Raw genomic sequence first — 57,671 nt, forward strand, 5'->3', positions numbered from 1 at the left:
ACGCTTTGCCGCGCGGGCCGTCATAGTTGCACAGCGCTTCGCTCAGTTTGCCTTCCTGATGCATCTGCTGCAAAAGCTGGTGGAAGTAGTCATTCATTTCCGGGATTTGCGCCGGATTACCGCCGCCGAGCATGATGGTGCCGGGGGTACGCAACCCTTCACCCATATCTTCCATCAGACGTGAGATACCGGAATGTTGCGTAAATTTGTCGCCGAACTGTGAAAAGGACATAGCAGGTTAAAACTTTGTGATGACTGATTGGGGACAACCATAGCGCCCGCAACAGGCAGGCGCAATGGTCAGGCGGGGAAAAGGTGCAAAGCCTTATTTCACAACCTCAGGATTGACACAATTCTTCTCGATTTTGCCGGTTAATGCCGCGATCAGGTTGTCCACCGCATCGCTCATCATGCCATAGCGGGTTTCATGGGTGGCGGAACCGATATGCGGCAGCGTCACTACATTCGGCAACTTCAGCAGCGCGGAATCGGCAGGGACCGGTTCCTGCTCGAACACATCCAGACCGGCGGCATGAATGGTGCCGTCCTGCAACGCACTGATCAGTGCCTGTTCGTCGACCACCGGGCCACGGCCGACGTTGATCAAAATCGCGCTTGGCTTCATCAGTTTTAACTGCGCTGCGCCGATCATATGGTGGGTCTGCTCGGTCAGTGGCAGGATAACGCAGACAAAATCACTCTCTTTCAGCAAGGTCTCAACATCGCAGGCGCGTGCGCCGAAACGGGTTTCCGCTTCGCTATGCTGACGACGTGCGTTGTAGAGAATGTTCATACCAAAGCCGAAATGCGCGCGTTGCGCTACGGCCATGCCGATGCGGCCCATACCGAGAATGCCGAGAGTTTTGTGGTGGACATCCACCCCGTAATGTTCCGGGCCGATGCTTTTCTGCCATTGACCCGCCTTCACCCAGGCATCCAACTCGGTGACACGCCGCGCGCTGCTCAGTACCAGCGCCATCAGGGTATCAGCCACGGTTTCGGTCAGCACCGTTGGTGTATGCATCAGCACCACGCCACGCTGGCTGAGTGCCGCGACATCAAAATTATCATAGCCAACCGAGACGGTAGAGCAGGCGCGCAGCGCTGGCATTTGTGCCAGCAAATCGCCATTCACTTTACCGCCGGAACCCAGCAGACCCTGCGCCTGTTGAAACTGAGCCGCGTGCTGTTTGACGCTTTCTGGCGAAATATCGCTGACTTCGGTCACGGTGAAATGCGCGTCCAGTTTGGCACGCAGGTCATCCGGCAGGCTCTTGTAAAGAATCACAGCAGGTTTCATCTTTTGCTCCCTGTAGAACGAGTGACGGGCGACAACGTCGCCCGGAAAAGTCATTTTCGCTTACGCTTTCAGGCGTGTTTTGCCCCGTGCAGCGGCGGCGTTTTATTTTCGGCGGGTTTGACGATTAACGTCAGCCACACCGATGCCAGCAAAGCTGCGCCCATAAAAATGTAAGACGCCGACGGGCTGCCGGTTGCGCCATTAAGATAGCCTACTATCCATGATCCGACGAAGGAACCAAGTGCGCCCATGCTATTAATCAGCGCCATCGCGCCGCCTGCCACGTTACGCGGCAGCATTTCCGGGATGATGGCGAAGAACGGCCCGTAAGGGGCGTACATCGCGCCACCGGCAATTACCAGCAGTGCATAAGACAGCCAGAAATTGCTGGAGCCCACCAGGTACGAACCGAGGAACGCCAACGCGCCAATCAGCAGCAGCGGCCAGACAAACAGTTTGCGGTTCTGCATCTTATCCGATGCCCAGGAGACGACGATCATTGCAATGGTGGCGACCAGATACGGCACGGCGGACAGCCAGCCTGCTTCCACCATCCCCATCTGCGTGCCGTTACGCAGGATGGAAGGCAGCCACAGCACAAAACCATAGACGCCGATGCTCCAGGCAAAATATTGCAGGCACAGCAGCACCACGTTGCGGTTACGGAAGGCTTCGCCGTAGTTACGCACCGCTTTGATCCCTTGTTGTTCTTTCTGCAATTGCGCCTGCAACGCCGCTTTCTCGGCATCGCTCATCCATTTCACCTGGGACGGTTTGTCCTGCACCAAAAACCACCAGGCAACGGCCCAAATCACCGCCGGAATCCCCTCAATGATAAACATCTCACGCCAGCCAAAGGAATCAATCAGATAGCCGGACACCACCGACATCCACAGCACCGTCACCGGGTTACCGAGGATCAGAAAAGTGTTGGCGCGCGAGCGTTCCGATTTGGTGAACCAGTTGCTGATGTAGATCAGCATCGCGGGCATCACTGCCGCTTCCACCACGCCGAGCACAAAACGAATGGCGGCCAGCATCGGGATATTGCTAACCACACCGGTTAGCGAGGCACACAGTCCCCACAGCACCAGACAGCAAAAAATCAGTTTCTTCACGCTACGGCGTTCGGCATACACCGCGCCAGGGATCTGGAAGAAGAAGTAGCCGAGAAAGAACAGGGCGCCGAGCAGCGATGACATGCCCTTGGTGATGCCCAGGTCGTCGTTAATCCCTGCGGCGGAGGCGAAGCTAAAGTTCGCCCGGTCCAGATACGCCAGACTGTAGGTGATAAACACGATGGGCATGATAAACCACCAACGTTTTGGTGCGATTGTCTGCGTTTTCATATGGTTATCCTCTTCTGAAAAACCGCGCGATAAATCGCGCCGCTACGGATCAGTAGTCGCCAAGCGTGGCGCGGGTTGGCAGTCCTTCGCTGTCGCCTGCCACCTGGATGGCCAGCGAACCAATTTTGTTGCCGCGCAGAATCGCCTGCGGCAGCGTTTTTCCTGCCAGCAGGGCGCTGATCAGGCCGACGGCAAAACCGTCACCCGCACCCACGGTATCGACCACGTTATCGACGCGAATCGGGGCCACCAGACCTTTGTCGCCCTCGGCAGTTTTGAACCAGGCGCCGTCGCTGCCAGTTTTGATCACCACCGCTCTGACGCCTTTATCGAGGTAGAAATCGGCGATGGATTCCGGTTGGCGGTAGCCGGTCAAAATCAGTCCCTCTTTCTCGCCCGGCAGCACCCAGTCGGCGTATTCCGCCAACAGGTTGAGTTGCTTGCGCATCTCCTCTTCGCTGCGCCACAGCACCGGGCGCAGGTTAGGATCGAACGAAATGGTTTTGCCGCGTGCACGCATCTCTTTGGCGGCATGTTTACTTAGCGCGAGCGAACTGTCGGAAATCGCGGCCGCGACGCCACTCAGGTGCAGGTGGTGTGCGTTGCCAAAGTAATCGGCGTTGAAATCATCCGGTGACAGATGGCTGGCGGCGGAACCGCTGCGGAAATACTCGACTTCGGGATCGGAACCATCATCGACACGTGATTTGAGCTGAAAACCGGTGCGATAGCGGGCATCGATGGTGACGCAGCGGTGATCCACTCCCTCTTTTGCCAGCTGTTGCAGGGTAAAACGGCCAAAGCTGTCGTCACCCACGCGGCTGACCCAGCCCACCTGTAAGCCGAGGCGCGCCAGACCAATTGCCACGTTCAGTTCGGCCCCGGCAATGCGCTTGATAAAGCCTTCCGCCGCAGCCAGATCGCCGGTCTGCTGGGCGATAAACATCGCCATCGCTTCGCCAATGGTGACGACATCAAGTTGGGTAGTCATCAGCAACTCCTTACCGGGCGCGCAGCAGGTCAACGTAATGGCGGGTTACCGCCAGCAGGTCCTCGCCTTCCAGCGGGAACTCAATGCCGCGCGGTGCATCAGCGGGCAGTGCCTGTAGCAGGGCGCGCCAGTCTTCCGGGCTATCATCCAGCGCGATGGCGCGGAAGCTGTCACGATGCGGCACCGCTGTTTTGACGTGGACGTAGCCAACGTAGTGACTCAACAGGTCTGCCGCCTCCATCGCGTCTTCACCGGTCCAACGCCAGTTAGCCATATCAAACGTCATCTCCAGTGGCAGTGCGGCATCGCGTGCCTGATGGAAAAAGCGCTGCATCGGGGCCAGTTTGCAGTCGGCGGTTTGGTCGTTCTCCACCACCAGATTGATCGGGGACGCGGCCAGCACGGCGGCTAAGGTATGGGTATGCAGATCGATAAAGTGGCCAAGCGATAGCTTCAGTCGCTGCGCGCCAAGCTGTTGTGCTTCGTGTAGAAACTGCGCCAGATGGGGGTTTAGTGCGCCATCGGCCAGATACAAAGTTTCCGGCACCGAATAGCAGGCGCTCAATCCCTGATGGGCCAGGGCTTCGCCTAGTGCGGGAAGCTGTTGAAAATCGTCAGCGCTAAAAAGCTCGCGGCGAATTTCCACGCCATCCGCTCCCGCCTGTTTAATCAACGGCAGCAGCGCCGACTGACCACCAAGTTCTGCCACTTTGCTGCTGCCGTAAGCAGCGGTCACAACAATGATTTCTGGTTTCATCTCATCTCTCCGGGCACCCACGGCCTCCCAAACGTGATAAAAACGTTAAATGGAACCGGTTCCAAAGGAAAGGTGCAGACGTCGGAAGTATGATCCTGCTCACGAAGTGAGCCATGGGTCTGCGAGAAGGTGTGATCCGTAGCGGCGCGATTTATCGCGCGGGTTTTTACCTGGGCCGGTACAAAATTGCGCGATAAATCGCGCCGCTACGGGTCAATCAGTTCAGCCGCTGGCTGGAGCCACGCACGATCAGCTCGCCGGAAAAGACCTGTTCAGAGATCGGATGGTCATCGCCTTCAATACGCGCAATGACTTTTTCCAGCGCGGCATAACCGATTTGCCAGGTAGGTTGTTTGAGGGTAGTGATGCCGACGCCCGCCAGCGCTGCCCACTCCAGTTCATCGAAGCCAAGCAGGCCGATGGATTCGCCCCAGCTCAGGTTAAGACGTTGCAGCGCACGCGCCACTTGCAGCGTGAGCGCGCCATTAGCCGCCATCACCGCACAGCGTTTTCCGCTATGGCGTTGGCGGAAATCGCGCAGGGTGGCATCCATCTGCGCGGGTTGATGCAGCGCCACCTCGGCGTTTTCCGCCTGCACCGCAGGTTGAGTTTCTGCGGTGCAGTAGAACGATGCCAGGCGCTCGCGGCGGGTATTGACGCTGCCGAGCGGCTCGCTGAGGAACAGCAGCGCCTCGTAGCCATTATCCAGCAGATGTTTTGTTGCCAGTTGCGCCGCTTCCGGGTTATTCAGGCCCACCACATCACAGGCGAAATCAGGAATTTTGCGGTCAATCAGCACCATCGGCAGCATCGACTGTTGCAGGCGTTTGAGGATGTCTTCGTGCATGCCGACAGCGTTCACCACAATGCCTTCTACCTGATAGCTGCTGAGCAATTGCAGGTAATGTTGCTCCAGGTCCACTTCGTTGTTGGTGTTACACATCAGCAGGGTGAAGCCATGGGCGCGGCAGGCGGCTTCGATACCACTCAGCACATCAACGGAGTAGGGATTGGTGATGTCGGCAATGATCAGGCCAATCAGGCGGGTGCGACCGCGTTTCAGCCCGCGAGCCATCTGGCTCGGGCGATAGTCGAGTTCGGCTATCGCGCGTTCGATACGGGCTTTGAGATCGGGCGACAGTAGATTTTGTTCGCCATTCAGATAACGGGAAACGCTGGTTTTACCGGTTTTTGCCGTGCGGGCAACATCGCTGATAGTCGCGCGGGGCGGCCTGGTCTTCATTGCATACACCTGGTTCAAAAGAAACAGGCGAAGACTACCACAGGAACGCCGCTCTGCAAGAATCCGCTAGTCAGAAGTGAGGTGCAGACGCGGTTGCCAGAGGGTTTGCAGCTGATTGAGCGGCGTACCGTCCAGCAGTTGCAGCACCATCTCCGCGAGTTTTTCGCCCACATGCTGTTGCGAGCATTGCAGGATGGCGTTGACCGGGTGGTCGATGATGGAATCACGCGGCAGCCCGTCGTGGACAAACAACGTGATCGCCTGTGGGCCGCTGAGCCGTCCGGCCTGTTGCAGCGCAATGGCGGTCCCTTCACCCAACGGGCTGCAATCGGTGATGATCGCCTGTGGCAGATGCCCCTCTGCCAGCCAGGCCAGGGTTTGCTGATAACCCGCGCGGCGTGAGGGCGGTACGGTAGCCATTAGCGGGACCGGCAGCGGTTGATGTTGGGTGATGGCATCGAGAAAACCGCGACGGCGATCGCGTACAAAGCTGCTGGGTTCATTGCTGCCAAGCCATGCCAGTTGAGTCAGCCCGGTTGCCAGGCAGTGGTCGGTCGCCAGTTTTACCCCAGCGTGATTATCGTAATCAAACCAGGCGTAAGGTTGCGCCAGCTGGCTGCGGCCCAGTGACAGAAAGCGAAATCCTTTTTGTTGCAGGCGTTGCAGGCGAATATCCTGTGGCATGGCATGGGTAACAATCAACGCATCAATGGCACCGCTGCGCAGCATACGTAATGTGCGTTGCTGGTCCTGCGGTTTATCGGCCAGCATCAGCAGGTCGATTTCATCGCGGGCGAGGCGCTGGTCGAGCATTTGCAGCATTTCAATAAAATGGCTGTCGCTCAGGGGCAGGGAACTGTCAGGAAACACCAACCCGACGGTGTTGGCGCGGCCGGTTTTCAGGCGACGGGCTGCGGCGTTGGGGCGATAGCCGCGTCGGCTTGCTTCTTCTTCGATACGTTTACGTGTGACTTCAGCCACATCATCATAGCCATTCAGTGCACGACTCACGGTAGTGACGGAAAGTCCGAGGACGGAGGCGATGGCTTTCAGCGACATGATGGGCTTCCACTGATCATTTTTTGATCAAGCTAACATAAAGAAATCGGCGGCTCTATGGCTTGATCATATTTGACAGCATTGGTAGCAGCAAGCGCCAAAAGTGGCGTAAAAACAGGCAAAATGGGCCTGAAAATGCAGGCCCATTTATTATTACCCCAGTGGGGTGAGGGTGATTTCAACGCGGCGGTTCTGTGCCTTACCCGCTTCGGTGCTGTTGCTGGCAACCGGATTATCCGGCCCCAGGCCCTGGGTACGCAGACGGCTGGCTTCAACACCCTGCACAATCAGCGCGCTGGCTACGCTCTCAGCACGTTGCTGCGACAGGCGCATATTCAGCGCGCGCGTGCCAGTGCTGTCGGTATAGCCGGTCACGTTGACTGCAGTTTTCGGATACTCTTTCAGCACCATTGCCACGCCGGTCAGGGTGTTGGCTCCTGCCGGTTTCAGGTTGCTGCTGCTGGAATCGAAGGTGACGTTATTCGGCATATTCAGCACGATGTTGTCGCCCTGACGCGTCACGCTGACGCCGGTGCCGCGCATTTTGTCACGCAGTTTCGCTTCCTGCACATCCATGTAATAACCGATACCGCCACCCAACGCCGCGCCGGACGCTGCGCCGATCAATGCGCCTTTACCGCGATCTTTTTTCGATGACGAGATCATGCCAACACCAGCGCCGAGTACCGCGCCAAGACCGGCTCCAATGCCGGATTTGCCCGCTTGTGATTCACCGGTATAAGGGTTAGTGGTACAGCCAGCTAATACCAGGCTCCCGCTCAGTAACAAGGCAAGTGCAACAGTGTGCTTATTCATTAAAAGTCCCTTAGATTTCAAGTGGGGGAAAAACCCCAAAACGGAGCTGATTATGCCGTCAAATCGTGGGAAAAAACGTGAGAATAAGTCTTAAATTGTAAAGAATTGCCTTATAAGTTAGCGGGATGGCAGAAACAATCGGTTTGATGATCGTTAATCAGGCCACAGGCTTGCATATAAGAGTGACAAATTGTCGGGCCGATAAATTTAAAGCCACGCTTCTTTAGTGCTTTTGACAGCGCGATAGCCGGTTCAGAGGTAGTTGGGGCCAGCTTGTAATCCGCATAGTGGTGTAAAATCGGCGTGTGATGAACAAATTCCCAGATAAAGCGGGAAAAGTCCTCTCCGTTGGCTTCCATCGCCAGATAAGCGCGCGCATTAGTAATAATTGCCGCAAGTTTGGCGCGCTGACGAATTAACCCGCTGTCTTGCATCAGGCGATCGAGATCCTGCTCATCCATCAGCGCAACAGCCTGTGGATCAAACTGATGAAAGGCACGTTGATAGTTTGCGCGTTTTTTTAACACCGTAATCCATGACAACCCGGCTTGTTGCCCTTCCAGGCACAGCATTTCAAATAAGGCGCGCTTATCAGTTTGCGGCACTCCCCATTCGGTATCGTGGTACGTCAGATAGAGCGGATCCTGTGTTACCCAGCCACAACGTTGCATTGCATCACTCCTGTTAATGAGGAAAATACTTCGTTTCCCTTGACGTATTCAATAATCGGTTAATAGTTAATCAATGGGCGCCGATAACTGTTGTATCCAATACCTAAACGCCCGGTTCCTATCTGGCTCGTCAGGAGTCTTTCATGTTGCAGAAAAGTCAGCGGTCAGGCCAGCACAATTTTGCGCTGGTGATGGCATGTGCATGGCTATTTGCTGTGCCCTGCCCGGTATTGGCCTGGGATGAGACCAGTCAGGACCCACCCGTGGCTTCGCCGGATTACAACGCCATACTTGCCGAAAAAATCTCCCAAAATCATCTGATGTTGACAGAAAACAGCGCAAAAAATCTGATGGATGCCGCGCTGAACCCGCCGGGTGAGGCGCTTGTCAACGTTCACACTGAAGCCGCCAGCGTCGGTGCCAGCCCCTTTACTAACCGGTTGTCAGCAGGCTGGCAGCTGCCTGTGAATGAGGCGCTTACCACCGGGCCGGTGGCGCAATACGCTGTCGACCCGTCACCGCTCAGCTGTCCACAATGTAAACTGGTCGATCGCAGTAAGGATGATCACATCGCCTCGCTGGGGTGGCGTGTTGATTCCAGCCTTGGCTGGATAGCACCTTACGCACAGATTAGCTACAGCCACCAATTGGGGGAGATGAATTTTACCCCGCGCAGTGATGAGGGGATCGCACGGGAGAACACCTGGATGGATGTGAGCGTTGGCGCCAATATGCCGCTGGGGCAGCATTTGTCGGCGTTTGCGTCATTTTCTCAAACCGGGGCCATGAGTAGCGGTGAGCAGTTCATTTATAGCCTTGGCGTCAGCGCCAGTTTTTGATCGGCATAAAAAGAGAAGCAAATAAGGACGAGAAAAATATAATAAGGACGCTAATCATTATCATTGGTAACAACATGCGTGACAATTTATTAATACTTGGCCGTGAATTATCGGCTTTTTTCATCAGTGGGCTGGTTTTGATTTTTGCGATGGCGATGGTCTACATTGACGTCAACTGGATGAACGATGCGGTGAAGGAGACTTCATTCACCGAAGTGACGCAAGAAATCATGCTGGCAGTTAACGCCGGACTGTTTTTCTTCGCCTCACGCCAGCGACCCGCTTTAATTCTGGTGGGTGGATTCTTTACCTGCATGCTGATCCGCGAGCTGGATTTTCTGTTCGACATCATCAAACACGGCAGTTGGGTATGGTTTGCCCTGGCAGTGGGCGCAGCCTCGCTGGCAATGGCGTTGCGTCAACCTAAACAGATTTTACCGGGCCTGGTCGAGCTGGTTCAGCACCGTAGTTGGCAAATGATGGCGAGTGGCTTGCTGGCGGTACTGGTGTTCTCGCGTCTGTTTGGCATGCACCAGCTTTGGGAACATCTGATGCTGGATGGCTACAACCGCGTAGTGAAAAATATGGCAGAAGAGGGCAGTGAGCTACTGGGTTACAGTCTCTGCCTGATCGCCTCGATGCGTTATGTGTGGCAAACCCGTCCACAGCTCGCCAACGCCCCGGCTGTTGCCAAAGCGAGTTCCCATATGAAACACGCCCAGCCTCAGATCTCTACCCGCTAACCTTTTTGGCGATCCTGCGCGCTAAAACAGGTACACTGCAACCTTAGCGCCGGACGAGGCAATCCGTTCGGCGCATCGGGTTTGTCAACGTCAGGTTTCTTCATGTCAGTCAAAATCTTAACTTCTACGTTGGTTGGGTTGGATGGCTTTTGCCATGACCCGATCGCGGTGCTGCAACAGGCAGAAAACGGCACGCTGGCGGTGTTGCATCATAACGCACCGGCGTTTTATGCGCTGACGCCACAACGGCTGGCGCAATTGCTGGCGCTGGAAGCCGCTGCGCAGCAACCCAACGATGTCACCCTGGATGACAGCTTGTTCGACACCCCACTCGCACCGATAGCGACGCCGGTGGGTAAATTTGCTATGTATGCGGGCTGGCAGCCCGATGCCGATTTTCAACGTCAGGCGGCAATCTGGGGCGTAGCGCTGAGCGAACCGGTGACTGCGGCCGAGCTGGCGACCTTTATTGCATACTGGCAAGCGGAAGGACGCTTGTTCCATCATGTGCAATGGCAGCAGAAGTTAGCGCGTAGCGTGCAGATGAATCGTGCCGCCAATGGCGGTCAGCCGAAGCGCGATATCACGCAGATCAGCAATACTGATTATGATATTCCCGATGGTTTTCGAGGTGAATGATGAAAACGCCGAACGATCTATTCAACCGTCTGAAAAAACTGATGCCGGCAGATGTAAAGCCAAAATTCACCAGCGGTGAAGAGTTGCTGGCCTGGAACCAGGAGCAAGGCCGCCTGCGTTCGGAGGCGATTGTGCGTGAAAACCGTGCGATGAAAATGCAGCGTATTATGGGCCGTTCTGGCATCCGTGAGCTGCATATGAACTGCTCGTTCGACAACTATCGGGTGGAAAATGAAGGGCAACGCAAAGCGCTAAGCCTGGCAAGGGAATACGCCGCGGGCTTTGACAACAGTATTTCCAGCTTTGTGTTCTCCGGCCGCCCCGGTACCGGTAAAAATCATCTGGCGGCGGCTATCGGCAATGACCTGATTATTCGCGGTAAAAGCGTGTTGATTGTCACGGTGGCGGATTTGATGTCGAGCATGAAAGGCACCTTCAGCGGTGGCAGCGATATCACCGAGGAACGCTTGTTGCAGGATCTCAGCACCGTTGACCTGCTGGTGATCGACGAGATCGGCATGCAGAGCGAATCACGCTATGAAAAAGTGATCATCAATCAGATTGTTGATCGCCGTTCCTCCTCCAAACGCCCGACAGGTATGCTGTCGAACCTCGATCCTGCGGGTATGAATGCGCTGCTGGGTGAGCGCGTAATGGACCGTATGCGCCTCGGCAACAGTTTGTGGGTACGTTTCGACTGGGAAAGTTACCGCAGCCGTGTGCGCGGCGATGAGTATTAATTATCCAACCTCATTTTACCAGGTGCGCCACGTCAAAAATGGCAACAAAGTCTGAGATAAAGCGCACCCGGACACTGCTACACTGAACCTCATCCATTCTGCTGGTTGAGGTTGTCATGAAAGTGATGGGCAAAGGGCCAGCGTTATTACGACTGAATAACCTGAAGCGGGTGATGACACAGTTGCGCCATACCCGAGTGACCTCCCGCCAGGATTTAGCTCAGGCATTAACCCTCAGCAAAAATACCGTTTCGCTGATTGTGGATGATCTGCTGGCGCAGGGGCTGATCAACGAACTGGGGCCGGTGAGTGTTGCCGCCGCCGGGCGACCGAAAATTGAGATAGCGTTACGTCCGGAAAAGCTGAAGAGTGCGGGCATCATGGTCGAACGCCAGGCAATACACTGGCGGGTATGCGACTATTTTTCGCAGGTGGTTGCCGAGCAAACCTGGCGTACCGAAACCAGCGATCCAGCAACGTTGCTTCTGGAGCTGGTGGAGTGCTGCCAGGCCTTGCGTGCCGCGCACCCGGAATTGATTGGCATTGCGATTGGTTTTCCTGGCATCGTCGATCCATTGCGTGGCTGGATGCATTTCTCGTCCCATCTTGGCTGGCAGAATGTTGATTTGCTGACGCCGCTGCGGCGCGAGATTGAGCTGCCGTTACGCATTATGAATAACGTCAAAGCGGCAGCCTTGCTGTCGGTGCAGCAACTGGCGCTGGATAAAAGTCAGAGTCATTTCTATCTGCGGATTGCCGAAGGGATTGGCGGTGCGTTGGTACAGCACGGTGAAGTGTTTACCGGCAGTAGCTGGACTGCGGGTGAAGTGGGGCATTTGACGGTACAACCCAACGGCACACGCTGTAACTGTGGACGTTTAGGATGTCTGGAAGCTCTGGTCAGCCAGCCTGCTATTCAGCAGCAACTGACGCGACGCAAACCGGGTCTGCGTTGGCATAATCGCGACAGTGAACCGGCGATCGTCGACGCGTTGATGAGCGAGGCGGGGGCGCAGCTCGGTAGCGCGCTGAGTCAGGTGATGCTGCTACTCAACCCGGCCAGCATTATGATCGATGCCGTGTGGAATGCTTATCCCACCTTTATCAGGGCTGTACAGCAGGCGACTAAGGCGAGCGCCCTGGAATTTACCTTCGCGCATACCGCGCTGCATTTTCTGCCGCAGCGCATCGATCCCGCCAATGGTCTGGCACTGGCGGTGATTGAGCAGTATGAGCAGCGGATGAGCTAACCTTTTTGTAACGACGCGATAAATCGCGCCGTTACGTTTTAATGACGCGGAATATTCAGCGACTCACTTTTCCTGGCTCTGCTGGTCGTGGCTGGCAGGTCGGCCTCAACATTAAACTTCTCCAGCACCAGACCATGAATTTTCTCCAGCGATACCCCGGCGGTTTCCGGTAAGTAGCGGAAGGTGAAGAAGTACATGCCGAGTGAGAAAATCGCAAACAGCAGCAGCGGGAAACCACCGTGGAACATATCGATCAGCAGCGGATTGCTGTTCATGATCGGGAAGGTGGTGCTGATGACAAAGTTTGCCATCGACATTGCACAGATTGAGATCCCCACGCAGATAGAACGAATTTCCGTCGGGAAGATTTCACCCAGAACCGTCCAGACAATCTGTCCCCAGGTCATGCCGAAGAAAATCATATACGCGAACAGGCCGACAACCGGCAGCAGTCCGGGCAGGTGATAGTAGAAGGCGATAAACGAGTAGGCGAGAAAGATGCAGGAGGTGATGGCACCGAGTAACAGCAGCTTGCGACGCCCCACTTTATCGATCAGTGTCATCCCGACCAGCACGCCGATGAACTGGCAGACCGAGAGCCAAAAGGTTTGTAACAACGCCGAATCGACACTGCCGGAGACATTTTTCAGCAGCGTCGGGCCAAAATACTGAATCACGTTGATGCCGCTGATTTGGTTACCAACCGCCAGACCAATACCGATCACCAGCAGTGGCACGGTGGTTTTATCCAGACGGAAGCGCGCTTTATGCTGACGTGCGGTCTCATCAGAGAATGAGTGTTTGATTTCGCTAAAGACGCTCTCCGCATGTTCACGGTTCGAGATTTTGGTCAGCGTATCCAACGCCGCATCATATTTTCCTTTCAGCACGTTCCAGCGTGGTGATTCCGGGATAAATGCGATAAAGAAGATAAACAGCGCACAGGGCACCAGCGCCGTTGCCAGGATGTAGCGCCAGCCCATAGCGATCATCGCATCAGGCAACATCGATTTGGTGATGAAGTAGTTGGTCAGTAACACCACCGATTGCCCCCCGACACAACACACTGCGTATAGCGCCGTGGTGCGGCCACGAAACTTCGAAGGTGACAACTCGGCCAGATAAATGGGGGAAATCACTGAAGCGAGACCAATTGCCAGTCCACCAATCATGCGGAAAATGACAAATACCGTAAAGTTATGGGCGATGGCGGTGCCGATGACCGAGACGGTGAACAGTAACGCGGTGATGGCGAGGGATTTTTTACGTCCCAGTATGTCACTCAGGCGTGGGGCGATAAAACAGCCGACCAGGCTGCCGAGCAAAATGTTAGACACTGCCCAGCCGGTTTCCGCCGGGGTCAGTTGGAAGTATTCGCTTAACGGTTCGATAGCACCGGAGATGATGGAAGAGTCATAACCCATCAGCAACCCACCAAATGCGGCGACGGTGCAACAGAGAATGACATACTTCATGTTGTAGCGCTTTTGACTGATATTCATTGTTATAGCCCCTTGTCTCTACCGCCTGAACGTTGCTTGTCCAGAAAGAGGAATGTTGTAGGTTGTCGATGTTCCGTTTATTCACGCAGGGTACTCATATTGGAATATATTTTCTAAATGGATATTTTTGGATCATTTTTTCCGAAATGTGTGAGGTGTGTTGCGAAAATTGCGGTTTGAGTTAAGTGGGTTAAAGTTTATCCAGATGAAATGATAGGTTTTTTGTCATCATCGCCGATTGAGGACATTGCACGGTTTGCTTTTCACTGGAATTTTCATTCTGAAATGATGGCCGGTATATCTGGCACGTCGTGGTTTCTTTTTTTTCCGGGCAGCAGGCATAATACGTTGATTGAAAGGCCGTCTTTGCGGACATCGCGATGAAAACGCAGCGCATCACCCTGGATGATATTGCCACCCTGGCGGGGGTCACCAAGATGACGGTGAGCCGATATTTACGTACGCCGGAAAAAGTAAAAACGGAAACGGCCGAAAAAATTGCCAGCGTGATTGCTGAGATCGGTTATACGCCCGATCCTGACAACCTCGCCCAGCCCAGCTCCAGCCCACCGCGTATCGGTGTGCTTATCCCATCCTTTAATAATCAAATCTTCGCCGATCTACTGGCCGGTATTGAATCGGTGACCAGTGCACAGGGTTATCAAACGCTGGTGGTCAACTATGATTACAACCCGCAGCGGGAAGAGGAACAAATCGCTACGGTGCTGGCGTTGAATATTAAAGGGTTGATCCTCACGGAATCGGTGCACACCGTACGGGCAGAAAAATACCTGAAAGCCGCCAGCATCCCGGTGGCGGAAGTCATGGGGCTGACCGAGACGCGCGATCGTATCAATGTGGGGTTTGATAACTATCGTGCCGGTTATGATATGACAGCGATGCTGCTGGCGAGCGGTAAAAAGCGCGTGATCTACTTTGGCTCCATGTCGGACCGGCGCGATGAACAACGCTATGCTGGATATTGTGATGCAGTGTCGGTTGCGGGGTTGCCAGAAGGGCGTATCGTGCCGAACAAGGTCTCCTCGGTGTCGATTGGCACTGGCATGATGACGCTGGCGCGCCAACTCTACCCGGATATGGACGCGATTCTGTGTACCAATGATGATCTGGCGGTGGGGGTGTTGCAGGAGTGCCATGCGGCGGGCATTGCCGTGCCGCAGTCGATGGCGATAGCGGGCTTCCACGGGCTGGAAATTGGTCAGGTCACCACGCCCCGGCTGGCGAGTGTCATCACGCCGCGCTTCGAAATGGGTAAGGTGGCAACCGAGATCGTCATCAAAAAGATTAACCACCTGCCAACCATTGAACAGGTCAATCTGCACTATCGCTTGTCGATGGGGGCTACCATCTGAAAAACAAAAAACCCGTTCAGAAATGAACGGGTTTTTTGTTTATGACGTTAATCGCGCGCGGTGTTGCCCGCGATGGGTGGTGGCGTGTGGTGCGCGCGTCTGAGGAAGCGACTTTCCAGCAAATTCCACGAGGTATAGGCCAGCGCCAGGGTGATCACAATCGTCAGCAGCAAGCCCAGGTAAGCATTGGTGTTGAACACACCGAAATGTTGCAGCAGCTGAATGATCGGCCAGTGATAGAGGTACATACCGTAAGACAGGTCACCGTACTGGCTGATTTTAATTTCGCCACACAGGTTGGTGCAGAATAGAATCACCACGGAAGAGAACGCGACTGGCTCGATAAGGAAGACGTAGTCGGTGTTTTTGAACAGCAGAAACACCACCAGCGACACAATGGCGATCTCTTTCAGGCGGTCAAAGGTGGGTTGATGGATCGCCAGCAGACTACCAAAGAAGAAGTAAGAGGCGAGCGAGATAAATTGCTTCGCCAGGGTATCGGCTTTAGGACCGGTATACACCAGCGAGAAATAGAAGAACCACAGGCTGGAGATGATGAAAATCGCCCCCCAGACTTTCAGCGGATTTTTCTTCATCAGCGGCAGTACAAAAGGTAGCAGGACGTAAAGCGTCAGCTCAGCCTTAATCGTCCACAGCGAACCATCCATTGGCTGGTTGGGGTTATTGGTGAATACCCCGGGGAGCGAAGGTTGGATGAAGTTGAGAAACGAAAAATTCGCAATGAGATACTTAATCGTTTCTTTATTCTTCAGAAAATCGACGATGGGCAGGGTAGTGACGCACATTCCAATCACGAAGCACATACTCACCACAAAAATATAGGCAGGGAGAATGCGTTGTGCGCGTTTAATATAATAGGATGTGAGTGATTTACTTCTTAAGTAACTTTGTGCAATAAGAAAACCACTTATTGCGAAAAACCCTCTTACGGCAAAATCAGCATTCAGGAAGTGTGCCAGGAAACGAATGTCAGCATTTCTCGTCACTTCTGCCGAATGCACCAGTAACACGATAAAGGCGAGCGATAGCCGGACGATGTCGAAGTTATTTTTTTCGTTCATATCTGCATTCTTTTATTGAGTGACGTTGCGCCAGCAAAATCTTTAATAGATTTCACATGAGTTGTTAGGAATATTCCGATCACTGCTGACGCAGATGTACTACTATTAGAGTTTTAAAAGATTCAAAAAGCAAGTTATGCCCCGAAGAGGAAAGATATTCGGATTTTCCTCATGTGTCTATCGGGCGATTCTTAAATATAAGAGAGCGTTGGCAGTTGCTGCCAACGCATTAGAAATTAGCGGAACAGCTGGAAGGTCCTTGAAACTTCGTAACCAGTAATTGATTGTTTGCTGGAAATAGTATTGTAATAAAGGTAGTAAAGTACCATTAGCACCGTAACGCCGACTGTCAGAACCTTCATTATTTTCTTGGTTTCCCAGATACACAAGGAAATAAGAACCGGTTCAACCTGCAAAAGATAATTGGCCAGGCGACCACCAGAGGCATAATCCTGCAATGCCATCCTTAAGCCACTGCCAATGGCAAAGGTAATCACCAAAATGTAATAAAGGCGGAACTTCTCTTCATCGAAATTCTTTATTTTGTCACTCAGAAGCATAAAGCTAAAAATGAAGACGAAGCCAATGTTTTTCAGGTTAGACAGCGTGATGATGCCTTGTTCCTGCGTGGAATCTTGGTTGGCATAGCCCATCGCCCTGTCACCTAACGAACCGATATGGCTGGAGATAAGCGAAATGAGCGCCGAACTTCCCATAAAGGCCAGCGGTAGGCTGGCCATCACGATAAGTATAGGAATATATTTGTTTTTCTTTACGATTAGCGCGATCGGGATGAGCAACGCAACAATACCTGTGGCATGGCTAATAAACGACAGAATGAAGGTGGTGATCATCCCAGGCTTACTTCTGCGCGCGAAATGATAGACAAAGCCCATCAGAAACGCTGAACACAAACCAAAGCGAATTTGGTTCATGTCTTTATTGATAAACAGGTGTGCAGAATAAACGGCCAGAGCAACTAAGGGGATGGGAGTCAGCTTACGGAAATAATATGCGTTAACGCAAACTGCTATCATAGTAAAGACATAGATAAAAATGTCTGGGTTGGCGGTAAATATTCTGGTGATGCCCGCAATGGCATAAATAGCTGGTTCATAGCGGAAGTTGATAACGGCATTCCAGAACCCGTCGATAACAATTTGATCGATGAATTGAGCAAAGAACTGACGATACTGAAAATCATCCAAACCCGTGCCAAGGCCGCGAATCCCACCAAATGTAAAAAGCACGACCACGGCAACAAAATAAAGATATAATCTGATTCGCGCTGTGTTTTCATCTTTACTCAGCATGACTTCAAGTATTGCAATGAAGGTCAAGCTCAAGCTTATGATCCAGTAAATTCCCATGGTCACAGATTCTTATAGTTTAAAATTTACTTATAACATAGGGTCTTGTTAACGTAAACATGAGAAAAGTCTAATTTTTTCTGGTCCGGTATTATATTGAGTGAAAGAAATGGCCATTATTTGCTACCTTTCTCTACAGGTTCAATTTGACTTATTATAATGTCAGTTTTTTCTTCTGGGACAGGATTCTGATTCAGAACGTTGTGCCGCACGGCACTCTTCATGAATGTTTGTCATTGTTTTTACTCAGGATTTGGAGCCAGAGAGATGAAGACACCTTTTTTTTCTGCATTGATTTTTCTTTTTTATCTTCCCTGTGCATTTGCCAATAAGGAAATTCCGATCTGGCCGAAAGAAGTGTCAGGAAATAATACATTTATTAATTTTAGTAAAAATCTGGCCGATAATAATCGTGCTGTCACCAAAGTGGATTCTCCAGAAATGATTTATGTTCCTCCCTCAGGAAAAAATAATCATTCGGCAGTGCTAATCATTCCGGGTGGGGGATTTTCGTATATTATGCAAGATCTCGAAGGCCTGGATGTCGCGAAGGTTCTGAGTAAAAAAGGCTATTCCTCTTTTGTATTGCTTTATCGTATGCCGCGCGGTGGTTCTGAGGTTAATCGTAATAATGCTTTTGCCGATGTTCAGCGAGCTATGCGCCTGATTCGCTCCAATGCAGATCAATATCGTATTGCACCGGACAAGATTGGTGTGATGGGCTTTTCAGCTGGTGCATACCTGGCGGCAAACGTCAGTAACGATCCTGATGCCACCAATTACCCGCCACGGGATAACGAAGATAAGGTTTCTGCCCGTCCCGATTTTGCTGCGTTGATCTACCCGGTTCTGTCGCTGAAAGATGGCGTCACCCATAACGGCACGCGTGCGGCGATGTTTGGTAAAGAGATCAGCGATGACATCAAGCAACGCTACTCGCAGGAAGACCGTGTTACCGCCCATACACCACCTACTTTTCTTGTTCAGGCGCTTAATGACGGCACCGCTTCGCCGCAGAACTCACTGCGTATGTTTGAGGCTTTGCGCAAAAATAAGGTGGCGGTTGAACTGCATCTTTTCCAGCAGGGTGGGCATGGTTTTGGCATCGTGAAAAAACAGGATATTCCGGCAAAAAACTGGCCGACACTGTTTAGTGACTGGCAGACGAGTTTGGTGCCGTAGCGGCGTGATTTATCGCGCGTTTTGGCAAAGCGCTCTTTGCTGGATTGCGCGATAAATCGCGCACGCTACAGTTCCATACATACATTGTGGGTGTTGTGATAAAGACGGGGATGGGGAATCAACTGGCGGAAGATCACAGGAGTCGAACCTGCCCGGGACCGCTGGCGGCCCCAATCGGATTTGAAATCCGACCGCCTCACCGGAGACGACGATCTTCCTTTACCGCAGCCGCAGAATTATAGCGGCAAACGGTGTGAAGTTGTTGATCTCACCCGTGCGTCACAGCACGTTTTCACCGTAATGTTGCCGGTACTCCTTCGGGGTAGTGGCGTAACTCTTCTTAAAGACCGAATAGAAATATTGCAGCGAAGGATAGCCGCACATTTGGGAGATCTCATTGATACTTAACGAAGAACTGGTCAACAGCTCGCGCGCTTTCTCCAGTTTTTCGCGATGGATCATCGCATGAATGGTATCGCCGGTTTCATCGCGAAAGCGTTTTTCCAGATTGGAGCGTGAAATGCCGATGGCATCCAGCACCTGCTCGACCTTAATACCTTTACAGGCGTTAAAGCGAATATAGTGCATCGCCTGAATCACCGCTGGATCGCGCAATGAACGAAAATCAGTGGAGCGGCGAGGGATCACTTTAACCGGTGGCACCAGAATACGTTGCAGCGGCAGAGATTGTTTATCCAGCAGCCGATGGAGCAGCTTGGCGGCCTGATAACCCATCTGCCGCGTCCCCTGGGCCACTGACGAGAGCGCCACACGTGACAGATAACGCGTGAGTTCTTCATTGTCGATGCCAATAACGGTGAGTTTCTCCGGTACCGGTATCTTCAGATACTCGCAGGCTTGCAACAGGTGACGAGCGCGCGCATCGGTGACGGCAATGATGCCGGTTTGCTGTGGCAGCGTTTGCAGCCAGTCTGCCAGACGGTTTTGTGCGTGCTGCCAGTTTTCCGGCGCGGTTTCCATGCCCTGATAAACCACTCCCTGATACCGTTCGCGTGCCACCAATTGACGAAAGGCATGTTCACGCTCCTGCGCCCAGCGTTTACCGCTGGAAGCAGGCAGGCCATAGAAGGCAAAGCGGTTTATCCCTTTCTCTTTGAGATGTAAAAAGGCGCTCTCAACCAACGCGGCATTATCGGTGGCGATGTAATGCACCGGCGGGTAGTCCTGTTGTTGATGGTAGGAACCACCCACACCAACAATCGGCACCGGCACATTTGCCAGTAACTTTTCAATTGAGCTGTCATCGTAATCGGCGATCACGCCATCACCCAGCCATTCGCGAATATTATCGATGCGACAGCGGAAATCCTCTTCAATGAAGATGTCCCAGTCAGTTTGCGACGCCTGTAAATATTCGCCAACGCCTTCGACCACCTGGCGGTCATACACTTTATTGGCGTTGAAAAGTAACGTAATGCGAAATCGTTTCTCATACATAGTGGCGCGCTCCCTTAAACCCCCAGCGCATTGCATAACACGGCTGGCTGAGGAGCAGAAAGAATTTGCGCCACATTGTGATCGCCCACGCGATTACACCCGACGCCGGGTGGCGGTATCCATCCACACCGCAAGCAACAGAATCGCCCCTTTGACGATGTACTGCCAGAAGGTGGGAACATCCATCATGCTCATGCCGTTGTCCAGCGAAGCCATAATAAACGCGCCCATCACCGCGCCTGCAACGGAACCGACGCCGCCTGCCAGGCTGGTGCCACCGATGACGCAAGCGGCAATCGCATCCAGTTCAGCAATGTTGCCAGCCGACGGTGAACCTGCGCCAAGTCGTGAGCTGAGGATCAAACCCGCAATCGCGACCATCACACCATTGATGGCAAATACTGCCAGCTTGGTGCGTGCCACGTTAATCCCGGAGAGTCGCGCAGCATCAAGATTGCCGCCAATCGCGTAGATACGGCGACCAAAGGCGGTACGCGTTGCCATAAACATCCCACCCAGCAACAGCAGCGCCAGTAACAGTACCGGCGTTGGGACGCCACGATAGTCGTTCAATAGCCAGATGGCCCCCAGCACCAGAATCGCGGTGATCGCCTGACGTGCGACCGCACCCCCCGCAGCGGCTTGCGACAAGCCAAGTTGCTGGCGACGCAGACGCAAGCGCCATTGCCAGAGGATAAACAACGCCAGACCGGCAAAACCGAAGCCAAAACCGACCCCGCCAGGCAGATAGCTTTGCCCAATCTGCGACATCGCCGGGCTGGTCGGTGCAACGGTGGTGCCATCGGTGATGCCGACCAGAATGCCGCGAAAGGCCAGCATGCCCGCCAGCGTGACAATAAACGAAGGGACCTTGCGGTAGGCCACCCACCAGCCATTCCAGGTGCCGAGCAGTAATCCCAACACCAGCGTGACGACGATAGTTAAGGGCAGCGGCCAGCCGAGCCAGACGTCGAAAATCGCCGCCGCACCACCGAGCAGGCCCATCATTGACCCGACCGAGAGATCGATCTCCGCCGAGATAATGACAAACACCATGCCGACTGCGAGGATGCCGGTGATGGCAGTCTGGCGCAGCAGATTGGAGACGTTACGCGGACTAAGCCAGGCTCCGTCGGTGGTCCAGGTAAAGAATAGGGCAATCAGTACGATCGCCCCGAGCATCACTAATACCTGCAAATTGGGGAGCGAGAATTTGCCAGCACCATCTTTGCCTGACGTCGTCAGGCCGCGTTGTGTACTTTCGGTCTTAAGCATAGTGTTCACTCCGCAGGGCGGCTTCCATCACCTGCTCCTGAGTCAGGTTATCGTTAATCAAATCGGCTTTGATTTGCCCTTCATGCATCACCAAAACCCGATCGCTCAGGCCCAGTACCTCGGGCAACTCGGACGAAATGACAATCACCGCAATCCCTTGCTGCACCAGCGCATTGATCAACAGATAGATCTCCTGACGCGCGCCGACATCGATGCCGCGTGTTGGCTCATCGAGAATCAGAATTTGAGGATTGAGCAGCAGGCATTTGGCGAGAATCGCTTTCTGCTGATTGCCACCACTCAGGCGACCAATCGGTAATTCTGATGAGGAGGTTTTGACCCGCAACCGGGCAATGGCATCGTTAATCGCATGCTGCTCCCGTGCCTCATCCAGCGTGGAGAGTCGCTGGCTAAACTGATCCAGCGCCGCCAGGGTGATGTTTTTGCCTACCCCCATCAGCGGCACGATGCCATCTTTTTTGCGATCTTCCGGCACCATCGCGATGCCGTGCGCAATGGCGTCCCGACAGTCGCGGATCTGTACCTTGTTGCCGTTGAGGGTAATATCACCCTGCCAGCGGCCAGGCCAGACGCCAAACAGGCATTGAACGGTTTCGGTTCGGCCAGCACCGACCAGACCAGCAATGCCAAGAATCTCACCGCGCTTCAGGCTGAAGGAAACGTTGTTTACGCGGCGGATATGGCGATTGACGGGATGCCAGGCGGTGAGGTTATCCACCTGCAATATCGTCTCGCCAATTTCATGTGGGGTGTGCGGGTAAAGCGCGGTAAGTTCGCGGCCCACCATCATGGTGATGATGTCATCCTCGCTCAGTCCGGCAGCAGTCCGCGTAGCGATGTGTTGGCCATCGCGGATCACGCAGATGGTGTCGGAAATTGCTTTCACCTCGTTAAGTTTGTGCGAGATGTAGATGCAGGCGATACCGTGTTCACGCAGGTTTTTGATAATGCTAAGTAGCACCTCGGTTTCCTGCTCAGTCAGCGACGAGGTAGGTTCGTCCAGAATCAGCAGGCGCACCTGCTTATTCAGAGCGCGCGCGATTTCCACCAGCTGTTGCTGACCCAGTCCCAGATCGCCCACCCGTGTGTCTGGGGACACATTGAGTTTGACCCGCTCCAGTAACTGCTGACAGCGCAGCGTCATGGTTTCATCATCCACCATGCCGAAGCGGCCCAGCTCGGCACCGAGAAAAATGTTTTCCATCACCGTCAGTTGCCGTACCAGGGCCAACTCCTGATGGATAATCACAATCCCTTTGCGTTCGGTGTCGCGGATGGTCTGCGCCTGAATCTCGTCACCGGCAAAATGGATGCTGCCGTCGAAGTCACCGTGCGGGTATAGCCCGCACAGGATCTTCATCAGTGTCGATTTTCCCGAACCGTTTTCGCCGCACAGCGACATCACTTCGCCTGCGTCCAGCCGCAGGCTGACGTCATCTACTGCTTTCACCGCGCCGAAACGCTTGGTTATATGGTTCATTTCCAGCAACATCGACATCTCTCCTTCGCGGGTTGCGCTTAGAGTTCGCTCTGCTTGTGGAAGCCGTCTTTCACGACGGTGCTTTCGATATTGCTTTTATTGACCTGGATTGGCGTCAGCAGGCGTGACGGCACATCTTTCAAGCCATTGTTCAGTTTGCCGTTGCTGGCGGGGGTCTGGCCGTCACCGAGTTCCACGGCGATTTTTGCTGCTTCGGTCGCGAGTTGTGTGATCGGTTTGTACACCGTCATGGTTTGCGTGCCATTCTCGATGCGTTTGATAGCGGCGAGGTCGGCATCCTGACCGGAGATCGCGACTTTGCCCGCCAGTCCCTGCGCGCTCAGTGCCTGAATTGCACCACCAGCGGTAGCATCGTTGGAAGCCACAACCGCATCAATATGGTTGCCATTGGCAGTCAGGGCGTTTTCCATAATCTTCAGGGCATTTTCCGGTAACCAGGCATCAACCCACTGATCGCCCACGACTTTGATGCTACCGTTATCAATATAGGGTTTTAAGACTTTCATTTGACCGGCGCGGAACAGACGCGCGTTATTATCCACCGGCGAACCACCCATCAGGAAATAATTTCCCTTTGGCACTTGCTGTACAATACTTTCGGCCTGAAGTTCGCCCACCTTTTCATTATCAAAAGAGATATAAAAATCAATGTCGGCGTTATTAATCATGCGGTCATAAGCCAGAACTTTAATGCCTTCACGCTTCGCTTCCGCCACTACGTTACTTAATACCTGGCCGTTATACGGGATAATCACCAATACATCCACGCCGCGGTTAATCATATTTTCGATTTGCGACATCTGGGTTTCTTCGTTGCCATTGGCCGATTGTACAAACACCTGGGCGCCCTGGGATTCCGCCTGTTTAACAAAGATATCACGGTCTTTCTGCCAGCGTTCGAGGCGTAAATCATCCATCGACAAACCGATTTTCACTTCTTTTGCCACGCCGGCATGGCTGATCAGTGCCAGTGTCGCGCAGACGGCTAACAGCGTTTTCTTCATGTTCATGGTGTTCATCCTGTAGGTGGAGGCTATTGTCGTGGTTTTTGGTCTAAGGCTATGAACAAGGCGGTTGAATTGTTGACCTGAGTTTCCGGCAACATCAATTACTGATTTTTATCCGGCTATTACGTTTTTTGGTTTATTTGCGATTTTTTGAGCGCGATCGATATTTGGCGGTTTTCAGAGAAATGAATTTCAGCGCGATTGCGAGCCGGGGTTCAATGAAATAACGACATTGTTTTGCGAGCTAACGCACAAATAATAATTATCTTAAGTTGAGTGTGAAATATCGTAATTGAGAAGCGGCAGAACGCATTACCACAATAATGGCTCACAGCTGACCATTCGGGTCCTCATGCTAAGGAGCAAAACATGCACGCCTATTTCGACCAGCTTGATCGCGTTCGTTATGAAGGGACCAGCACCCACAATCCTCTGGCGTTCCGTCACTACAATCCTGATGAAGTGATTCTCGGCAAAACCATGGCTGAGCATCTGCGTTTTGCCGCCTGCTACTGGCATACCTTCTGCTGGAACGGCGCGGATATGTTTGGTGTCGGCGCTTTTGATCGCCCCTGGCAGAAGAATGGTGATGCGCTTGAGCTGGCGAAGCAGAAAGCTGATGTGGCATTTGAGTTTTTTCATAAGCTGAATGTGCCTTACTACTGCTTCCATGATGTTGATGTTTCACCGGAAGGTGACTCGCTGAAGACCTATCGTGACAACTTTGCGGTAATGACCGATAAATTGCTGGAAAAACAGCAGGAAACTGGTGTGAAACTGCTGTGGGGCACTGCCAACTGCTTTACCCATCCTCGCTATGGCGCGGGTGCCGCCACCAACCCGGACCCGGAAATTTTTGCCTGGGCCGCCAGTCAGGTGTGCAGCGCCATGCAGGCGACACAAACCCTCGGCGGTGAAAACTATGTGTTATGGGGTGGCCGCGAAGGCTATGAAACCTTGCTGAATACCGACCTGCGTCAGGAGCGTGAGCAAATTGGCCGCTTTATGCAGATGGTGGTGGAGCATAAACACAAGATCGGCTTCCAGGGCATGCTATTGATTGAGCCGAAACCGCAGGAACCCACCAAGCATCAATATGATTATGATGTGGCAACGGTATATGGTTTCCTGAAGCAGTTTGGCCTGGAGAAAGAGATCAAAGTCAACGTGGAAGCCAACCACGCCACGCTGGCCGGTCATTCATTCCACCATGAAATTGCCACCGCTATCGCGCTGGGGATTTTTGGTTCGGTGGATGCTAATCGGGGGGATATCCAGTGTGGCTGGGATACCGACCAGTTCCCGAACAGCGTCGAAGAAAACGCGCTGGTCATGTACGAGATCATCAAAGCGGGCGGGTTTACCACTGGCGGCTTAAACTTTGATGCCAAAGTGCGGCGTCAGAGCACCGACAAATATGATCTGTTTTACGGCCACATTGGCGCGATGGATACCATGGCGCTGGCACTGAAAGTGGCAGCACGGATGGTGGCCGATGGCGAGCTGGATAAACGTGTGGCGCAGCGCTACAGCGGCTGGAACGGTGAATTTGGTCAGCAGATCCTGAAAGGGGAATTCTCTCTCGCATCGTTGGCGCAACAGGCACAGCAGCAACAATTTAATCCGCAACATCGCAGCGGACGTCAGGAGCAGCTGGAAAACCTGGTGAATCACTACCTTTTTGATTTTTAACCCTTCAGGAGAGCGGCATGGTTATCGGGATCGATTTAGGCACCTCAGGCGTAAAGGTCGCATTGCTGGATATGCAGGGGCAGGTGCTCGCGGTGGAAAGCTCGCCGTTGCAGGTGTCGCGCCCGCATCCTTTATGGAGCGAGCAGGATCCCGAAAGCTGGTGGTTGGCTACCGATAAAGCGATGCAGGCGCTGGCGCAGCGGCATGATTTGGCTGATGTTCAGGCGATCGGTCTGAGTGGTCAGATGCATGGCGCGACGCTGCTCGATGCCCAGCAACAGGTACTACGTCCGGCGATCCTGTGGAATGACGGGCGAAGCGGCGAGCAGTGTCGACAACTGGAGCAGCAGGTGCCTGATTCACGCGCCATCACCGGCAATCTGATGATGCCCGGCTTTACGGCACCCAAGCTGTTATGGGTGCAGCAGCATGAGCCGGAGATTTTCGCCCGCGTCGCTAAGGTGTTGCTGCCGAAGGATTATCTGCGTTGGTGCTTAAGCGGCGACTTCGCCACGGATATGTCGGACGCAGCCGGGACGATGTGGCTGGATGTGGCGCGGCGCGACTGGAGCGACAGATTACTTCACGCCTGTGGTTTGGATCGTAGCCAGATGCCGAAACTGTTCGAGGGCAATCAGATCACCGGCACGCTCCGGCCCGACATCGCTCAGCGCTGGGGAATGCAGCCCGTGCCGCTGGTGGCGGGTGGTGGTGATAATGCAGCCGGAGCGGTAGGGGTCGGCATGGTTGAACCGGGGCAGGGCATGTTGTCGCTGGGTACTTCCGGCGTCTATTTCCTGGTCAGCGACGGCTATCTCAGCAACCCACAGCGCGCAGTACACAGTTTTTGCCATGCACTGCCGCAGCGCTGGCATTTGATGTCGGTGATCCTCAGTGCCGCATCCTGTCTGGACTGGGCAGCTAAACTGACGGGCTGTGAAGATGTGCCCCATCTGCTGGCTGAAGCTGAACGGGCGAGCAACGATGCCTCACCCATCTGGTTTTTGCCTTATCTTTCGGGTGAGCGCACACCGCACAACAATCCGCAGGCCCAGGGGGCGTTTTTTGGCCTGACGCATCAGCATGGCAGGCCGGAACTGGCACGAGCGGTGCTGGAAGGGGTGGGGTTTGCCCTGGCCGAGGGCATGGATGCGGTACATGAATGTGGCGTCCAGCCAAAGACGGTGATGCTGATTGGCGGCGGCGCGCGTAGCGCGTACTGGCGGCAGATGCTGGCGGATATCAGCGGGTTAACGCTGGATTATTGTCACGGTGGCGAAGTCGGGCCAGCGCTGGGCGCGGCGCGGCTGGCGCAGTTGGCGCTCGATGCCAACAGCGATCTACCGACACCGGAACTGGCGCAACGTCATCAGCCGGATGCGGCTCGCCATCAGGCTTATCAGCCACAACGTGAGGTGTTCGCCCATTTGTATCAGCAACTGAAGCCGTTGATGTCCTGATACGTCAGCAGGATGGCCGGAATTGGCATGGGTCTGGCAGTAAAGTAAGCTAAAATAGGCTCTGGCGTCGCGTTCGTCTTTCCGTAGCGGCGCGATTTATCGCGCCTGTTTTAACTCGAAAATGCGCGATAAATCGCGCCGCTACGGGTGTATTGCGTGACGTAAACGGAATCTACCGGAGTACACCCATGCCGCAACCCGTATTCTTCCTGACGTTACCCGGCGTTATGGTGCTCGATCTCACCGGCCCGGCAGAAACCTTCCAACTGGCAGGCGGTTACTTCACCCTGCATTACATCGGCCCGGAAGCCAGCGTGCTTGGCTCCACCCAAATGACCATTGGCAACATCGCGCCGCTGCCCGAGCGGCTACCGGCCAACAGCCTGCTGGTGGTGCCCGGTGTGCATGATTCGCGTACCTGCTATGACACCCCGGCGGCGACGCTCGCCCGTGAGTGGCTGCGTCAACAGCAGGCGGATATTCAGTCACAGCGCATCACTCTGGTCTGCGTCTGTTCCGGTTCGTTGCTGGCGGCGCAGGCCGGATTGCTGGATGGTGTGCAGTGCACCACCCATCACGACGTGTTGTCGCGCTTGCAGGCGGCGGCCCCGGCAGCGCTGGTAAAAGAGAATCGCGTGTTTATTGAAGATGGTGGCATCTGGACCAGCGCCGGGATCACCGCCGGTATCGACCTCTCGCTGCACCTGATTAACCGGCTATGTGGGGCGCGTCAGGCATTGGCGGTGGCACGCGAGATGGTGGTATGGTTCCGCCGTTCCGGCGATGATCCCCAGCTCTCGCCGTGGCTGCGTTACCGTAATCACCTGCACCCGGCGATTCACCGCGCGCAGGATGTGATGATTGCGCACCCTGAACATGACTGGTCGTTGCCGGCACTGGCGGAGCGTGCTCACGTCAGCGAGCGGCATCTGACGCGCCTGTTCCGCCAGCATCTCGGTATCAGCGTGCGTGAATATCACGAGCAACTGCGGCTGGTGATTGCTCGCCAGCGTCAGCAGCAGGGCGAAGCGGCGGAAAAAGCCGCTCTGGCCGCCGGTTTCTCTTCCGCACGCCAGTTACGTCGCGCGCGGCAGCGTTGGGATGATCAACTCACCAGATGATGTTTATCCACCCGTTTTAGCAGCATTGCCAGGCCTAAGCTGCCGAGCAACGTCACGCCAAACACCCACGGTAAATCGATCCACGGATGTGCCATGTCGTCGTAATGGTTGGTGCGCAGGAAATGGATAAACAGCGCATGAAAGCCGTAAATGGGCAGCGAATAGCGCGAAATGGTGGCTAACATCGGCAAAGTACGCCGATTGAGCGCGTTTTTGCTTAATATCAGCAAGCTGATGGCAGCGATAAACACCAGCGGCCCGCAGTAGAGATACCAGGTATCATTGAACGCGCCGTTGATCAGCAACATCTGTTTGGTGCCGAGTGTGATACCCGCCACGCAGGTAATAAACCCGAGTGCTGCCAGTAGTGTCACGCCGCGTTTTTCTGTTTCCATGCAGCCGATTGCCCGCCCCAGTAGCGCGTAGAGCAGGTAATAGATGCTGTCACCGCTGACATACAAATTGACCGGCAGCCAGTGAAACGGGCCGACCGACTGACTGATGGTATTGGGATTGGCGAGTACCGCCAGTACCATCACCAGCAAGGCGACATAGCGTGGTGGCACCTGTTTCACCTGAATCAGCGGCGACAGCAGGTAAATACCGATAATCGCGAAGAAAAACCACAGGTGATAAAACACCGGTTTCTGCAACAATTTCAGCAGCGACCGCCCTTCGCTGATCGGTGTCAGCCAGGTGATATAGGCCAGCGCTACCGCGCTGTAGAACAGCAGGCACAGCACGATACGCAGCAGATGCCGCCCTTGTGCGCTGCGTTCGCCGAAGAACAGATAGCCTGAGATCATAAAGAACAGCGGCACACAAACGCGCGATGCTGAATTGAGCACGTTGGCGACGTCCCAACTGATGCCCGTCACTGCCAGCGGCCCGGTGATGTACCAGGTGGTGGTATGAATGACGATCACCATCAGGCAGGCAATCGCGCGTAAGTTGTCGATCCAGTAAATTTTTTGCGACATCGCTTCCCCGTGCGCAGAACGTCCTGGTGGAGAAGGGTAGTCAGCGACAGGCGCGCCAACAACCTTTGGGCCTGAAATTCAGAGCCATCTGGCTGCTGGCACGTTGACGGTTAATCACGCACGAGGAATTTTTCGATCACTGCTTCGTTCGGTTCCACCCCGAGACCTGGCTCGGAAGGCAGCCAGGCGTAGCCGTCGGCGATGCGTACCGGATTTTTTGCCAGCGAGCGGCTGATTTCACCCGGCTCGACGCAATATTCCATCACTAACGCATTCTCGATGGCACAGAGGAAATGCAGCGAGGCGGCAGTGTTGATATCGGTGGTGAAGTTGTGATTACACACCTTGCGTCCGCGACTGTGCGCATAGCTGGCAATTTCCATCGCCTGAGTAAAGCCGGTGCGCGTCAGGTCAATCTGTACAATATCGATACCGCCTTCGTCGATCAGACGCTGGAAGCCAACTACCGAGCACTCCTGCTCACCGGCGGCGATATGCTGCTGGCAGGCCGCTGAGACCTGGCCGTATCCGGCGTAGTTATCCGGGTGCAACGGTTCTTCAATCCAGAACAGGTTCAGATGTTCATAACGCTGACTGCGACGGATGGTGGTTTTAGCATCCCAGACATGGCCGACGTCCAGCATCAGATCCACACTGTCGCCCATCTCGCGGCGCAGCGCTTCCAGATAACGTAAATCCAGCGCTTCATCGGTGCCGAACGGCTCCCAGCCAAATTTCACCCCGGTATGGCCGGTATCGATAGCGTGCTTCGCGCGCGTCACGGTGTCGGCCACGCTGAACTGGAACATATTGGATGAGTAGACGCGCATTTTGTCGCGCAGCGCCCCGCCCAGCAGCTCGACAATCGGTTTACCCAGCGCTTTGCCTTTGATATCCCACAGCGCGATATCAATGCCCGCCATCGCCTGCAACACCGCACCGCTGCGACCATAATAGATGGTGGCGCGGTGCATTTTTTTCCACAGCCGCCCAGTTTCCAGCGGGTTTTCGCCAATCAGCAGCGATTTCAGGCCGGTGACCATGGTGTGGGAATAGGGCGCTTCGATGATGGCTTTAGTGACGTAAGGGCTGCCGTCCACCTCGCCCCAGCCGGTGATCCCGGCATCGGTGGTAATTTTAATCAACAACGCATCCTGTGAACTGTCGGTGCGCTGTTCAATGACCGGGAGGCGCAGGTAAAACGCCTCGACGTTGGTGATCTTCATCGTGGTTATCCTGGTGTAAAAGCAAAAAAAAGGCGTCAACCGGCGCTGGAGCGTTGCTGTCGGCGCTGCGAAATAATGGTTTCGTAGTCCACATCCAGAGCCTGGATGCGGATATGGTTTTCAATCTCGTCAGTCATTTTGGCGATGTCGCCTTCCGCGAACACGTTAATCAGCCGCTGATGTTCCTCGATGATGTCGCTCATCGATTTACCCATAGTCGAAAGGCCGAAAATCACCGTCAGCTGGCGTGCAATTGACTCCCACAAATTGTTTAGCACCGGGTTATGGGCAAAGCTGCATAGCGTGCGATGGAAATCGGTATCCGCAGAGGCAAATCCATACACATCCTCGCGTTGCATCATCATCTGCATATCGGCAACACCCTGGTACAATTGGGTGAGTTGCGTGGCGCTGTTGCGTCCGGCTTCAATGGCGCGACGGCAGGCTAGCGTCTCCAGCGGAATGCGTACGTCAATGATCTGCTCCAGCCGCTGATGAGAGATCTCCATCAGGCGAATACCTTTATAGGGTTCGCTGGTCACAATGCCCTGACTTTCGAGAATGCGCAGCGCTTCGCGGATAGGTACGCGGCTCATGCCGAGTTTTGCTACCAAATCCGGTTCGGCAATGCGATCGCCGGGCAGAATCAGACCACGCGAGGCGGCGCTAAGAACGGCATCTACGGCATGATCGACCAGCGTACGCGGTCGCGCCGCGTTCCAGCTGTTTTCGGTCTGTTCTTCCAGCGCCAGCGGGGCGCTGTTTTTACTACGGGTCGACTTTCCTGCCATGGTAATCATCCTGTTTATGCCTGACGGGTCACGAACTGACCAAAGCCAGGTTCAACCTGTATCTGGGAATCCTGGTAAACGGTGACGCCACGAATCAGCGTGCGCACCACTTTACCCTGACAGCGCATGCCTTCAAATGCGCTCCATTTGCCCAGACCCTGGAAATTTTCGCCCGTTACCGTCCAGCTCTGGCTGGCGTCGTAAAATACCAGGTCGGCATCAAAGCCCGGCGCGATGGCCCCTTTTTTGCCCCACAGTCGGAAGGCTTTGGCTGGGCCGCTGGCGGTCATGCGAGCAAATTCCGTCAGCGGCAGGCCACGGTCGATATGCGCTGCGCTGAAGAACATTGGGCTGAGGGTTTCCACCCCGGTCAGGCCCATACCGGCGTCCCAGATGCTGAATTCACCGGCCAGCTTCTGCTCTGGCGTGTAGGGGCAATGGTCGGAAGCGATCATGTCGATATCGCCACGCAGCAGCACCTGCCACAACGCATCCACCACTGGGCGTGGGCGGATCGGCGGGCCGCAGCGGGCATTCGGGCCGATGCGCACCAGATCTTCCTCATCCAGAATCAGGTAGTGCGGGCAGGTTTCGAAGCTGGCGCGCACGGTATCTTTGGCGGCGATGATGGTTTCGGCGGCGCGTGCCGAGCTGACATGGACGATATGGCAACGTGCACCGGTCTCTGCGGCAATCGTCAGCACGCGACCCACCGCTTCAATCTCGGCGATTTCTGGCCCGGCCAGCGCATGGGCGCGAATATCTTTACGCCCGGCGCGGCGTAACTCGCTGCCCGCGCCAATCAGAATGTCGTGGTTCTCGGCATGGATGCCGATCAAACCGTCAAAAGTCGCCAGTTCGCGCATGGCGCGCAGCAGGCCGTCATCGTCAAGGCGCGGTAACCCTTTCGCATCAGTGGCCTCACCATTTGGCGCTCCGCTACACAGAAAGGCTTTAAATGCCAGCGCACCGGCCTGATCCAACGCCGCCAGTTCGTGTACGTTGCGACCATCCAGCCCGGCCCACATGGCGTAATCCACCGAGCTGTTATCAGCCAGCCACTGGCGTTTGGCGGTAAAGTTGGCGAGCGAAGTAGCTGGCGGTAAGGAGTGGGGCATTTCGACGATAGTGGTGACGCCATGCGCCGCCGCGCCGCGCGTGCCCTCACGTAACTCCTGCTCTGGGAGATCGTGCGAGCCGGTGAAATGGGTGTGCACATCAATCGCACCGGGCAGCACGATCAGGCCGCTGGCATCAATCACGTTATCCACCGGGCCGCTCCAGGCGCCAGGTGTCAGAATGCCACTGATTTTGCCTGCTTCGATTAACAGGTCAGCCGCTGCGGCACCGCTTTCCGTCACCACCAGGCCGTTGATAATTAACTGTTTCATGATGCTGCTCCCGCCTGGGTGACCAGCGCGTCATAAGGTACGGGTTGAGAAGGGTCGAGCCAGCCGATGGCACCGAGTAGTTGGCTGAAGTGATCAAATTCGGCGCGTGGGATGCGGCTGTCTGGCGCAAACACCTGCGCCTGCTGATAGGCCGCCAGCCCGGCGACCAGCGCATCGAAGCGATAATCGGGATACCAGGGCTTCACCCGTTCAGCGAGGCGAGTGGCATCATGCTGTGCGATCCACGCCAGTGCCTGTTGTGTTGCCTCGGCAAAGGCAGCAAAGGCTTCCGCTTTCTCGCACAGCACATCGGCACGGGCGATATAGGCGCTCCACGGCACCTTGCCACACATTCCCGCCAGGCTGGTGGTGCTGAACAGTTGTCCGGCGCTGATGGCCGGAGCCAGCGCATGCATTGCATGCAACGCGTAATCCACCTCACCATTTGCCACCGTAGCAAAGTCATGTTCGGTCTTGCCGCTGCCGGGCAGCAGGCTGACCTCTTCCAACAAGCCATGCTGCGCCAGCAGCCAACGAAAGGTGAGGCTGGCGGTGCCGACGTTACCCACATCCAGCACCCGCTTACCACGCAGATCGCTCAACTGAAAATCAGGCTGTGGCTGGGCCGCGGCGAGAAACCAGGGATTGGCGGCAACCGAGGCACAGAAGCACTGCAACTCGGCACCGTGCTGCTGATAGTGCTTCATCACCACCATCGGGCCGCCGAGAGTCAGATCGGCCTCGCGGTTAAGCACCGCAGGCACCTGGCCGCCCTGAATGGTGTGCCCACCGGATTTGCTGGTAGTAAAGGAGACCTTCAGCCGCTGTGCAGCGTACAGACCCAGACTCTCCGCCAGATAATGGGCGCAATAATAAATACGTGATTCGCTGGCATCGCCCTGATTGAAAATTAAGTGATGCATCAGTCGTGCGCCTCCGTGACAAAGCTGCCGTTGAGCGCACCCATTTCGCTGACACCACACCAGTGGCTGATGGCGCTGATGGCGTTGACCCAGCCGGAAAGCAGGTCAAACACCGCTGTTTCCCCGCCAGTGACCAGCGCAGTGATGACCGGACGCACGCTCAGTGACAAGGCCGCACCGAGGCAGCGCGCCACCACCGCATCGCTGCCGCTACGAATACCGCCATCCAGCAGCAGCGGCAGACGGGTCACGGCCTGTAAATCGGGCAATTGGTCCACCGGTGTTACCCAGCGCGCGCTCTGGCGCAGGCCGATGTTGGAGGCGATCAGGCCGCTCACGCCGTGTGCCGCTGCCGGGGCGGCATCATCATGATGCAACACGCCTTTCAGCATCAGCGGCAGACCGCGATCGGCGCAGTGCGTCGCCACTTCATCAATCTGCTGCCAACGCCATACTGGAAACGCTGGCAGCGGTTCCACCCCTGGCTGCGTACCGCCGATGGTGTGCCAGCCGCGCTGTTTCAGTGCCTCGCCGACCGAGAACCCGCCTGGTTGCAGACCGGCGACCGGATGGACCGGTGCCAGCACCGTCAGCACGATCGCTTTAAAGTGGTTTTCTGCCGCCTGATCAATCAATGCTTTAATCCGCGCGACCTCACCTGCCGCACGCAGTTGCAGCCAGCAGCGGTCATACTCCGCGCCAATCTGCGCCAGCGGCGTCACCGTTTCTTCGGAGATCACCAGCGGCAGTTGCAGGCGTTTGCAGGCGCGGGCAATCGGCAGCAAACCCTCTTCATGGAAAATACGGTCTCCGGCAAAGGCCCCCACGCCGATGGGTGCCGCCCATGTCTGATTCAACAGAGTAATGTGCGTGTCGATGCTCTCATTGCCCTGCAACACACGTGGCAGCAGGCGATAACGGCGCAGCGCCAGATGATTGGCATCATTTTCGTCGCCAAAGGCATCAGCTGGCAGCCCTTGCATATAACGGAACAGCGGTTCACCAAGGCGCTCACGCGCCGCCAGTTCAAACGGTAACTCAGGCGTTCGCATGCTGCGCCTCCGTGGCGTTTTCGTGTTCAAGGAAAGTGGCAAAAGCTGGCGTGGTCGGGTTTTTCAGGATCGCCGGTGGTCCTTCTTCAATCAGCGCCCCGTTTTGCAGAAACACCACGCGGTCAGCGACGCCAGCGGCAAAAGCGATATCGTGGGTGCTGATGATCATGGTGATACCGGTTTGCGCCAGGCTGCGCATGGTCTGGTTCACTTCACGGACCAGTTCGGGATCGAGTGCCGAGGTCGGTTCATCAAACAACAGGATCTGCGGCTCAGCGGCGAGGGCGCGGGCAATGCCGACACGCTGCTTTTGCCCACCCGAGAGTTCGTGCGGCAGCGAAGCGGCGAAATCACCAAGGCCGACCATCTTCAACGCGCGCATCGCTTTGGCACGCGCTACTTCTGGTTGCGCGCCCTGTACGCGCAGCAAAATGCTCATCACGTTTTCCAGCGCGGTCAGGTGATCAAATAACGCGAAGTGCTGAAACACGATACCGATGCCTGATTTAGCGCGGTTAACAGGCAGGTGGCGTTGCGCCAGCGGCTTACCGTTGGCATCGGTGCCCATAAAATGCCCTTCGGTCTGAATGGTGCCCTTCAGGCGTGGCGTCAGCGCCAGAATCGATTTCAGCAGGGTACTTTTACCGGAACCGGAACGGCCCAGCAGTACCACCACTTCACCACGACGCACGGTAAGCGACAGGTGGTTGAGGACGGTTTTATCGGCGTATTCGACGCACAGGTTATCGATTTCCAGTACCGGCGCGGCGGTTTGCGTGTCCCAGCGGCGTTTCGGCAGGTGCATCGGGGTGATGTCGGCTTCCTGCGGCAGGGACGCCAGTCGGGCACGAGCGCGACGGGCGCGTTCGTCGAGGTTATAGAATTTCTCCATCCACCACTGCCCCCCGGCCAGCAGCGTGGAGAGGATCAGATAGATGCCGCCGGAGGCCACCAGCACCGGGATAAACAGGAAGTTTTGCGACACAATCGCCTGGCCGCGCATCGTCAGTTCATTGACCCCCACCACCGAGGCCAGCGAGGTGGATTTCAGCAGGCCAACGGTTTCATTGCCCATAGTCGGCAGGATGGCGCGTAATGCCTGCGGGATCACCACATGGATCATCTCTTTGGTGCGCGAGTAGCCAAACGCCTGCGCCGCCATACTTTGGTCGCGATCGGTCGCCATGATGCCACCACGAATGATTTCGGCGCAGAAGGCGGTCTCGTTAATCATCAATGCCAGCAGCGCGCTGGTGAACGGGCTGAAGCGCAGGCCAAATTCCGGCAGCACGTTGTACAGCAGAATCAGTTGCAGCAGCACCGGGGTGCCGCGCAGGGTATAGATATAAATCTTCACCGGTAAGCGAATGAACAGATACTTAGAGGTGCTGGCCAGCGCCAGAAAAAAACCAATCAAAATGCCGCCCGCTAACGCGCCGACCAGCAGTTCAACTGCGATCACGGCGCCCTGCCAGAGATAAGGCAGGGTTAAATATTTTAAGAAATCATCCACCACATTATCTCCGGCAGGCTGTCAGAAACGTCATTAACCGCGTGCAACCACCGGGCGTTCGGCGCTGCCGCCCTGGCCCCAGTAATCAAGCAGTTTTTTCTGTGCACCGCTTTCCTGAATCACCTTCATGGCATCCAGCACCGCGCTGCGCAGCGTGGCGTTGTCTTTGGCAATCGGGAAGCCAACCATAATCGGCAGATCCACGGTGAAGGCGCTGTCCAGCGTGCCGTCGGCTTTGGCAATCGCGCGGGCTGAACCGGCTTCGGTCAGGTAGACGTCGGCACGACCGCTTTTCACAGCCTGGATGCTGTTGTCGGTGTTCTGCACCATCAGCATGCTGACTTCTGGTTTTCCGGCGGCGGTGCATTTGGCGCTCTGCTCTGGCACCAGTTTGTTGGCTTCATAGGTGCCTGCGGCAGCAGCGACGGTTTTGCCACACAGATCATCAACACTGTTGATTTTCTTCGGATTACCTTTGGCGACCACAGAACCATCCTGCACCTGTACCGACGCCACAAAGGCGATCTGCTTCAGACGTTCATCGGTGACGTACAGCATCGGGCCGATATCGGCACGGCCACTGGCGATGGAGGTCAGTAGCACGTTGAACGAACCGTTCTGGTAACTGTGTTTCGCCCCGAGGCAACTGCTGATACGTTCGAACAGCGAAGGATCAAGACCTTCAATAATGCTGGGGTCTTTCTCTGATGGCGCTTCAAACCCTTTGGTATAGCCACCGAGGCCAACCACCAGATCTTTGCCTTTCAGCGACGGATATTTGGTTTGCAGCGTTTTGCACTGCGCCATGGCGGCGAAGTCGCTGGCGGTGGGTTTGATCGGATCGGTGGCCGCATGGGCGCTGGACAGGCCAGCCAGCAAGGTGCCGCTGATGCCGGATAACAACAAAGCGAGGCGTGCAAATTTCATAATAAGGTTCCCCTGGTGCATGGTGAATGGTTAAGCGATGACCTTCTGATTTATGAACTTTTTAGTGCTGTTTTAAATTCGCGCGATAAATCGCGCTGCTACGAATAATTCCGCAGGTTTTGTAGCGGCGTGATTTATCACGCGTCCTTTAATACCCGCGTGCGATATCCACCTGATTACGCAGCGCCCGACCACTGCGGAAGCGCACCAGGTTATCGATAAACACCTCAAGGCAACCCTCAAGGTAAGCGGCGTGATCGTCGAGGCTACAGTGCGGCGTCATCACCACGCCAGGGGTGTGCCACAGCGGATCATCAGTCGGCAGCGGCTCCTGCGGATAAACATCCAGCACCGCGCCAGCCAGTTCGCCCGCGCTCAACTTTTCGCGCATCGCGTCGTAATCAAACACATCGGCGCGGCCGACAATCACAATCCCGGCGCGTTTCGGCAGCAGATCAAGGCGGCGACGATCAAACAGACGCTGGGTTTGTGGCGTTAGCGGCAGCGTTGACACCAGCACATCCGCCTGCGGCAGCACTTCATCGATGGCATCGATGCTGATGCAGCGTTCTACCGGGGCGCTACATTCGCCGCTGCGCGTGACGCCAATCACGCGATAACCCTGTGCTGTCAGCAACCGGGCCGCTGCCGAACCGATGCCGCCAACGCCCAGCAGCAGCACGGTTTTACCCCGCGCACAGCCGCCGAAGCTCGGTCGCCACAGGCGTTGAGCCTGATCCTGGAGAAAACCGGGGATGCCGAAGTTAAACATCAGCGCCGCCATCAAAATAAATTCAGCACCTTTGTCGCCATGTACGCCCGAGGCGTTGGTCAGCGTCACGCCCTGCGGTAAATGGGGCAACCACTGCTCGACACCCGCTGACATCACCTGCACCCAGTTCAGGTGAGGGGCTGCGAACTGGTCCAGTGCCAGTTTGCGCCCGGCCCACAGAATGTCGCAGTTGGCGAGGAAAGTGGCGCTGTGCGTGGCGTCGCTGTTTGCGCTCAGCGTGAAGTGGTTGCGCAGCTGTGGATGGGTCTCCAGCCGCTGGCGCAGCAGTTCAGCGGGCAATTGCAGTGCGTCCGGGCCGCTGGCGTCGTTTTCAATATGGATATGCATCGTCGCTCCTCAACGCATCGCGGTGACTTCCATCTCGACCAACAGGTCAGGATGGTTGAGCTGAATGCCGACGGTGGCGCGTGCCGGGAACGGGAACTGGAAAAATTCGCTGTACGCCTCGTTCATCGCGGCAAAGGTACTGAGATCGGTCAGATAAATGGTCACGCGAACCACGTTGTCGAACGTCATCTGCGCGACGCTCAACAAATCACCGACATTCTTCAGCACCTGGCGCGTTTGGCTGGCGATATCGTTGCCAATAATCTTGCCGCTATACGGGTCAATGGCGACCTGGCCGGAGATAAACAGCATCGGTTCGTGCAACACTGCGGCAGAGAGCGGTGCCGGCCCCATCGGACGGTCGCTGGCATTCAGGCTGGGATAGGCAATCGCGGTTTTCATGGTCAAATTCTCGTCAAATCTGTTTCACCGCAATTTCGTATACGATTATACAAGTGTCAATGTGCGATTTTTTACCATAGGGTAAAAAAGGTGATGTATGTCACGAAGTGGTATTGAGAGGGAGTTTGTTTATCTTTATGATTTTAAATTAATAAATTCTTTTTCTTGAGCGGGTGTGGCGGTGTGGTTGAAATCGTATACGATTTTCTTATTGTTGCGTTTAACCTGCTTTTTACCCGTGATCGCGCCGTCAGGATTTCCGGCTGCACATTGCGCGACCAAAGGGTATACTGTCGCACTCTTTTTTAATCCACCCGTATCGCGTGCGAATTCAACATGCAAAAGTTTGATACCAAGACCTTTCAGGGCCTGATCCTGACCTTGCAGGATTACTGGGCGCGTCAGGGCTGCACCATCGTCCAACCGCTGGACATGGAAGTGGGCGCTGGCACCTCTCACCCGATGACTTGCCTGCGTGCATTAGGGCCAGAGCCAATCGCTGCCGCTTATGTGCAGCCGTCTCGCCGCCCTACCGATGGACGCTACGGTGAAAACCCGAACCGTTTACAGCACTACTACCAGTTCCAGGTGATCATCAAACCTTCACCGGACAACATTCAGGAGCTGTACCTCGGGTCGCTGAAAGAGCTGGGTATCGATCCGACGGTACACGACATCCGTTTCGTGGAAGACAACTGGGAAAACCCAACGCTGGGTGCCTGGGGTCTCGGCTGGGAAGTGTGGCTCAACGGCATGGAAGTGACGCAGTTTACCTACTTCCAGCAGGTGGGCGGCCTGGAGTGTAAGCCGGTGACCGGCGAGATCACCTACGGTCTGGAGCGTCTGGCGATGTATATCCAGAGCGTGGACAGCGTTTACGATCTCACCTGGAGCGACGGCCCGCTGGGCAAAACGACTTACGGCGATGTGTTCCATCAGAACGAAGTGGAGCAGTCGACTTACAACTTCGAATACGCTGATGTGGATTTCCTCTTCACCTGCTTCGAGCAGTACGAGAAAGAAGCGCAGCACTTGCTGGCGCTGGAAAAACCGCTGCCGCTGCCGGCCTATGAGCGCATCCTGAAAGCCGCGCACAGCTTTAACCTGCTGGACGCGCGTAAGGCAATCTCGGTCACCGAACGTCAGCGCTACATTCTGCGCATTCGCACCCTGACCAAAGCCGTGGCTGAAGCCTACTACGCCTCCCGTGAGGCGCTGGGCTTCCCGATGTGCAATAACAACAAGTAAGAGGCAGCCATGACCGATAAAACTTTCCTGGTGGAAATTGGCACCGAAGAGTTGCCTCCGAAAGCGCTGCGCAGCCTGGCGGAAGCCTTTGCTGCGCATGTCACCGCTGAACTGGATACCGCGGGTCTGGCACATGGTGAGGTCAGCTGGTTTGCTGCTCCGCGTCGTCTGGCGCTGAAAGTGGCAAATCTGGCGGCCGCACAGCCGGATCGTGAAGTTGAAAAACGTGGCCCGGCTATCGCCGCTGCGTTTGATGCTGACGGCAACGCGACCAAAGCTGCTGAAGGCTGGGCGCGGGGTAACGGTATCACCGTTGATCAGGCTGAGCGTCTGAGCACCGATAAAGGTGAATGGCTGGTGTATCGCGCGCAGGTGCAAGGCGAAAGCGCCCAGACCCTGCTGCCGATGATGATCGCCACCGCGCTGACTAAGTTGCCGATCCCGAAACTGATGCGCTGGGGTGCCAGTGACGTGCAGTTTGTGCGTCCGGTACATACCGTTACGCTGCTGCTGGGTGATGAGCTGATTCCGGCCACCATCCTCGGTGTTCAGTCCGATCGTGTGATCCGTGGCCATCGCTTTATGGGCGAGCCGGAAATCACCCTCGAGCATGCCGATCAGTATCCACAGTTGCTGCTGGAACGTGGCAAGGTGGTGGCGGATTACGCCGCGCGTAAAGCCCTGATCAAAGCCGATGCAGAAAAAGCGGCGCTGAAGCTGGGTGGCAATGCTGACCTGAGCGACAGCCTGCTGGAAGAAGTCACCTCGCTGGTGGAGTGGCCGGTAGTACTCACCGCCACGTTCGAAGAGAAATTCCTGGCCGTACCGGCAGAAGCGCTGGTATACACCATGAAAGGTGACCAGAAATACTTCCCGGTCTACGCCGACGATGGCAAATTGCTGCCGAACTTCATCTTTGTTGCCAACATCGAATCCCGCGATCCGCAGCAGATCATCTCCGGTAACGAGAAGGTGGTGCGCCCGCGTCTGGCGGATGCCGAATTCTTCTTCAATACCGACCGCAAAAAGCGTCTGGAAGATCATCTTCCGCGTCTGGAAACCGTGCTGTTCCAGAAAGAGCTGGGAACGTTGCGTGATAAAACCGACCGTATTCAGGCGCTGGCTGGCTGGATTGCCGCGCAGATCGGAGCCGATGTTAATCACGCTACCCGTGCTGGCCTGCTGTCCAAATGTGACCTGATGACCAATATGGTGTTCGAGTTCACCGACACCCAGGGTGTGATGGGCATGCACTACGCGCGTCATGATGGCGAAGCGGAAGATGTGGCGGTGGCGTTAAACGAACAGTACCAGCCGCGCTTTGCCGGTGATGCACTGCCGTCTAATCCGGTGGCCTGTGCCGTGGCGATTGCCGACAAGATGGACACCCTCGCGGGCATCTTCGGGATTGGTCAGCATCCGAAAGGCGATAAAGACCCGTTCGCTCTGCGCCGTGCTGCGCTGGGCGTGCTGCGCATCATTGTTGAGAAAAACCTGCCACTTGACCTGCAAGCCCTCACCGAGGAAGCGGTGCGTCTGTACGGCAGCAAGCTGAGCAATGCCAGGGTCGTGGATGAGGTGATCGACTTTATGCTGGGTCGTTTCCGTACCTGGTATCAGGAAGAAGGCCACAGCGTGGACACCATTCAGGCAGTGCTGGCGCGTCGTCCGACCCGTCCGGCAGATTTCGATGCCCGTATGAAGGCGGTTTCGCACTTCCGTACGTTGGAAGCGGCAACTACCCTGGCTGCCGCTAACAAGCGTGTCTCCAACATTCTGGCGAAAGCGACCGAAACCCTGAATGACAGCGTGCAGGCTTCACTGCTGAAAGAGAACGAAGAGATCCAGCTGGCAACCTTCGTCACGGCGCTGAGCAGCAAACTGCAACCGTACTTCGCGGAAGGCCGCTATCAGGATGCGTTGATCGAACTGGCGCAGCTGCGTGAATCCGTCGACAACTTCTTCGACAAAGTAATGGTGAACGCGGATGACCAGGCGGTACGTATCAACCGCCTGACATTGCTGGCCCAACTGCGCGAGCTGTTCCTGCAAGTAGCGGATATTTCGCTGTTGCAATAACGCGCACCAGGCAGTAGCTGAAAGGGACGAGAAATCGTCCCTTTTATTTTTCTGTAGCGGCGCGATTTATCGCGCGGGGTTTTTGGCAGCAGCAGCTCTGGCTCAAAGACGCGCGATAAATCGCGCCGCTACGAAATTGTGTGTCCGGAGGTACAGGCGTTAAACAGCCGTGCATCGCGCAGCAGGTGTTCATTGCCACGACGACGGGTAAAACCGCTGCGGTCAAAGAACTCCAGAATCTGCACCGCCAATTTACGTCCGGTGCCGAGTTGGTTGCGGAAATCAGCGGTGGTGGTGCTGCCACCCAATGTGGCGCGCTGGCGAATGAGATCGGCGAAGATCTGCATCTGGTCACTGCGGTAGTAGCGATCGCGGACGATCGCCGTGATATGACCCAGCCGTGCGGCCGTCTGTAGCAGGTCACGAATGGTTTTTTCGTCCTGTTGCAGGGCGTTGGCAATGTCCCGCACCCACAGTGGCTGGTCACCAAATAGCGGGCCTGCCAGCTGCCACAACGCTTCTTCCTGCGGGTTAAAGCGCGGTTCGAAGTCGGGTAGATGCAACCAGCCGTGCCGCTGTTGAAGTTGCCCTTGCGTCAGCATCTGCTCTATCAGCGCCAGCACTAACTCCGCCGGAGCCTGTGGCAGTGCAATACGGCGCAGACGATCGTGACCAATGCCCGGCTGTTCCGGGTGCTGCTGATGAAAATGGTCCAGTGCGTCGTGGAGTTGCTGCTGCCAGCGGCTGACCTGTGCCGGGTCCAGCAGCGCATGATGTAGACGCACCGGAGCAATACTGGCGAGCAGGGTATCCATCGCTGCGGGTGTCAGCTGACGCGCCCAGGCCAATTCACTGTAGTCAGCTGGTTGATGCTGGAGATGGACGCGCAGATTGGTTTCATCATCCGTCGCCAGCGCCAACTGCTGCAACCAGGCCAGATAGTCGGGATGGCGTTTACCGCGCTTTTTGCTGTTCAGCAAAATCACCCGTCCGCCACCCAGCGTGTTTTGCGCGTTGCTGTCACGAATAATCAGATGGTCATTATCTGCCAGCCACAGTGGGCTACTGAGCACCAGTTCACCCAGCTCATCGCTGAGCAAGGTTAAACGACCGGTAATATGGCTGGCGGCGTGGTGGATATGTACCGGCTGTGACGCATTTTTCTGTGGTTGTAGCAGGTTAAGCGCCACTGTTAAGCGTGTGGTGCCTTGCTCCTGCTGCTGACTCAGCAGCCAGTCACCGCGGTTGATTTGTGCTTTCTCTACCTCACCAGCGATATTCAACGCGATACGCTGTCCGGCTTGCGCGCGGGAGACGACCTGATTCTGCGCATGCAGGCCGCGTACGCGCACCGGCTGGTTGACGCCGGTCAGCCACAGGTGATCCCCGATGCTGACTTCTCCGGCCAGTGCTGTGCCCGTCACCACCAATCCAGTGCCCTTCAGGGTAAAAGCGCGATCGATGGCGAGACGAAAACGGTGACGTGGATTAAACATGGGTTCCGACAGCCCGGTCAGATGCTGGCGCAGCGCATCAATGCCCAGCAACGTGGTGCTGCTGGTAACAAACTGCGGCACATTGGGCCAACCCAGCTGTTGCGTGAGCTGCGCGACCTGCTGCTGCACTTCGTCAATGCGTGCGCTATCAACGCGATCGGCTTTGGTAAGCGCCACGCTGAGCGGCGGTTGTCCGGCGAGACTCAGTAGCTGCAAATGTTCGCGGGTTTGTGGCATCACGCCATCGTCACAGGCCACCACCAGCAACGCGTGATGAATGCCACCGATGCCCGCCAGCATATTGGCGAGAAATTTCTCATGGCCTGGCACATCAATAAAACCGATCACCCGGCCATCGGGTTGCGGCCAATAGGCATAGCCGAGGTCGATAGTCATGCCTCGCCGTTGTTCTTCCGGCAGACGGTCGGCATTGATGCCCGTCAATGCCTGTAATAACGCGGTTTTGCCGTGATCGACATGTCCGGCGGTGGCAATGATCATGGGGCCAGATTCCGCAGAAAGGCGGCTTCATCAATAAGGCAGCGCAGATCGAGCCACAATTTGCCGTCCTGGAGGCGGCCAATGACCGGCTGCGACAGGGCGCGCCAGTGTTGCGCCAGTGCGTTTAGCGTGCCGCCATGGCCGTTACGTGGACTGAAGGTAATGGCAACACTGGGGAGCCGTTCTACCGGTAGCGATCCGCTACCGATTTGTGACGAACAAGGGGCGATCGCCAGCGAAAAATCATCACTGAAGATATGCTCCAGCGCAGGCAGCAAGCGTTCCGCCTGTTGTTGGATATCCGCTGCGGAGCGCGTCAGCAGATGTAACGTTGGCAATGCAACGGGAAGGGCTTCCGGGTGACGATAGAGTTGCAGCGTCGCTTCCAGCGCCGCCAGCGTCATTTTGTCGACGCGTAGCGCACGTTTCAGTGGATGTTGTTGTAGCCTGTCGATCAACGCTTTTTTGCCGATGATGATCCCGGCCTGTGGCCCGCCCAGCAGTTTGTCACCGGAAAAACTCACCAGGCTGACACCTGCCGCAATCAGCTGCTGCGGCATGGGTTCAGCGGGCAGGCCGTATGCGGTCATGTCGATCAGCGAGCCGCTGCCAAGATCGGTAATCACCGGTAGCTGATGTTCTTCTCCCAGCGTCACCAGTTCTGCCTCAGAAACCGCATGGGTGAAGCCCTGAATCTGGTAGTTACTGGTGTGAACTTTCATGAAAAGGCCGCTATCAGCGGTCATCGCGGCACGATAATCCTTTAAATGGGTGCGATTGGTGGTACCGACCTCCACCAGACGACACCCGGCCTGGCGCATGACGTCGGGAATGCGGAACGCACCGCCAATCTCCACCAGCTCACCGCGCGAGACCACCACTTCACGTCCCGGTGCCAGGGCCGCCAGCATCAGTAGCACCGCCGCCGCGTTATTATTGACGATACAGGCATCTTCCGCGCCAGTCAGTTCGCACAGCAGGGTGGCAACAGCACGATCGCGATGGCCGCGCGCGGCATCATCCAGCGCATATTCCAGCGTCACCGGCTGGCGCAGGCTGGCGACTACCGCTGCGATCGCCGTATCGCTTAAACAGGCACGGCCCAGATTGGTGTGCAGTACGGTGCCGGTCAGGTTAAACACCGGGCGCAACGCACTCTGGCGCTGTTGCCCACAACGGCGCAGCGCTTCATCCGGCCAGTTAGCGTGCCAGGCGGGAAATTCATGATGCTGCTGGATAGAGTCGCGCGCTTCCTGCTGCATCGCGCGTAGCTGACGTGTGACAAAAGTGGTGCCTGCGTCATCGATTAACGACTGCAACGCGGGATCGCGCAGCAGGCTATCGATGGCAGGCAACTGACTAAACAGATTTTTCATTAAGCGGAACGTTTAACTGGAGGCCGGGACAGTGCGGGCAAAACTCTCCCGCTTAAACAGCTTCTCCGCCAGTTTGATCAGTGCCGGGCGGTTGACGCACCAGTTCGGCACCACGCGGCGGAAATTAATGTAGCCAATCATGCAGCCGGTGGCGATATCCGCCAGATTGAGGGTGTCGCTGTTGAGCAGATCGCCCTGCGCCGCGGCGATTTCCAGCGCATCAAGACCGCGCAGGATTTTTTCCCGATTACGCAGTAAGACTTCTTCGGATTGCTGGTCTCCGGGGCGCAGTTGCTCACGCACAATCAGCAGGGCCGCATCGCTGATACCATCGGCCAGTTTTTCCAACTGGCGGATTTGCAATGCGCGCAAGCGGTCATCAGGTAACAGCGCCGGGGGTTCACCGCGCAATTCAATGGCTTCGGCAATCAGCGCGGAATCAAACCAGGTGAGTTTGTTGTCATCAACCAGCGCCGGGACTTTGCCCAGCGGATTGTAGTGCGGCACGTGGCTGTCCGCGTTCCACGGTGATTCGTTAACAAATTCGAAGACGATGCCCTTTTCCAGCAGGATCACTGAAATTTTACGCACAAAAGGGCTGGTGTAGCTGCCAATCAGTTTCATCGAACGCCTCCGTGGTTACATGAAATATGCGTGTTGCGCGATCATCCTTCGCCTGGAAACAAAAACGGATTCAGGCTGCTGCGGGAAAACCCTTCCTGCTCCATGCGCGCGTCCAGTACCAGTGAAGCCAGATCGTCTGCCACGGGTTCCACCGCCGGATCTTTCTCCTGATACAACATCTTCAGGTAGGTGCCGCAATCACCGCAACTTTCAGCTTTGACCGCCGCCATCTCGCTATCCAGTGACCAGTAATGCAAATCACGCGTCTGCTCGCAATTAGAACATTTGCTGCGTACCACATACCATTCACTTTCGCACAGATTGCAATGCAGATAACGCAATCCCTGCTGACCCACATCCATATGCACCACGCTGGTGACTGGAACGCTGGCGCAAACCGGGCAGAACTGGCGATGTTCGCCATATTCGGCACGGGCCTTTCCGGGGATCAGCGCGGCCATCTGCGCCCAGTAAATCGACAACGCCGCCCAGATAAACGGCGACTTATCGTTGCTGACCTGGGCGAAGTTGCCTTCGAGCAGCGCAGTCGCCAGTGTTTCCAGTTCGGTGGCCGAGGCTTTTTCCAGATTCTCCAGCACCGCCAGTGCCTGGCCGCTCATCTCCGGCTTCAGCTCGGCGATCAGCGAATGCAGCAGCCGCTGCCAGTGGGCATCGCGCGGGTAAGTGTGAATATCCAGCGGCGGAATGCCCTGTTCGGCACTTTGCGCCAGACGCGCATGCAAATCGAGCTGGAGTGGGTGGTCATACAGCACGATTTCCTGTGCCTGGGCAATCACTGCGGCAAAACGCAGGTAATCACCCAGCGGATTTTTCGCTGCCAGCTCGCGTAAACGGGCAGCCCGACGGCTATATAGGTTTTTCAGCCGGGGGAAAAGTAACGGCGGAATGTTATCCGCCGTTTTCTTATCGCTTTTCTCCAGCTGGTCCTGCGGGATAATGCGAATACTCATCAGGGGCGTTTTTCCTGTTGTGTTTGGCGTTGGCGCTGCTCGCGATACCAGCGTGGGTGATGTTTCTTCGCCCACGCGGCTGGGACCCAACCTTCAACCATCGCGGTGATGGTGCCTTTGACCCACAGGGCGGCGTAAATATGCACCATAATCACGATAATCAGCGCCACGGCTGAGACCGAATGCACCACCAACGCGGCGCGAATCAGCGGAATGGAGAAGGCACCGGCAAAGTACGGCCGCCAAATCACAATTCCACTCACCAGCAGCATGACTAAGCTGATGATAGCAGCCCAGAACACACACTTCTGCCCGAAATTATATTTGCCGGTATCACCGACCTCCTCATTGCGCACGATTTTATGGATGTTTTTCGCCCACATGATGTCGTCGCGATTGATCAAATTCTGACGCCAGTAGCGTAAGAACATGATTAAAAAGGCAGCGAACATCACCACGCCGACAAAAGGATGCAGAATACGCGCCAGTTGCGGCGTCCCTAACACGTGCATCAACCAGTTAAACGACGGGAAAAAGAAACCTAATCCGCTGAGAGCCGCGAAGACAAAGCAAAACGCCACAATCCAGTGATTGATGCGTTCCGGGGCGCTGTAGCGTACCAGGCGATCGCGCTTTTTCATCATTTGTCCTCCTCGTCCTCATCCACCCGGTTCGGCCCGACACCGACATAGTGGAACACCGCCGCCGCAAAGGTAGCCGCAAAACCGACCGCCGCCAGCGGCTTCCAGATACCTTTCCAGAAGGTGACGGCGGAGCTGATGCTCGGGTTTTCCGGTAAGCCGTGATACAGCTGCGGCTTGTTGGCGTGGTGCAGCACATACATCACATGCGTACCGCCGACACCGGCCGGATCGTACAGACCAGCATGGGCGTAGCCGCGTGTCTTCAGTTCCTCCACCCGTTCCCCGGCCAGGGTTTGCATATCCACTTTGCTGCCAAAATGAATCGCCCCGGTCGGACAGGTTTTCACGCAAGCCGGTTCCTGACCGACGTTGACACGATCGACGCACAACGTGCATTTATACACGCGGTTGTCCTCTTTATTGAGGCGCGGCACGTCGAATGGGCAACCGGCGATGCAATAGCCACAGCCGATGCATTGCTCGGACTGAAAATCGACAATGCCGTTGGCGTACTGAATGATCGCCCCCTCTGAAGGGCAGGCCTTCAGACAACCGGGATCGGCGCAGTGCATGCAGCCATCTTTGCGGATCAGCCACTCCAGCTTGCCGTTCTCTTCGACTTCAGAAAACCGCATCACCGTCCAGGATTTGGCGGTCAAATCCGCCGGGTTGTCATACACCCCGACGTTATGACCGACTTCATCGCGGATGTCGTTCCACTCCGAACAGGCGACCTGACAGGCTTTGCAGCCGATACAGGTGGTAACGTCGATCAGCTTCGCCACCTCCTGCTGATGGTTGCGTGCCTGCGGCGGTGGCGTCACGCCGTTGGTGGCGGAGCGGCGGATAATGTCTTGCGATTGATAAGCCATCTTCGTTCTCCTTACACCTTCTCGACGTTAACCAGGAACGCCTTAAACTCCGGCGTTTGCGTATTGGCGTCGCCAACAAATGGCGTCAGGGTATTGGCGATAAAGCCTTTTTTCGCCACACCCTGATAACCCCAGTGAATCGGGATGCCGATGGTATCGACGGTTTTGCCATCCACCTGCAATGGACGCAGGCGTTTGGTGACCACCGCTTTGGCTTTGATATAGCCGCGATTCGAGCTGACTTTCACCGTATCGCCCTGCGCGATGCCCAGCTTATTCGCCAGCACTTCGCCGATCTCGACAAACTGTTCCGGCTGCGCGATGGCGTTGAGCAGCGCGTGTTTGGTCCAGAAGTGGAAATGCTCGGTGAGACGGTAAGTGGTACCGACGTACGGGAACTGCGCGGCGTGGCCCATTGCCGCCAGATCGTCCTTAAACACGCGTGCCGCCGGGTTCGACACCACGTTGGGGTGCAGCGGGTTGGTGCCAATCGGCGTTTCAAACGGTTCGTAATGTTCCGGGAACGGACCTTCCGCCATTTTGTCGAGGGCGAACAGACGGCCCATACCATCGGGCTGCATGATAAACGGCCCGACGTTGCTGCCCGGTGCGGCGGCGCTGTAGTCCGGGATATCCATCCCGGTCCACTTGCTGCCATCCCATTTCAGCAACTGACGTTTGGCATCCCACGGGTTGCCTTGTGGGTCGGCGGAGGCGCGGTTATAGAGGATGCGACGGTTGAGCGGCCACGCCCAGCTCCAGTTCAGCGTGTTACCAAGACCGGATGGGTCGGCGTTATCGCGTCGTGCCATCTGGTTGCCTTCCGGCGTCCAGCTACCGGCAAAGATCCAGCAGCCGCTGCTGGTGCTGCCGTCATCTTTGAGATGTGCAAAGGTACTGAGCTGCTGGCCTTTTTTCACCAGCAGGCTGCCTTTGTCATCCATGATATCCGCCAGCGCCTTGCCGTTGCTCTCCATCGCCACCTCTTCCGACGCCGGGTTTTCTGGCGTCAGGTAGTTCCAGGTCATGTTCAGCACCGGTTCCGGTGCGGCACCGCCTTCGCGCGCATACATCTCGCGCAGCCGCAGGTAGATACCCGCGAGGATTTCGCCGTCGTTGCGCGCTTCACCCGGTCCATCCTGGCCTTTCCAGTGCCACTGCAACCAGCGACCGGAGTTGACGATCGAGCCGTTCTCCTCGGCAAAACAGGTGGAGGGTAGACGGAATACCTCAGTCTGAATCTGTGCCGGATCAACATCGTTGAACTCGCCGTGATGCTGCCAGAAGGTCGAGGTTTCGGTGTTGAGTGGGTCGATGGTGACGAGGAACTTCAGCTTCGACAGTGAATCAATGATTTTGCGTTTGTTGGGGAACGACGCCACCGGGTTGAAGCCCTGGCACAGGTAACCGTTCACCTTGCCCTGCGACATCATCTCGAAGTACTGCAACACGTCGTAGCCTTTGTCCCACTTCGGCAGCCAGTCAAAGCCCCAGCTATTCTCCGCCTGCGCTTTGTCGCCAAAGAAGGCTTTCATCATGCTCACGAAGAATTTCGGGTAGTTGCCCCAGTAGTTCACCTGACCGGGCAGCGCCGGTTTTGGCGTGTTGGCGTTGAGATAGGTTTGCAGGTCGGTTTGTTTTTCTGAGGGCAGCGTCATATAGCCCGGCAGGCTTTGTGACAGCAGGCCAAGGTCGGTCAGCCCCTGAATATTGGAATGACCACGCAGCGCATTGACGCCACCCCCCGCCATCCCCATGTTGCCGAGCAGCAGCTGAATCATCGCCATGGTGCGGATGTTCTGTGCCCCGATGGAGTGTTGGGTCCAGCCGAGGGCATACAGGAACGAGGTAGTGCGATCGCGCGCGCTGGTTTCGCCGATCAGCTCGCAGACGTGCAGGAAATCCGCTTTTGGCGTGCCGCAAATGCGTTCGACCATCTCTGGCGTGTAGCGACTGACATGCTGCTTCAGCAGGTTCCACACGCAGCGCGGATGGCTCAGACTGTCGTCGCGTTTGGCGAAGCCGTCCTCACCCAGCTCGTAGTTCCAGCTGGTTTTGTCGTATTTACGATTTTCCGCGTCATAGCCGCTGAACAGGCCATCCTCGAAGTGAAAATCTTCGCGCACAATCAGGCTGGCGTTGGTGTACGCCTGCACATACTCATGCTGGATTTTGTTGTTTTCCATCAGCCAGCGCAGCACGCCCGACAGGAAAGCGATGTCGGAACCGGAGCGAATTGGCGTATAGAAGTCCGCCACCGATGCGGTACGCGTAAAACGCGGATCGATGACAATCAGTTTGGCTTTGTTGAAGATTTTGGCTTCCATCGCCCAGCGGAAACCGACCGGATGCGCTTCAGCCGCATTACCGCCCATCACCACAATCAGGTTGGCATTACGGATGTCGACCCAGTGATTGGTCATCGCACCGCGACCAAATGTTGGAGCAAGACTTGCTACCGTTGGTCCGTGTCAGACGCGTGCCTGGTTGTCGACCGCCAGCATACCGAGCGATCGGGTCATTTTCTGGGTGAGATAGCCAGTTTCATTGCTGGAGGCAGAGGCGCACAGCATACCGGTGGTCAGCCAGCGGTTGACGGTGACACCGTCGGCATTTTGCGCCACAAAGTGGGCATCACGGTCCGCTTTCATCAACTTCGCGATGCGGTCAAACGCATCGTCCCAGCTGATGCGCTGCCATTGATCCGAGCCTGGCGCGCGATATTCCGGGTAGTGTAGACGACTGTCGCTGTGGACAAAATCCAGCAGGCCCGCGCCTTTCGGGCACAGCGCCCCACGGCTGACCGGATGATCCGGATCGCCTTCAATGTGGAAGATGGTTTCTTTGGCGTTTCTTGCGCCATCGCCGAGGCTGTACATCAACAAACCACAGCCGACGGAGCAGTAGGTGCAGGTATTACGGGTTTCGCGGGCGCGCAACAATTTGTACTGTCGCGTTTCCGCCAGCGCCACCTCGGGGGTAAAACCGAGAAGGGCTGCCGTGGTCCCCGCCATACCGCCCGCGCAGATTTTGAAGAATTTTCTTCTGCTGACGTTCATGGGAGTTAATCCTTGGTTCGACATTACTTACGTTTATTTTTTTGCGGTGCACTGGCTAAGGGTTCAAAATGACCCAACTAAAAAAGCGAGTATAGCGGCTAAATATTACCACTGCTTTTGTAAGGTTGTTGTGCGAGGCGAACAAAGTGACACAGAAAGATCAGGCTAATGTGAGTGAGATCTCAGGTGCGCGTCAGGCGCAGGTGTGGCAGCGGCGTGATATTACTCACGCGGAAACGGACTGGCTGGCGCAGGAAGTTCCGGTGGCGTTGGTCTACAACGGCATTTCCCATGTGGTGATGATGGCGACGCCCAATGACCTGGAGGCATTTGCCCTTGGCTTCTCGCTATCGGAAGGCATTATTGATACGCCGCAGGAGATTTTTGGTCTCGATGTGGTGCCTGGCTGCAACGGCATTGAAGTACAAATCGAACTCTCCAGCCGTCGCTTTATGGCGCTGAAAGAACAACGCCGGGCAATGGCTGGTCGTACCGGCTGTGGCGTATGTGGTGTGGAACAACTGGATCAGATAGGCAAACCGATTACACCACTGCCTTTTACCCAAACCTTTTCCCTGGAGTATCTCGATGCGGGCCTGGCGCGTCTGCGCGACTTCCAGCCGGTAGGTGAACTGACCGGTTGCACCCACGCCGCGGCCTGGATGTCGCCGCAAGGTGAACTGCGTGGTGGTTGCGAAGATGTTGGGCGCCATGTGGCACTGGATAAGCTGCTGGGTTATCGCAGCAAAGCGGACTGGCAGCAGGGCGCGGTGCTGGTTTCCAGCCGTGCCAGTTATGAGATGGTGCAGAAGTCGGCGATGTGCGGCGTTGAGATTTTGTTCGCGGTGTCGGCGGCAACGCAGCTGGCGGTGGAGGTGGCGGAACGTAGCAACCTGACGCTGGTCGGTTTCAGCAAACCGGGCCGCGCCACCGTTTATACCCATCCCCAGCGCTTGCGCTAAATCACCTGAACCTGCGCCAGCGCCTGTTGTAAGGCGCTGAGCGCACCGGGTTTCGCCTGGTCCGCATCGCAAATCAGCAGATCAACCTCGGCAATCGCGGCATATTGGGTACGGCTTACCACGCCCAGTTTGCTGTGATCCGCCAGCAGGATGGTGCGGCTGGCCTGCTGCACCATGGCGCGCGCAATCGCCGCTTCATGCGGATGGAAGCTGGTGGCACCCTGTTTGGCCTCAATCCCGACCGGCGACAGTAGCGCCACATCGGCCCGATAACGATAAATCTCGCCCACCGTTATTTCACCCCGCGTCTGCTGCGCCCCGGCAGACATCATGCCACCCAGCAAAATCACCTGATTATTCAACTGCTCATGTTCTTCAGCGGCACTCAGCGCCAGCGCGGCTTGCAGGCTGTTGGTGATGATGGTCAGCCCGGACATGGTGCGCAGTTCCTCGGCCAGCAGGGTGGTGGTGGTGCCGGAATCGAGGAATAACGTCTGTCCCGGTTGCAGATGCTGTGCCGCCGCGACGGCAATGGCGCGTTTCTCCTTTGCCTGTGCGCTGCGACGTTCGCGGAGCGGCGCTTCTGGTTGGCTATCAACCGCCACCAGGCCACCGTGGACACGCCGCGCCACGCCCAGCGCTTCCAGCTCGATAATATCTCGCCGCGCCGTTTCTCGCGAAATGCCCAGCTCTTTGATGACGCGTTCGGTACTGACCTGATGATGTGTCGTCAGCAACGCGCGAATGCGATGTAAACGGGTTTCCTGCAACATGACATTTCCCTGTAGCGAGTTCAGCGTGGGCCTAAGATTACCTGAGCTTCATCATTCCGTCATGTGTATTTGGTTGTATTTGTGTATTTGGTTGCATTTGTCGTAAAAACCGGCATGATATCAGCAGACGGTTATTACGCATGCACCCCTTTCACCTCGCAACGGGAGTTATCATGGCTACACGTTCCACCATCATGGATACCAACAGTTTTCGTGCTGAGCACGCCGACGGTCTGGACGCCGATACGCGCAAACTGACGGATAAACGCAGCAAAGTGCTGGGCGAGTCATATCGCCTGTTCTACCGTAAGCCGGTGCATCTGGTGCGCGGTGAAGGGCAGTATCTGTGGGACGCCGCAGGTAACAAATATCTGGATGTGTACAACAACGTGGCGAGCATTGGCCATTGCCACCCGGCGGTGATTGAGGCGGTGAATCAGCAGATGAAGATGCTGAACACCCACACCCGTTATCTGCACGAACGTATCCTGGATTACAGCGAAGAACTGCTGGCGACCACGCCGGATGCCATCGACCGCGCGATGTATATGTGTACCGGTTCGGAGGCCAATGACCTGGCGATCCGCGTAGCGCGCGCCTTTAGCGGTGGCACCGGTATTATCGTGTCGCAGGAAGCCTATCACGGCACCAGCGAGTTGACGTCTGGCGCTTCACCGGCGTTGGGCACTGGCCAGCCGTTGGCTCCGACGACGCGTCTGGTGCCGCCGCCGGATCATTACCGCGTCAATGCGCCGGATTTGGGCGAGTGGTTTGCCAACGAAATCCAAAAGCAGATCGATGACATGAAGGCGCACGGTATCAAGTTCGCCGGTTTCCTCGCCGACTCGATTTTCTCCTCTGATGGCGTACTGCCGAACCCGCCTGGCTTCCTGCAAAAAGCGGTGGATGTGGTGCATGCCAACGGCGGTATCTTTATTGCTGACGAAGTACAGCCGGGCTTTGCCCGTACCGGTGATGCCTTTTGGGGCTTTGCCCGTCACGGTGTGGTGCCGGATGTCGTCACCACCGGTAAGCCGATGGGTAACGGTATTCCGGTCTCCGGCCTGCTGGCGAAAAGCGATGTGCTGGCAGCGTTCAGCGACGAGATCCCTTACTTCAACACTTTCGGCGGCAACCCGGTAGCGATGGCGGCGGCGCAGGCGGTGCTGAAAGTGATCAAGGAAGAGGGCTTGCAGGAACACAGCCGCGTGGTGGGTGCCAGGTTGCAGGCTGAGCTGGCAAAACTGATGGACCGCCACGAAGCGATCGGTGATGTGCGCGGTGCTGGCCTGTTTATTGGTTTTGAACTGGTCGCCGATCGCAGCAGCAAAACCCCGGACAAGGCGCTGGCGTTGGATTTAATCGAGAAGTTGCGTGACCACCACGTGCTGACTTCGGTAGCCGGTCCTTACGGTAACGTGTTGAAACTGCGTCCGCCATTGGCGTTCCAGGAGAGCGATATAGACTGGCTGGTCGGTGCGCTGGATAAATCGTTGACCGAGCTGGGCCGGTAAAGTTAAAGGTGCGCAATGTGTGCATTGCGCACCTTTAGGTGATTGATTTCATAGCTTAAATGCTAATAAGGAATTAATCATTTCATCAATTTTTTTAAAAGAAGACTGAAAATAGTTATGCCATTTTCTTGCTGTGTTCGGGCCAAAATCGGATTTTTTTTTCATTCTTTTGCCGATGTCATTTTTATATCCTTTTAAATGCTGGATTTCATCCGTTAACCGATCAACAATTTTCCTCATGCCATCTATATTTTGCGGTGAAAAATCCCCGGAGCGGGCGTTTTCTATAATCAGATTGTTAAATGATGTTGCGATTTTCTCTCCCTTCGAAATCGCTGTGTTTAGTGAATGAAAAAAATAACTTTTTATGCCTTCAGAGCCAGCGGCCGCTTTCAATTGCATATAATTATCAAATAAAATTGCTCTTACGGATTCTCTGAAGTTGGTGGCAACGGCGAAAATGCTATGAGGCTCAATGATTAAATTATCAGAGAAGATTTCACCCTTACTAGTTACGACATTTACTTCAATAGTTGTCATATTATCTAATTGATCCCATGCTGAGTTTCTGAATGATGCGTTGTCAGATACCGCACGGTTTATTAGATCCTTTTCAGGATGTTGTACAGCCTCAGAGACTGCGGTGCTGGATGCTAACCGGGACGAAATAGCAAACGCCATGGTTCCCAGCAAAAACATTCCGGCTAATATCCGGGCGGTTCGGCATACTGTGCGGGAAGACATTCCTGTTGAAACATTACCTACCTTAGTTATATCATTTGTTAATAGTGGTTTATCGCTTTTGTTCGTTATATCAGTGATGGTTAATTGGTATGGATTGGAGTTTCCATGGATAGAATTAATCATAAAATACAACCTCGTGTTTTTATTGTTTGGTGGTAATGATCAGAAACGAATATCATGGTCGATTTATTGATATAGATTAACTTTTTATGCAATTAATATTGTTATGAACTTATCAGGATAATTGTGGCTTCTATTTTCATGAGGGCTGATATGATTCGCAAAAATCATAAAAGAGACTTCTTCAGGATGACGAGATTTTTTTCACATTCAACCTGGAATATATCCTGAAATATTATGGATTTTTTGATGTAAAAACCTTTCCACTGAAGTGGACTCAGCGATCTCATAAGGCTGGTGTGCCAGATCTGCTTAACAATTCACCTGTAGCTGCAAGCCACCTCGCCTTCTGTGCGCACCTTTTGCTAAATTCATCAAACCCTTATCATTACTAAGGCATTGATAACCCTTTTCCGGATCATGAATTTAACTATAATGATCCAACTGCTTACGCGGCACGCCAGCGAGGTTGTGCTGCTCAAACACTAATGGAGAGGAAGAACATGAATTATTCACTGCCATCCCTGCCTTACGACTACGACGCACTGGAACCGCATTTCGACAAGCAGACGATGGAAATCCATCACTCTAAACACCACCAGACCTACGTGAACAACGCCAATGCGGCGCTGGAATCTCTGAAAGGTACTGAATTCGACGGTATTCCGGTTGAAGAGCTGATCGCTAAACTGGACAAACTGCCCGCAGACAAAAAAGGCCCGCTGCGTAATAACGCCGGTGGTCACGCGAACCACAGCCTGTTCTGGAAAGGTCTGAAAATCGGCACCACCTTGCAGGGTGAACTGAAAGCTGCGATTGAGAAAGATTTCGGCAGCGTAGAAAAATTCCAGGAAGAGTTTGAGAAAGCCGCTACCACCCGTTTTGGCTCTGGCTGGGCGTGGCTGGTGAAAAAAGGCGACAAACTGGCGGTGGTTTCTACTGCTAACCAGGACAGCCCGCTGATGGGCGAAGCGATCTCTGGCGCTTCTGGCTTCCCGATCATTGGTCTGGATGTGTGGGAACACGCTTACTACCTGAAATATCAGAACAAACGTCCTGATTACATCAAAGCGTTTTGGAACGTTGTGAACTGGGACGAAGCAGCAGCGCGTTTCGCATCTGCTAAGTAAGCCGTCGGCTTTCTGAACGACAGCAACCAACCGGTGGACAGGTTCCGCCGGTTTTTTTTAAACCAATTCTAAACAAGCCATTTATTCCCTCCCGTTAAACCCTAAGCCGCTAACTTATTAACCTGTCGTTGATAATTTGGGGCATATAGTTGCGCCAGTTTTTCCTGCAAAGCAAAAAAATAATTATGTCTATGCTAACAACTTCGGCAACGAATAATGATTCGTCTGCATCGCTGTTTTTTCAGTTAATAACTGGAAAGTTTGTGCCAAATAAATTGTGGTGCAGCAAGAATTTCCGGTTTAAATTTGCTTTAAGATCGCTGGTTTACCCTGTTACGACACATCATTACCTGAATCAGCTGGCTGCGCTACCGCAGCTGCCGCAAATGCTGACGGTACAAGGGTTGCTGCCTGCCAAACCGCATCGTCCCTATCTGTGCGCTGGTTTTAGCGTGGCGCAGCGCGCGCAGGCTATTCTTGACCATTACCACCTGATGGCCGGTCTGGAAAACACCACCCTGCGTCAGTTGCTGCAAGGTCCGGGCGACAATTTACTGGCCGGCTTTAAAGGTAAGAATGATGAATCATTCGTGATTCACTGTTGTCCAGGTCGCTTTGACCGTGAAGGTGAAATTACGCTGGAGCTGCGTTATGAAGAGCAATTGATCGCATCATTGTCATTCTCTATTTTTAATGAGAACCAACAAAGAAGCTTATTAATTGGTGGATTACAGGGGCCGCGAAAACATATTTCCAATGATGTGATTCGTGATGCCACCAAAGCCGCGCACG

General features: G+C 55.2%; 51 protein-coding genes and 1 tRNA gene (2 of these 52 cut by a window edge). 16 read left to right on the forward strand and 36 right to left on the reverse strand.

The window, feature by feature from the left end; translation table 11 throughout:
• The 9 genes from AC6I8W_RS00280 to AC6I8W_RS00320 form a co-directional block, all read right to left on the reverse strand.
• Window positions 1–232: the start of a valine--pyruvate transaminase gene (locus AC6I8W_RS00280; RefSeq protein ID WP_497836505.1), read on the reverse strand. Its footprint begins 1,016 nt before the window's first position; only the first 232 of its 1,248 coding nucleotides appear in the window; the start codon lies at window positions 230–232; the stop codon falls past the left edge of the window.
• A 93-nt stretch (window positions 233–325) separates the two neighbouring features.
• On the reverse strand, window positions 326–1,300 hold the full coding sequence (gene ghrB, locus AC6I8W_RS00285) for a glyoxylate/hydroxypyruvate reductase GhrB (RefSeq protein WP_497836506.1): 975 nt from the start codon (window positions 1,298–1,300) through the stop codon (window positions 326–328).
• A 68-nt stretch (window positions 1,301–1,368) separates the two neighbouring features.
• Entirely contained in the window at window positions 1,369–2,649 is a 1,281-nt protein-coding gene (locus tag AC6I8W_RS00290) for an MFS transporter (protein ID WP_497836507.1), read from the reverse strand.
• A gap of 49 nt (window positions 2,650–2,698) precedes the next feature.
• Entirely contained in the window at window positions 2,699–3,640 is a 942-nt protein-coding gene (locus AC6I8W_RS00295) for a sugar kinase (RefSeq protein WP_497836508.1), read from the reverse strand.
• 10 nt (window positions 3,641–3,650) lie between these two features.
• Window positions 3,651–4,397, reverse strand: a complete 747-nt coding sequence (locus AC6I8W_RS00300) for a sugar phosphate isomerase/epimerase family protein (RefSeq protein WP_497836509.1) — start codon at window positions 4,395–4,397, stop codon at window positions 3,651–3,653.
• Window positions 4,398–4,614: 217 nt separating this feature from the next.
• Window positions 4,615–5,640 (reverse strand): LacI family DNA-binding transcriptional regulator, encoded by a 1,026-nt coding sequence (locus tag AC6I8W_RS00305; protein WP_497836510.1) that lies wholly within the window; start codon window positions 5,638–5,640, stop codon window positions 4,615–4,617.
• Window positions 5,641–5,706: 66 nt separating this feature from the next.
• Window positions 5,707–6,699 carry a LacI family DNA-binding transcriptional regulator gene (locus tag AC6I8W_RS00310; protein WP_497836511.1) on the reverse strand — a complete coding sequence of 331 codons (993 nt, stop codon included), beginning with the start codon at window positions 6,697–6,699 and terminating at the stop codon, window positions 5,707–5,709.
• Between the two features lie 153 nt (window positions 6,700–6,852).
• Window positions 6,853–7,515 carry an OmpA family lipoprotein gene (locus AC6I8W_RS00315; RefSeq protein ID WP_497836512.1) on the reverse strand — a complete coding sequence of 221 codons (663 nt, stop codon included), beginning with the start codon at window positions 7,513–7,515 and terminating at the stop codon, window positions 6,853–6,855.
• 110 nt (window positions 7,516–7,625) lie between these two features.
• A complete protein-coding gene (locus AC6I8W_RS00320; protein ID WP_497836513.1) occupies window positions 7,626–8,186 on the reverse strand; it encodes a DNA-3-methyladenine glycosylase I in 561 nt (186 codons plus the stop codon).
• A gap of 143 nt (window positions 8,187–8,329) precedes the next feature.
• Here AC6I8W_RS00320 and AC6I8W_RS00325 point away from each other — a divergent pair, with 143 nt between their 5' ends.
• The 5 genes from AC6I8W_RS00325 (at window position 8,330) to AC6I8W_RS00345 (ending at window position 12,397) form a co-directional block, all read left to right on the forward strand.
• A complete protein-coding gene (locus AC6I8W_RS00325; protein WP_497836514.1) occupies window positions 8,330–9,025 on the forward strand; it encodes an autotransporter in 696 nt (231 codons plus the stop codon).
• A 74-nt stretch (window positions 9,026–9,099) separates the two neighbouring features.
• Entirely contained in the window at window positions 9,100–9,768 is a 669-nt protein-coding gene (locus tag AC6I8W_RS00330) for a hypothetical protein (RefSeq protein ID WP_497836515.1), read from the forward strand.
• A gap of 102 nt (window positions 9,769–9,870) precedes the next feature.
• Window positions 9,871–10,407: a primosomal protein DnaT gene (gene dnaT, locus AC6I8W_RS00335; RefSeq protein ID WP_497836516.1), complete on the forward strand. Its 537-nt coding sequence runs from the start codon at window positions 9,871–9,873 to the stop codon at window positions 10,405–10,407.
• Window positions 10,407–11,147: a replicative helicase loader DnaC gene (dnaC, locus tag AC6I8W_RS00340; RefSeq protein ID WP_013507231.1), complete on the forward strand. Its 741-nt coding sequence runs from the start codon at window positions 10,407–10,409 to the stop codon at window positions 11,145–11,147. Before dnaT ends, dnaC begins: the two co-directional genes overlap by 1 nt.
• Window positions 11,148–11,263: 116 nt before the next feature.
• On the forward strand, window positions 11,264–12,397 hold the full coding sequence (locus AC6I8W_RS00345; RefSeq protein ID WP_497836517.1) for an ROK family protein: 1,134 nt from the start codon (window positions 11,264–11,266) through the stop codon (window positions 12,395–12,397).
• 38 nt (window positions 12,398–12,435) lie between these two features.
• Here the strand turns inward: AC6I8W_RS00345 and AC6I8W_RS00350 are convergent, their stop codons facing one another.
• Window positions 12,436–13,899: a sugar porter family MFS transporter gene (locus AC6I8W_RS00350; protein WP_497836518.1), complete on the reverse strand. Its 1,464-nt coding sequence runs from the start codon at window positions 13,897–13,899 to the stop codon at window positions 12,436–12,438.
• A gap of 380 nt (window positions 13,900–14,279) precedes the next feature.
• On the opposite strand from AC6I8W_RS00350, the gene AC6I8W_RS00355 reads away from it, so the two are divergent.
• A complete protein-coding gene (locus tag AC6I8W_RS00355) occupies window positions 14,280–15,272 on the forward strand; it encodes a LacI family DNA-binding transcriptional regulator (RefSeq protein WP_497836519.1) in 993 nt (330 codons plus the stop codon).
• 47 nt (window positions 15,273–15,319) lie between these two features.
• Here AC6I8W_RS00355 and AC6I8W_RS00360 read toward each other — a convergent pair whose 3' ends face one another.
• Together AC6I8W_RS00360 and AC6I8W_RS00365 are read right to left on the reverse strand one after the other, a co-directional pair.
• Entirely contained in the window at window positions 15,320–16,354 is a 1,035-nt protein-coding gene (locus tag AC6I8W_RS00360; RefSeq protein ID WP_497836520.1) for an acyltransferase family protein, read from the reverse strand.
• 236 nt (window positions 16,355–16,590) lie between these two features.
• Window positions 16,591–17,724, reverse strand: coding sequence for an EpsG family protein (locus AC6I8W_RS00365; RefSeq protein WP_497836521.1), 1,134 nt, complete (start codon window positions 17,722–17,724; stop codon window positions 16,591–16,593).
• Between the two features lie 267 nt (window positions 17,725–17,991).
• On the opposite strand from AC6I8W_RS00365, the gene AC6I8W_RS00370 reads away from it, so the two are divergent.
• Window positions 17,992–18,906 carry an alpha/beta hydrolase gene (locus tag AC6I8W_RS00370; protein WP_497836522.1) on the forward strand — a complete coding sequence of 305 codons (915 nt, stop codon included), beginning with the start codon at window positions 17,992–17,994 and terminating at the stop codon, window positions 18,904–18,906.
• A 123-nt stretch (window positions 18,907–19,029) separates the two neighbouring features.
• On the opposite strand, the gene AC6I8W_RS00375 is transcribed toward AC6I8W_RS00370, so the two are convergent.
• The 5 genes from AC6I8W_RS00375 to xylF all read right to left on the reverse strand — a co-directional run bounded on the left by AC6I8W_RS00375 (window position 19,030) and on the right by xylF (window position 24,171).
• A tRNA-Sec gene (locus AC6I8W_RS00375) sits at window positions 19,030–19,124 on the reverse strand.
• Window positions 19,125–19,185: 61 nt separating this feature from the next.
• The gene (gene xylR / locus AC6I8W_RS00380; protein ID WP_497836523.1) at window positions 19,186–20,364 is read right to left on the reverse strand and encodes a D-xylose utilization transcriptional activator XylR; all 1,179 of its coding nucleotides are present in this window, start codon (window positions 20,362–20,364) and stop codon (window positions 19,186–19,188) included.
• A gap of 93 nt (window positions 20,365–20,457) precedes the next feature.
• On the reverse strand, window positions 20,458–21,639 hold the full coding sequence (xylH, locus tag AC6I8W_RS00385; RefSeq protein ID WP_497836524.1) for a xylose ABC transporter permease XylH: 1,182 nt from the start codon (window positions 21,637–21,639) through the stop codon (window positions 20,458–20,460).
• Window positions 21,632–23,158: a xylose ABC transporter ATP-binding protein gene (locus tag AC6I8W_RS00390; protein ID WP_497836525.1), complete on the reverse strand. Its 1,527-nt coding sequence runs from the start codon at window positions 23,156–23,158 to the stop codon at window positions 21,632–21,634. Before AC6I8W_RS00390 ends, xylH begins: the two co-directional genes overlap by 8 nt.
• A gap of 20 nt (window positions 23,159–23,178) precedes the next feature.
• Entirely contained in the window at window positions 23,179–24,171 is a 993-nt protein-coding gene (xylF, locus tag AC6I8W_RS00395) for a D-xylose ABC transporter substrate-binding protein (protein ID WP_497836526.1), read from the reverse strand.
• Window positions 24,172–24,537: 366 nt separating this feature from the next.
• On the opposite strand from xylF, the gene xylA reads away from it, so the two are divergent.
• The 3 genes from xylA (at window position 24,538) to AC6I8W_RS00410 (ending at window position 28,441) form a co-directional block, all read left to right on the forward strand.
• On the forward strand, window positions 24,538–25,860 hold the full coding sequence (xylA, locus tag AC6I8W_RS00400) for a xylose isomerase (RefSeq protein WP_497836527.1): 1,323 nt from the start codon (window positions 24,538–24,540) through the stop codon (window positions 25,858–25,860).
• 17 nt (window positions 25,861–25,877) lie between these two features.
• Entirely contained in the window at window positions 25,878–27,320 is a 1,443-nt protein-coding gene (gene xylB / locus AC6I8W_RS00405) for a xylulokinase (RefSeq protein ID WP_497836528.1), read from the forward strand.
• A gap of 188 nt (window positions 27,321–27,508) precedes the next feature.
• Window positions 27,509–28,441: a GlxA family transcriptional regulator gene (locus AC6I8W_RS00410; RefSeq protein WP_497836529.1), complete on the forward strand. Its 933-nt coding sequence runs from the start codon at window positions 27,509–27,511 to the stop codon at window positions 28,439–28,441.
• Here the strand turns inward: AC6I8W_RS00410 and AC6I8W_RS00415 are convergent.
• The 10 genes from AC6I8W_RS00415 to AC6I8W_RS00460 all read right to left on the reverse strand — a co-directional run bounded on the left by AC6I8W_RS00415 (window position 28,426) and on the right by AC6I8W_RS00460 (window position 38,766).
• The gene (locus tag AC6I8W_RS00415; RefSeq protein WP_497836530.1) at window positions 28,426–29,421 is read right to left on the reverse strand and encodes an acyltransferase; all 996 of its coding nucleotides are present in this window, start codon (window positions 29,419–29,421) and stop codon (window positions 28,426–28,428) included. The genes AC6I8W_RS00410 and AC6I8W_RS00415 overlap by 16 nt on opposite strands.
• A gap of 110 nt (window positions 29,422–29,531) precedes the next feature.
• Window positions 29,532–30,647: a mandelate racemase/muconate lactonizing enzyme family protein gene (locus AC6I8W_RS00420; RefSeq protein ID WP_497836531.1), complete on the reverse strand. Its 1,116-nt coding sequence runs from the start codon at window positions 30,645–30,647 to the stop codon at window positions 29,532–29,534.
• 35 nt (window positions 30,648–30,682) lie between these two features.
• Complete coding sequence (locus AC6I8W_RS00425) at window positions 30,683–31,438, reverse strand: GntR family transcriptional regulator (RefSeq protein WP_497836532.1); 756 nt, start codon at window positions 31,436–31,438, stop codon at window positions 30,683–30,685.
• A 14-nt stretch (window positions 31,439–31,452) separates the two neighbouring features.
• Entirely contained in the window at window positions 31,453–32,829 is a 1,377-nt protein-coding gene (gene allB / locus AC6I8W_RS00430) for an allantoinase AllB (protein ID WP_497836533.1), read from the reverse strand.
• The gene (locus AC6I8W_RS00435) at window positions 32,826–33,752 is read right to left on the reverse strand and encodes an ABC transporter substrate-binding protein (RefSeq protein WP_497836534.1); all 927 of its coding nucleotides are present in this window, start codon (window positions 33,750–33,752) and stop codon (window positions 32,826–32,828) included. The genes allB and AC6I8W_RS00435 overlap by 4 nt, the downstream gene beginning before the upstream one ends.
• Window positions 33,752–34,804, reverse strand: coding sequence for an alpha-hydroxy acid oxidase (locus AC6I8W_RS00440; RefSeq protein ID WP_497836535.1), 1,053 nt, complete (start codon window positions 34,802–34,804; stop codon window positions 33,752–33,754). Before AC6I8W_RS00440 ends, AC6I8W_RS00435 begins: the two co-directional genes overlap by 1 nt.
• Window positions 34,791–36,317, reverse strand: a complete 1,527-nt coding sequence (locus tag AC6I8W_RS00445) for an amino acid ABC transporter permease/ATP-binding protein (protein WP_497836536.1) — start codon at window positions 36,315–36,317, stop codon at window positions 34,791–34,793. The genes AC6I8W_RS00440 and AC6I8W_RS00445 overlap by 14 nt, the downstream gene beginning before the upstream one ends.
• 33 nt (window positions 36,318–36,350) lie before the next feature.
• The gene (locus tag AC6I8W_RS00450) at window positions 36,351–37,244 is read right to left on the reverse strand and encodes a transporter substrate-binding domain-containing protein (protein ID WP_497836537.1); all 894 of its coding nucleotides are present in this window, start codon (window positions 37,242–37,244) and stop codon (window positions 36,351–36,353) included.
• A gap of 148 nt (window positions 37,245–37,392) precedes the next feature.
• On the reverse strand, window positions 37,393–38,364 hold the full coding sequence (locus AC6I8W_RS00455) for a D-2-hydroxyacid dehydrogenase (RefSeq protein WP_497836538.1): 972 nt from the start codon (window positions 38,362–38,364) through the stop codon (window positions 37,393–37,395).
• Between the two features lie 9 nt (window positions 38,365–38,373).
• Complete coding sequence (locus tag AC6I8W_RS00460; RefSeq protein ID WP_497836539.1) at window positions 38,374–38,766, reverse strand: RidA family protein; 393 nt, start codon at window positions 38,764–38,766, stop codon at window positions 38,374–38,376.
• A gap of 336 nt (window positions 38,767–39,102) precedes the next feature.
• On the opposite strand from AC6I8W_RS00460, the gene glyQ reads away from it, so the two are divergent.
• Window positions 39,103–40,014, forward strand: a complete 912-nt coding sequence (glyQ, locus tag AC6I8W_RS00465; protein ID WP_013507262.1) for a glycine--tRNA ligase subunit alpha — start codon at window positions 39,103–39,105, stop codon at window positions 40,012–40,014.
• Window positions 40,015–40,023: 9 nt separating this feature from the next.
• A complete protein-coding gene (gene glyS / locus AC6I8W_RS00470) occupies window positions 40,024–42,093 on the forward strand; it encodes a glycine--tRNA ligase subunit beta (RefSeq protein WP_497836540.1) in 2,070 nt (689 codons plus the stop codon).
• Between the two features lie 128 nt (window positions 42,094–42,221).
• On the opposite strand, the gene selB is transcribed toward glyS, so the two are convergent.
• The 7 genes from selB to fdnG are packed head-to-tail and all read right to left on the reverse strand — an operon-like array spanning window position 42,222 to window position 51,636.
• Entirely contained in the window at window positions 42,222–44,090 is a 1,869-nt protein-coding gene (gene selB, locus AC6I8W_RS00475; RefSeq protein WP_497836541.1) for a selenocysteine-specific translation elongation factor, read from the reverse strand.
• Complete coding sequence (gene selA, locus AC6I8W_RS00480) at window positions 44,087–45,466, reverse strand: L-seryl-tRNA(Sec) selenium transferase (RefSeq protein WP_497836542.1); 1,380 nt, start codon at window positions 45,464–45,466, stop codon at window positions 44,087–44,089. Before selA ends, selB begins: the two co-directional genes overlap by 4 nt.
• A 12-nt stretch (window positions 45,467–45,478) precedes the next feature.
• Window positions 45,479–46,090, reverse strand: a complete 612-nt coding sequence (locus AC6I8W_RS00485) for a glutathione S-transferase (protein ID WP_497836543.1) — start codon at window positions 46,088–46,090, stop codon at window positions 45,479–45,481.
• A 41-nt stretch (window positions 46,091–46,131) separates the two neighbouring features.
• The gene (fdhE, locus tag AC6I8W_RS00490) at window positions 46,132–47,061 is read right to left on the reverse strand and encodes a formate dehydrogenase accessory protein FdhE (protein ID WP_480367007.1); all 930 of its coding nucleotides are present in this window, start codon (window positions 47,059–47,061) and stop codon (window positions 46,132–46,134) included.
• A complete protein-coding gene (gene fdoI / locus AC6I8W_RS00495) occupies window positions 47,061–47,702 on the reverse strand; it encodes a formate dehydrogenase cytochrome b556 subunit (protein ID WP_497838245.1) in 642 nt (213 codons plus the stop codon). Before fdoI ends, fdhE begins: the two co-directional genes overlap by 1 nt.
• Window positions 47,702–48,577 carry a formate dehydrogenase subunit beta gene (gene fdxH, locus AC6I8W_RS00500; RefSeq protein WP_497836544.1) on the reverse strand — a complete coding sequence of 292 codons (876 nt, stop codon included), beginning with the start codon at window positions 48,575–48,577 and terminating at the stop codon, window positions 47,702–47,704. Before fdxH ends, fdoI begins: the two co-directional genes overlap by 1 nt.
• A gap of 11 nt (window positions 48,578–48,588) precedes the next feature.
• Window positions 48,589–51,636, reverse strand: coding sequence for a formate dehydrogenase-N subunit alpha (fdnG, locus tag AC6I8W_RS00505; protein WP_497836545.1), 3,048 nt, complete (start codon window positions 51,634–51,636; stop codon window positions 48,589–48,591).
• 128 nt (window positions 51,637–51,764) lie between these two features.
• On the opposite strand from fdnG, the gene fdhD reads away from it, so the two are divergent.
• Window positions 51,765–52,598, forward strand: coding sequence for a formate dehydrogenase accessory sulfurtransferase FdhD (gene fdhD, locus AC6I8W_RS00510; RefSeq protein ID WP_497836546.1), 834 nt, complete (start codon window positions 51,765–51,767; stop codon window positions 52,596–52,598).
• On the opposite strand, the gene AC6I8W_RS00515 is transcribed toward fdhD, so the two are convergent.
• A complete protein-coding gene (locus tag AC6I8W_RS00515; protein ID WP_497836547.1) occupies window positions 52,595–53,371 on the reverse strand; it encodes a DeoR/GlpR family DNA-binding transcription regulator in 777 nt (258 codons plus the stop codon). The genes fdhD and AC6I8W_RS00515 overlap by 4 nt on opposite strands.
• Window positions 53,372–53,544: 173 nt before the next feature.
• On the opposite strand from AC6I8W_RS00515, the gene AC6I8W_RS00520 reads away from it, so the two are divergent.
• Window positions 53,545–54,885 (forward strand): aspartate aminotransferase family protein, encoded by a 1,341-nt coding sequence (locus tag AC6I8W_RS00520; RefSeq protein WP_497836548.1) that lies wholly within the window; start codon window positions 53,545–53,547, stop codon window positions 54,883–54,885.
• A gap of 48 nt (window positions 54,886–54,933) precedes the next feature.
• Here AC6I8W_RS00520 and AC6I8W_RS00525 read toward each other — a convergent pair whose 3' ends face one another.
• On the reverse strand, window positions 54,934–55,752 hold the full coding sequence (locus AC6I8W_RS00525) for a hypothetical protein (protein ID WP_497836549.1): 819 nt from the start codon (window positions 55,750–55,752) through the stop codon (window positions 54,934–54,936).
• 500 nt (window positions 55,753–56,252) lie between these two features.
• On the opposite strand from AC6I8W_RS00525, the gene sodA reads away from it, so the two are divergent.
• Window positions 56,253–56,879, forward strand: coding sequence for a superoxide dismutase [Mn] (gene sodA / locus AC6I8W_RS00530; protein WP_497836550.1), 627 nt, complete (start codon window positions 56,253–56,255; stop codon window positions 56,877–56,879).
• Between the two features lie 185 nt (window positions 56,880–57,064).
• A protein-coding gene (locus tag AC6I8W_RS00535) for a VirK/YbjX family protein (protein ID WP_497836551.1) crosses the window boundary here: on the forward strand, window positions 57,065–57,671 show its 5' portion. It continues 362 nt past the right edge of the window; the window shows 607 of its 969 coding nt (coding positions 1–607); its start codon is at window positions 57,065–57,067; its stop codon lies off the right edge, out of view.

Source organism: Pantoea sp. X-Soil-TKNS-1211 (assembly GCF_059730495.1).

What these genes read in the sequence shown, in the direction of transcription:
- ghrB (WP_497836506.1), bottom strand. Translation starts at nt 1,300, where the DNA reads ATGAAACCTGCTGTGATTCTTTACAAGAGCCTGCCGGATGACCTGCGT.
- AC6I8W_RS00290 (WP_497836507.1), bottom strand. Translation starts at nt 2,649, where the DNA reads ATGAAAACGCAGACAATCGCACCAAAACGTTGGTGGTTTATCATGCCC.
- AC6I8W_RS00295 (WP_497836508.1), bottom strand. Translation starts at nt 3,640, where the DNA reads ATGACTACCCAACTTGATGTCGTCACCATTGGCGAAGCGATGGCGATG.
- AC6I8W_RS00300 (WP_497836509.1), bottom strand. Translation starts at nt 4,397, where the DNA reads ATGAAACCAGAAATCATTGTTGTGACCGCTGCTTACGGCAGCAGCAAA.
- AC6I8W_RS00305 (WP_497836510.1), bottom strand. Translation starts at nt 5,640, where the DNA reads ATGAAGACCAGGCCGCCCCGCGCGACTATCAGCGATGTTGCCCGCACG.
- AC6I8W_RS00310 (WP_497836511.1), bottom strand. Translation starts at nt 6,699, where the DNA reads ATGTCGCTGAAAGCCATCGCCTCCGTCCTCGGACTTTCCGTCACTACC.
- AC6I8W_RS00315 (WP_497836512.1), bottom strand. Translation starts at nt 7,515, where the DNA reads ATGAATAAGCACACTGTTGCACTTGCCTTGTTACTGAGCGGGAGCCTG.
- AC6I8W_RS00320 (WP_497836513.1), bottom strand. Translation starts at nt 8,186, where the DNA reads ATGCAACGTTGTGGCTGGGTAACACAGGATCCGCTCTATCTGACGTAC.
- AC6I8W_RS00325 (WP_497836514.1), top strand. Translation starts at nt 8,330, where the DNA reads ATGTTGCAGAAAAGTCAGCGGTCAGGCCAGCACAATTTTGCGCTGGTG.
- AC6I8W_RS00330 (WP_497836515.1), top strand. Translation starts at nt 9,100, where the DNA reads ATGCGTGACAATTTATTAATACTTGGCCGTGAATTATCGGCTTTTTTC.
- dnaT (WP_497836516.1), top strand. Translation starts at nt 9,871, where the DNA reads ATGTCAGTCAAAATCTTAACTTCTACGTTGGTTGGGTTGGATGGCTTT.
- dnaC (WP_013507231.1), top strand. Translation starts at nt 10,407, where the DNA reads ATGAAAACGCCGAACGATCTATTCAACCGTCTGAAAAAACTGATGCCG.
- AC6I8W_RS00345 (WP_497836517.1), top strand. Translation starts at nt 11,264, where the DNA reads ATGAAAGTGATGGGCAAAGGGCCAGCGTTATTACGACTGAATAACCTG.
- AC6I8W_RS00350 (WP_497836518.1), bottom strand. Translation starts at nt 13,899, where the DNA reads ATGAATATCAGTCAAAAGCGCTACAACATGAAGTATGTCATTCTCTGT.
- AC6I8W_RS00355 (WP_497836519.1), top strand. Translation starts at nt 14,280, where the DNA reads ATGAAAACGCAGCGCATCACCCTGGATGATATTGCCACCCTGGCGGGG.
- AC6I8W_RS00360 (WP_497836520.1), bottom strand. Translation starts at nt 16,354, where the DNA reads ATGAACGAAAAAAATAACTTCGACATCGTCCGGCTATCGCTCGCCTTT.
- AC6I8W_RS00365 (WP_497836521.1), bottom strand. Translation starts at nt 17,724, where the DNA reads ATGGGAATTTACTGGATCATAAGCTTGAGCTTGACCTTCATTGCAATA.
- AC6I8W_RS00370 (WP_497836522.1), top strand. Translation starts at nt 17,992, where the DNA reads ATGAAGACACCTTTTTTTTCTGCATTGATTTTTCTTTTTTATCTTCCC.
- xylR (WP_497836523.1), bottom strand. Translation starts at nt 20,364, where the DNA reads ATGTATGAGAAACGATTTCGCATTACGTTACTTTTCAACGCCAATAAA.
- xylH (WP_497836524.1), bottom strand. Translation starts at nt 21,639, where the DNA reads ATGCTTAAGACCGAAAGTACACAACGCGGCCTGACGACGTCAGGCAAA.
- AC6I8W_RS00390 (WP_497836525.1), bottom strand. Translation starts at nt 23,158, where the DNA reads ATGTCGATGTTGCTGGAAATGAACCATATAACCAAGCGTTTCGGCGCG.
- xylF (WP_497836526.1), bottom strand. Translation starts at nt 24,171, where the DNA reads ATGAACATGAAGAAAACGCTGTTAGCCGTCTGCGCGACACTGGCACTG.
- xylA (WP_497836527.1), top strand. Translation starts at nt 24,538, where the DNA reads ATGCACGCCTATTTCGACCAGCTTGATCGCGTTCGTTATGAAGGGACC.
- xylB (WP_497836528.1), top strand. Translation starts at nt 25,878, where the DNA reads ATGGTTATCGGGATCGATTTAGGCACCTCAGGCGTAAAGGTCGCATTG.
- AC6I8W_RS00410 (WP_497836529.1), top strand. Translation starts at nt 27,509, where the DNA reads ATGCCGCAACCCGTATTCTTCCTGACGTTACCCGGCGTTATGGTGCTC.
- AC6I8W_RS00415 (WP_497836530.1), bottom strand. Translation starts at nt 29,421, where the DNA reads ATGTCGCAAAAAATTTACTGGATCGACAACTTACGCGCGATTGCCTGC.
- AC6I8W_RS00420 (WP_497836531.1), bottom strand. Translation starts at nt 30,647, where the DNA reads ATGAAGATCACCAACGTCGAGGCGTTTTACCTGCGCCTCCCGGTCATT.
- AC6I8W_RS00425 (WP_497836532.1), bottom strand. Translation starts at nt 31,438, where the DNA reads ATGGCAGGAAAGTCGACCCGTAGTAAAAACAGCGCCCCGCTGGCGCTG.
- allB (WP_497836533.1), bottom strand. Translation starts at nt 32,829, where the DNA reads ATGAAACAGTTAATTATCAACGGCCTGGTGGTGACGGAAAGCGGTGCC.
- AC6I8W_RS00435 (WP_497836534.1), bottom strand. Translation starts at nt 33,752, where the DNA reads ATGCATCACTTAATTTTCAATCAGGGCGATGCCAGCGAATCACGTATT.
- AC6I8W_RS00440 (WP_497836535.1), bottom strand. Translation starts at nt 34,804, where the DNA reads ATGCGAACGCCTGAGTTACCGTTTGAACTGGCGGCGCGTGAGCGCCTT.
- AC6I8W_RS00450 (WP_497836537.1), bottom strand. Translation starts at nt 37,244, where the DNA reads ATGAAATTTGCACGCCTCGCTTTGTTGTTATCCGGCATCAGCGGCACC.
- AC6I8W_RS00455 (WP_497836538.1), bottom strand. Translation starts at nt 38,364, where the DNA reads ATGCATATCCATATTGAAAACGACGCCAGCGGCCCGGACGCACTGCAA.
- AC6I8W_RS00460 (WP_497836539.1), bottom strand. Translation starts at nt 38,766, where the DNA reads ATGAAAACCGCGATTGCCTATCCCAGCCTGAATGCCAGCGACCGTCCG.
- glyQ (WP_013507262.1), top strand. Translation starts at nt 39,103, where the DNA reads ATGCAAAAGTTTGATACCAAGACCTTTCAGGGCCTGATCCTGACCTTG.
- glyS (WP_497836540.1), top strand. Translation starts at nt 40,024, where the DNA reads ATGACCGATAAAACTTTCCTGGTGGAAATTGGCACCGAAGAGTTGCCT.
- selB (WP_497836541.1), bottom strand. Translation starts at nt 44,090, where the DNA reads ATGATCATTGCCACCGCCGGACATGTCGATCACGGCAAAACCGCGTTA.
- selA (WP_497836542.1), bottom strand. Translation starts at nt 45,466, where the DNA reads ATGAAAAATCTGTTTAGTCAGTTGCCTGCCATCGATAGCCTGCTGCGC.
- AC6I8W_RS00485 (WP_497836543.1), bottom strand. Translation starts at nt 46,090, where the DNA reads ATGAAACTGATTGGCAGCTACACCAGCCCTTTTGTGCGTAAAATTTCA.
- fdhE (WP_480367007.1), bottom strand. Translation starts at nt 47,061, where the DNA reads ATGAGTATTCGCATTATCCCGCAGGACCAGCTGGAGAAAAGCGATAAG.
- fdoI (WP_497838245.1), bottom strand. Translation starts at nt 47,702, where the DNA reads ATGAAAAAGCGCGATCGCCTGGTACGCTACAGCGCCCCGGAACGCATC.
- fdxH (WP_497836544.1), bottom strand. Translation starts at nt 48,577, where the DNA reads ATGGCTTATCAATCGCAAGACATTATCCGCCGCTCCGCCACCAACGGC.
- AC6I8W_RS00515 (WP_497836547.1), bottom strand. Translation starts at nt 53,371, where the DNA reads ATGTTGCAGGAAACCCGTTTACATCGCATTCGCGCGTTGCTGACGACA.
- AC6I8W_RS00520 (WP_497836548.1), top strand. Translation starts at nt 53,545, where the DNA reads ATGGCTACACGTTCCACCATCATGGATACCAACAGTTTTCGTGCTGAG.
- AC6I8W_RS00525 (WP_497836549.1), bottom strand. Translation starts at nt 55,752, where the DNA reads ATGATTAATTCTATCCATGGAAACTCCAATCCATACCAATTAACCATC.
- sodA (WP_497836550.1), top strand. Translation starts at nt 56,253, where the DNA reads ATGAATTATTCACTGCCATCCCTGCCTTACGACTACGACGCACTGGAA.